Genomic DNA, 56,579 nt, shown 5'->3' on the forward strand with positions numbered 1-56,579 from the left:
GAGGATCCGGGCGTGAAGGCCCTGATCGAAGGCATCGAGATGACCGAGCGCGAGCTTCTCAACGCCTTCGAGAAGCACGGCATCGTCAAGATCGTGCCGGAAGGCGAGCGCTTCGATCCGAACATGCATCAGGCCATGTTCGAGGTTCCGAACCCGGAGGTCGCCTCCGGAACCGTGGTGCAGGTGGTCCAGCCCGGCTACAAGATCGCAGACCGGGTGCTGCGTCCGGCCATGGTGGGTGTCGCCAAGGGCGGCCCGAAGGCCCCGAAGCCCTCCGAGGGGTCGAGCGAGGAATAAGGCGGAAACTCAGGGCGTTTCAGCGCCGTCAGCGGGCCCAGCGCTCGGTGGCGGCATCGTCTTCGTCCTTCGCCGCGACCCAGCCGCCAGCGCTTCCGTCCGCCCGGTGCTCCTTCTTCCAGAAGGGCGCGCGGGTCTTCAGGAAATCCATCAGGAAGGCGGCGGCCTCGAACGCGGCCGCCCGGTGGGCGGACGCAGCCACCACCAGAACGATCGTCTCGCCTGGCAGCACACGCCCCGAGCGGTGCACCACGCGAAGGCCCAGCAGCGGCCAGCGCGTCACTGCCTCGTCGGCGATGCGTCCGATCTCCGCCTCAGCCATCCCCGGATAGTGTTCGAGTTCGAGGGCGGCGAGCTGTCCGCCCTCGTCCCGGCACAGACCCGTGAACGCCACGACGGCGCCGATGTCGGACCGACCCGCGCACGCGGCCGCCTGTTCGCCGGCGACGTCCACCGGCTCCGGCCCGACGCGGATCGACGGCGTGACGGCGGCCACGGCGGTCAGCCTCCGGTCATCGGTGGAAACAGCGCGACTTCCCGCGCACCCGCCAGCGGCGCGTCGGGCTGGGCATGGACCCGGTCGACCGCGACCCGGATCGCGCGCGGCTCTTCGAGCGCGAAAGCATGGTTCGGGCTGCGGGTCCTGAGCCAGTCGACGAGATCGCCGGCCGTGGCGACATCGGCTGGAAGGTCGACGTCTTCCTCCTCGACCCCGACCCGCTCGCGTACCCAGGCGAAATAGACAACACGCATCACTCGGCCTCGACGATATGGGGCACTCCGCCCCGGATATAATCGTAGCCGGTCCACACCGTAAGGGCGGCGGCGATCCACAACACCACCAACCCGACGACCTCGGCCGCCTGGGCTACCGATCCCAGCAGCGGCGCAACCAGGAGCACGGCGATCGCGACGAGCTGCATCGTGGTCTTCCACTTGGCCACCTGACTCACGTGGATCACCACCGTGCCGCCGAGGAACTCGCGCAGTCCGGAGACGAAGATCTCCCGCATCAGGATGAAGACGGCGGCCAGCACGTGCAGGCCGACGATCGTGCCGTCGGCGGCGAGCGCCACCAGAAGTGCGGCGACGATCAGCTTGTCGGCGATCGGATCGAGCATCCGCCCGAGCGCGGTGGTCTGGTTCAAGGCCCGCGCCAGATAGCCGTCGACATAGTCGGAAAGGGCTGCGACCACGAACAGGATCACCGCCACCCACCGGGCCGTCTCGCTCGGAACCAGCAGCAGGGCAGCCACCACCGGTACGGCCGCGATGCGGACATAGGTCAGGATGTTCGGGATCGTGAGCGCGTCGCGGCTGGTCATCTCAGGGTCCAGGACAAGCAAATGGCGGGCCGTGTCGGACAGACCACAGCACCGTCCCCCGGTCAACGCAACGGTCGGTGACGCGGAGGGTTCCGACCCGCCAGAGCTCTCGATCCCCGCAACGCCGTCTACTGCCGCGTCGGAATGGTCCGTAGATAGGCCACGACCGCCGTCAGATCGGCATCGGTCATGCCGTGATAGTAGGGATAGCCCATCGGCGGCTTGAGCGGGGTTCCATCCGGACGGACGCCCTCGGCGATGGCGCGCTTGATCTCCTCATCCGACCAGGCGCCGATGCCCGCCTCCGGGTCCGGCGTGATGTTCGCGGCGACCGCCACACCCCAGGGTCCGGGGAATTCGCGACCGCCCGCGCCGAGCCCGGCAACCGGGTCCGGATGCCCGTCCGTCCAGCGCGTGTGGCACTCCATGCAGTGGGCGATGGTCGTCAGATAGAACCCCTCGGTCTCGATGTTCCCGGCGCGCGCCGCTTCCGGGATCGGCTCGTCCGCACCCGGAAACGGCTTTGCGACGATGATCTGGCGATAATCCGGCGTCGGCACCTGGTTCTCGACCGCGGGCAAGCTCCGCAGGTAGGCGACGATCGCATCAAGATCCCGTGGCGACAGCACCTTGTAGAAGGCGTAGGGCATCACCGGCGCGAGCGGGGTGCCGTCGGGCCGGATCCCGCCGACGAGAGCCGTCTTGATATCGGCATCCGACCAGGCCCCGATGCCGGTCGCTTCATCCGGCGTGATGTTGGAGGCGGTGACCGTGAACGGCGGTTCGTCGAAGGTCAGGCCGCCCGACAGCGCCCGCTCCATATCGGGCCCGCCCGGGCCGATCGGCGTGTGGCAGTTGCCGCAGGCCATCACCGTGTTGACGAGATAGTCGCCGCGCTCGACGAGCGTTTCCGCTGCCGCGCCCGAAACGAGCGCGGTCAGCAGTCCGAAGCCGGCGGCAGCCGGCACGAACCAGGACGTCATGTGAAGTGTCTCCCAAGACCGAGCGCGCAGGCGCCTTTGGCCGGCGCCGCCACGTCGGTGAGCAATTTTCGGATGGTAGAAACAGGCTGCTTCTTCCCGACCGCTGCCGGGCCGGAAAGGTTCGCAACTAGACGGAAACGGAAAAGCTTCAAACCGAAACGCCGGAACGCAACCCCTCGCAATCCTCCGACGCTTCTAGTTTACATCTACTTCAGTTTGCGCGGTCGTGGAAGTGGGAATAGATCGACTTCGCCATCGCCTCCGAGATCCCCTCGACGGCGGTGAGGTCGTCGACGCCGGCCTTGGAGACGGCCTTCGCGGTTCCGAAATGGCGCAGGAGCGCGCGCTTGCGGGCAGCCCCCACACCCGGGATCTCGTCGAGCGGATTGGCGGCGATCTCCTTGGACCGCTTGGCCCGGTGGGTTCCGATCGCGAACCGGTGCGCCTCGTCGCGCAGGCGCTGGATGTAGTAGAGCACCGGATCGCGCGGCGGCAGCCGGAACGGCGCCTTGCCCGGACGGTGGAATTCCTCGCGGCCGGCCTCGCGATCGACGCCCTTGGCCACGCCGACGAGCGCCAGATCCTCGATGCCGAGTTCGGCAAGCACCTCATTCGCGACGGCAAGCTGGGTCGCCCCGCCGTCGATCAGGACCAGATCCGGCCACGGGCCGATCCCCTCCTCCTCCGGATCGCGCTCGCCCTTCGGCCCGGCCTCCTTCAGGAGCCGCTTGAAGCGGCGCTCCAGCACCTCGCGCATCATGCCCAGATCGTCGCCGGGGGTGACGTCCTCGGACTTGATGTTGAACTTGCGGTAGTGCGCCTTGGCGAATCCCTCCGGGCCGGCGACGATCATGCCGCCGACCGCGTTCGTGCCCATGATGTGGGAGTTGTCATAGACCTCGATGCGGCGCGGCGGCGCCGGCAGTTCGAACGTCTCGGCAACGCCTTTCAGGAGGGTGGCCTGGCTGGCGCTTTCGGCCATCTTGCGGCCGAGCGCCTCCTTCGCGTTCTGGCGGGCGTGATCGGCCAGTTCGCGCTTGGTGCCGCGCTGGGGCCGGGTCACGGTCACCTTGTGGCCGGCCCGTTCGGAAAGCGCGGCCGACAGAAGCCCCTCTTCCGGCAGCGCCTCGGAGGTGAGGATCATCCGCGGGCACGGCTTGTCGTCGTAGAACTGGGCCAGAAAGCTTTCCAGCACTTCCGCGGACGACCAGTGCGCGTCGGCCTTGGGGAAATAGGCGCGGTTGCCCCAGTTCTGGCCGGTGCGGAAGAAGAACACCTGGATGCAGCTCTGCCCGCCTTCCTGGTGGACGGCGAAGACGTCGGCTTCCTCGATCCCCTGCGGGTTGATCCCCTGATGGGACTGGATGTGGGACAGCGCGGCGAGCCGGTCGCGGTAGCGGGCGGCCTGCTCGAAATCGAGCCGCTCGGCGGCCTGCTCCATCTCGGTCGCCAGGTCCGCGCGCACGGCCTTGCTCTTGCCGGCCAGGAAAGTGCGCGCCTCATCCACCAGGGTCTTGTAGGACTGGGCATCGATCTCGCCCGTGCACGGACCCGAACAGCGCTTGATCTGGAACAGCAGACAAGGCCGGCTGCGGCTTTCGTACACGGAATCGGTGCACGAGCGCAGCAGGAACGCCTTCTGCAGCGCGTTGATGGTGCGGTCCACGGCGCCGGCGGAGGCGAACGGCCCGAAATAGGCGCCCTTGCGGCTGCGCGCGCCGCGATGCTTCACGATCTGCGGCGCCTCGTGATCGCCGGTGATCAGGATGTAGGGAAACGACTTGTCGTCGCGCAGCAGGACGTTGAAGCGCGGCCGCAGCCGCTTGATCAGGTTCGCCTCGAGGAGAAGCGCCTCGGTCTCCGTGCGGGTGGTGACGAACTCCATCGCCCGTGTGTTGGCGATCATCGTCAGCGTGCGCGCGGCGAGCCCGACAGGGCGCGCATAGTTGGCCACGCGCTTCTTCAGGCTGCGCGCCTTGCCGACATAAAGCACGTCGCCTTTGTCATCGAGCATCCGGTAGACGCCCGGCGCGTTCGGCAGCCGCTTGACCACGTCCGCGATCAGATCCGCGCCGACCCGCGCTTCCCCGTCGGCGGTCTCGTCCACCGGCTGGAGCGCGATGTGCTCGAACGCCTCGTCCGCGGGCAGCCCGGCGGAGTCCGGCTCCGTGGCAGGGCGGGTCGTCGATGGGGAATCGGTCTCGGTCATTCCTGGATATTTAGGACGTCCGGTGTCTGCCAGCCAAGATGCTGGCCGCCATCGAGGAAAACCGTCTGTCCCGTTATCGACGGCATATCCACGAAATAGCGCACCGTGGCACCGAACGCATCGAGCGACGGCCCCGTCTTAAGGAGCACGCCGTCCACCTGCCGCCGGAAGTCGTCCTCGCTCTGACGCTCCCCCTGCAAGGTGGGGCCAGGCGCGATCGCGTTGACCCGGATGCGCGGTGCAAGCGCCTGGGCCATGGTCTCCGTCATCGCCGCGAGCGCCGCCTTGGACGCGCCGTAGGCGAAATGGGTCGGGACCGGCTTTTCCACCCGCTGGTCGGTGATGTTGACGACCACCCCGCCCGCATCGTCGGCAACCTGGCGGGCGAACGCCTGGGTCAGAAAGGCCGGGGCGGCGGCGTTGATCGCCATGTGGGTGCGGAAGGCGTCCGGGCTCATGGTCTCGAACCCGTCGTCGCCGAACAGGGCCGCGTTGTTGACCAGGACGCCGAGCGGGCCGAGCGCGGAGGACGCCTCCTCGACGATGTCCGCCAGGCCGTCCAGATCCGTGAGATCGCCGGCAACGACGGCCGCCGTCGTGCCCTTGCTGCGCAGCTTGGCAGCGAGATCCTCGGCCGCGTCCCGCGAGCTGTGGCAATGGATCGCGACCGCATAGCCGTTGGCGGCAAGATCTTCGGCGATGGCGCGCCCGACGCGCTTCGCGCCTCCCGTGACCAGCGCCGTTCTGGCAATCGCCCCAGCCATAAAACCCTTCCCCCTGTCGCCGAAGATTGTCTGCGGCGGTCGCCGCTACCTTGTCACATACGGCGGTTTCTTATACGCGGATCGCACAGCAGCGCCCGACCGAAGGCAAGATGACCGCTCCCGTCAACATCGTCTGCATGAAGTGGGGGACCGTTTACGGCCCGCACTACGTCAACCGGCTCCACGCCATGGTCGCGCGCCAGCTCGACCTGCCGTTCCGTTTCATGTGCTTCACCGACGATCCGACCGGGATCGATCCGAAGATCGAAACGGCGCCGCTTCCCCCCATCACGCTGGACGCCTATCAGGACTATCCCTGGAAGAAGCTCGCGCTGTTCAACCGCACGCTGGCCGACCTGGAAGGCACCGCGCTGTTTCTCGACCTCGACCTGATCGTGGTCGACCGGCTGGAGCCCTTCTTCGAATACGAGCCCGGCAAGCTCGCCATCATCCACAACTGGACCCACCCGGACCGTCGCGTGGGGAACTCCTCGGTGTTCCGGTTCGAGATCGGCGCCGATCCGCAGGTCCTGGACACCTTTCACGAACACTCCGTCCAGCACTGGGTCGATCTCTACCGCAACGAGCAGGCCTATCTCTCCCACATGAAGCCGGAGCTCGTGTTCTGGCCGGGCCCGTGGTGCGTCTCGTTCAAGAAGCACTGCCTGCCGAAAGGCATCAGGCGCTGGTTCGTGCCGGCCAAGATCCCGGAAGGCACGAAGATCGTCGTCTTCCACGGCCACCCGAAGCCGGACGAGGCCTTCGAAGGCCGCTGGCCCGGCGGCATCCACAAGCGCCTGCGTCCCGCCCGGTGGATCGGCGACCACTGGCGCGAGTAGGCAGGTGGCCGAGCCCGACGTCTCCTATCTCGTCACCGTCTACAACAAGGCAGAGGCGCTGCCCGCGGTCTGGGAAAGCCTGAAGGCACAGGCCGGCGACCACAGCCGCGAGTTCGTCTTCGTGGACGACGCATCGACGGACGGGTCGATGGCCGTGCTCGAAGGCTTTGCCCGCGAGGACGCTCGGGTCCGGATCCTCGCCAATAGCGAAAACCGCGGTCCCGCGATCCGCCTCAACCAGGCGGCCGAGGCCGCCACCGGCCGGATCCTGCATCCCCTCGACGGCGACGACCTGCTGCCGCCCAACGCCACCCAGTGGATGCTCGCCAGGCTGGCCGAGATGAACGTGCCGCTGCTCTACGGACGCCGCCGGAAGACCACGCCGAAACGGATTTCCTCGGAAGCCTATGTGGCGGAGATCGAGCAGCCGCTGATCCAGGCCGCGACCCGGCCCATCGTCCACATCGCGCTGGTGGTGGAGCGGGCGCTCTATATCGCCGCCGGCGGCTGCGACGAGACCGTCTTCATCCAGGACCAGTCGCTGGCGCTCAGGCTCGCCGCCGCAGCCCCCCGCATGGCCGTGACCGACGCGACGGTGGTGTGCGCGCCGCGCCAGTCCGAACCGACCCTGTCGGCGGACAAGCGGCAGCAGCATCACGACCGGTTCCTGTCGGCCTATCACCTGCTGGCGACCCTCGACCGCCGGCATTCCGCCCGGCCCGCCCTGAAGCGACTTGCCATCTCGGCGGCCTGGAAGCTCAGGCGGGACGAAGGCGGCCTGGCCTATCTGTCCGCCGACTTCTGGCGCTATCTGGCCAGCGAGATCGGGTTTCCCGTGGGCAGCCCCGAAACGCTGGCGGCGATCGCGGCCCGCATGGCGGCACTCGACGGCATCCGGAGACCCTCCTGAGCGGACTTCTGGGTCACGCCGGAAACGCGCGCGGCACGCGCCGCCGGCAGCGCCACAGAAGCGTCAGCCCGCGCATGCTCAGGAACGTGACCAGCGCCAGCCACAGGCCGTGATTGCCGAACGCGGGAACGGCCACCGCCCAGATCGCGAAATAGGCGGCCAGCGAGATCAGCATCATGTTGCGCATGTCGTCGGTCCAGGTCGCGCCGATGAAGACGCCGTCCATCTCGAACGCCAGCACCCCGGCCAGCGGGACCACCACCGCCCAGACCAGATAGTCCCGCGCCACCTCCCGCACGCCCGGCGCCGTGGTGATCGCGTCGATGACCAGCCCGCCGCCCAGGAAGATGGCCAGCGACAGGACCGCGGCCACGGCGAAGCCCCACGTGACGCTCAGCTTGACCGCCCGTTCGAATGCCGGGCGGAACCGGGCACCGAGGGCCCGGCCGGCGAGCTGCTCGGCGGCGGTAGCGAACCCGTCGAGAAAGAACGAGCAGAACAGGAAGAAATTCAGGAGCACGGCGTTCGCAGCCAGAGTGATGTCGCCGGCGCGCGCGCCCTGGGCGGTGAAGAAGGTGAAGGCGGTCATCAGCGCCAGCGACCGGATCATGATGTCCCGGTTCACCACCCCCATGCGCAGAAACTGTGCCCGGTCTGCGATCCGAGCCCGGGAGGGCCAGCGGTCTTTCGGCAACAGGCGGGCGACGAGGACGAGCGTCAGCACCAGCGCGCACGCCTCCGCGGCGACCGACGCCCACGCGACCCCGGCGACGCCGAAGTCCCAGACCAGCACCAGGAGGACATTGAGCGCGACGTTGACCGCGCACAGCACGAACTGGATCGTGAGGCCCGTGCCAGCCCGCCCCAGCCCCAGGAGCCAGCCGAGCAGAGCATAGTTCATGAACTGGAGCGGCGCGCCCACGACACGGACCTGGAAATAGGTTCGGGTGGCCCGGTCCACCGCCTCACTCGCCCCCATCAGCGACAGGAAGCCGGCCAGGATCGGCCCCTGCAGGGCGATCACCAGAAGGCCGGCGCCCGCCGCGACCAGAAGCGCGCGGACCAGCACCGCCTGGACTTCCGCCCAGTCCTCGGCTCCGAAGGCCTGGGCCGTCAGCCCGGTCGTCCCCATCCGCAGAAAGTTGAAGGTCGTGCCGAGAAAATCGAACAGGATCGCGCCCACGGCGATCGCGCCGAGCAGGGCCGCGTCGCCGAGCTGTCCGATCACCGCGGTGTCCGAAATCCCGATCAGCGGGGTGGTGACATAGGCGAGCGTCATCGGCACGGCGATGGCGAGCACCATGCGGTGGGTCACCGCGAACGGGCGGATCGGGGCGGCAGTGGACGGGGCGTCCATGATCGGGAGCTTTCGGGGCGCGAGGATCGACGCGATCCATCAACCCGATCGGGACGTATGCTTCAACCAGGGATCCGTCATCCGATCGGTCCTTTGCGTGCGAAGGCCGCATGGATCGGTCGAGGGCCGGTATTGAAGCCCGCCGGCCGGACACCAGAATGAAAGGCGTCATGCTGCTGCCGATCGTCCACAATCCCCGCTACAACGCGGAATTCCCGTCCGACCACCGCTTTCCCATGGGCAAGTTCAAGCGCGTGGCCGAGGTGCTCGTGGAGGAGGGCCTGGTGGGGCCCGGCACCTTCCACGTCCCCGGCGAGGCGCCGGCGGCCTGGATCGCGCTCGCCCACGACCGCGCCTATGTCGATCAGGTGCTGGGCTGCGAGGTGCCCACCAAGATCGCCCGGGAGATCGGCTTCGCCATGACGCCGCCCGTGGCACTCAGGGCCCGCTGCGCCAGCGCCGGCACCCTCCTGACCGCACAGCTGGCCATGGAGCACGGCATCGCCTGCAACACGGCCGGCGGCAGCCATCACGCCCGCTTCGAGCAGGGGGCGGGCTTCTGCGTCTTCAACGACGTGGCGATCGCGATCCGGGTCTTGATGGCCGACGGCGCCGTCGAGCGGGCCCTCGTCATCGACTGTGACGTGCATCAGGGCGACGGGACGGCGGCGATCTTCGCGAACGATCCGTCCGTGTTCACGCTCTCCTTCCACGCCGAGAAGAACTATCCCGTGCGCAAGGTGCCCTCCTCGCTCGACGTTCCGCTGTTCGACGACTGCGACGACGAGCACTATCTCGACGCCATCCGGGACGTGGTCCGCACGACGATCCACAATGTCCGGCCCGACATCGTGTTCTACAACGCCGGGGTGGACCCGCACCGGGACGATCGGCTGGGCCGGCTGGCGCTGTCCGACGAAGGCCTGATCGAGCGCGACCGGTTCGTCATCGACGCCGTGCGCGAAGCCGGCATTCCCCTCGCCGGCGTGCTCGGCGGCGGCTACGAGCGCGACATCGACCGGCTGGCCCGCCGCCACGCGACGCTGCACCGGGTGGCGGCGGAGTTTGTGTGAGGCTTTACTTCCGTCACGCCGAGTTCGCTTCGCTCACCGGCTCCGGGCGGGCGGCTTTCCTTCGTCCCGGTCGCTTCGCTCCTCGCCTCTTGACCGGCCGGCGCGCCGTCGCGCGCTCGTGGCGTGGTCGGAATCGGGTACACGCGAGTTAATTCGAGCCGCTCCCCCATCCACCGCTCATTCCGGCGAAAGCCGGAATCCAGGGCAGCACGATGGGCGTCTGACGATTTGGCCCTGGGCTCCGGCTTTCGCCGGGGTGAGCGGAGAAAAAGCCCGGCTCCAATTCAGACGCGAGCCTCTGCTTTTCTCCCCGCAATCCCGGACGGAAAACCGGTTCCCACTTTTCCTGGGATTGCTCCCGCGAAGCCAGCGGACGACCGTCCGCCGGCCATACTTGGCCGCCCCTCGTGGAGCGGTGAGCGAAGCGAACTCGCGTGAACGGAAAATCTAAGCCGCGATCGCCCCGTGCGGATCGATCACGAACTTCTTGGCCGCCCCGCCGTCGAAGTCGGCGTAGCCCTGGGGCGCCTGGTCGAGGCTGATCATCTGCACGTTGACCGCCTTGGCGATCTCCACCCGCCCGAACAGGATCGCCTGCATGAGCTGCCGGTTGTAGCGCATCACCGGGCACTGACCCGTATGGAACGAGTGCGACTTGGCCCAGCCGAGCCCGAACCGGAGGCTGAGCGAGCCGGTCTGGGCCGCCTTGTCCTCCGCGCCCGGATCCTCCGTCACGTAGAGGCCGGGAATGCCGATCTGGCCGCCGGCCCGGGTCAGCGCCATGGCGGAGTTGAGCACGGTCGCCGGCTGTTCGTGGGCGTGGTCGTGGCCGCACCCGTGGGCCTCGAAGCCGACGCAGTCGACGAAGGCGTCGACCTCGGGCGTTCCGGCGATTTCCGCCACCATCTCGCCCAGGTCGGCGTCCTGCCTGAGATCCACCGTCTCGCAGCCGAAGCTTTTGGCCTGGTCGAGCCGCTCGGCAATCATGTCGCCCACGATCACGCAGGCCGCTCCCAGAATCTTGGCGGAGGCAGCGGCGGCAAGCCCCACCGGCCCGGCGCCGGCGATGTAGACGATCGAGCCCGGCCCGACGCCCGCCGTGACGCAGCCGTGGAAGCCGGTCGGGAAGATGTCGGAGAGGAGCGTCAGATCCTTGATCTTCTCCAGCGCGCGGTCGCGGTCGGGAAAGCGCAGCAGATTGAAGTCGGCATAGGGAACCATGACGTATTCCGCCTGCCCGCCGACCCAGCCGCCCATGTCCACATAGCCGTAGGCCGCCCCGGGGCGGGACGGGTTGACGTTCAGGCAGATGCCGGTCCGCCCTTCCTTGCAGTTGCGGCAGCGGCCGCAGGCGATGTTGAACGGCACGGAGACGATATCGCCCTTTGAAATGAACTCCACGTCGCGGCCGCATTCGATCACCTCGCCGGTGATCTCGTGGCCGAGCACGAGGCCCTGGGGCGCCGTGGTGCGGCCGCGGACCATGTGCTGGTCGGAGCCGCAGATATTCGTGGTCAGCACCTTCAGGATCACCCCGTGATCGCAGCGCCGGCTGCCCAGCGCCAGTTCCGGAAAGGCGATCGTCTCCACGGTGACCTTGCCCGGCCCCTGATAGACGACGCCCCGATTGCCCTCACTCATCCTATCCTCCCGAGTGTCTCTTATGGCGGGACTGTCGGACAGTTCGGGCAGGCCGGCTCCACAGGAAACGACAGGAACGGCGTCGCCAGCGACGCGCGCGCCGATGGCAATTGACGCATGTCGCGCGTCATGCGACATTCGGACTCATCGACGGGCGTCGGGCGGCCACCATGATCGTGAGCTTTCGCCACAAGGGCCTCAAACGGTTCTACGAAAGGGGCGACGCCAGCCGATTGCCCGCGGACCAGGTGGAGCGGATCCGAGACATCCTGACCGTCCTCGATACCGCGGAGGATCTCGATACGATCGCCCGGCCGTCCTTTCGACTGCATCCGCTCAAGGGCAGCCGGCGCGGACAATGGGCGGTGACCGTTCGAGCGAACTGGCGGATCGTCTTCCGCTTCGAAAAGCCGAACGTGATCGACGTGGATCTCGAGGATTATCACTGAAGGACCGACCGCAATGGCGATGCACTCCCCCTCCCATCCCGGGCGACTCGTTGCAGCCGATCTGGAAACCCTCGGGCTGAGTGTGGCGGACGGAGCGAAGGCACTCGGAGTGACCCGGTCGCAGCTCTATCGGGTCATCAAGGGCGAGAGCGCGATCTCCCCGGAAATGGCGCTCCGCCTGGAAGCCGTGCTCGGCTCGACTGCTGATCACTGGCTGCGCATGCAGGCGGCGTTCGATCTCGCCCGCCTCCGCAGCGCGCCGGACAACCCTGCCAAGGGACTGAGGCGGCTCGACGCGGCCTGACAGGGGCGCCGCCCCGGTCCCGCCGGTTTACAGCACCGGCAGGATCCGTTCCATGATCCTGGCCGACGAGGCCGAGACCGCGTCGACGAAGTCATTGAAATCGAACCGGGATTCCGTGCCGGCGAGGTCGGAGAGCGCGCGCACCACGACCCACTCGACGTCGTGCATTTCCGCCACCTGGGCGAGTGCTGCTCCTTCCATCTCCACGGCGCGTCCGCCGTGGGTCTGGAACAGCCGCCCGCGGGTGGTCTCGCAGTTCACGTACTGATCGCCGGACAGTACCGTGCCGAACACCACTTTCGGCGCCCGCGGTGCGCCGCCGGACGCCTCCGCCTTCATCGCCGGCAGCTCGATGCCCTCCAGCGCGGACGCGATCCGGGCTCGCGTGGCGGACTTCAGATCGAAGCCGAATTTCTCGGTGGCATTGAAGAACGGCAGGTGGCCGGCCTGATAGACCTTGAGTTCCTCGGCCTCGAACCAGCCGAAATCGTGCTGCAGCAGCTTTTCGGCGATGACGACATCGCCGATGGCGAGATCCGGATCCAGCCCGCCGGCCACGCCGGAAAACACGATCGTCGTCGCCTTGAACCGGTCGATCAGAAGGGTCGCCACCATCGCCGTGTTCACCTTCCCGATACCGGTTCCGACCAGCACCACGTCCCGGCCGAACAGCGTTCCGTGATCGAACCGCAGATGCGCGATCTCGACGCTGTCGCGGCAGTCGAGCTCGGCCCGCAGCACGGCGAGCTCCTGGGGGATGGCGCACTGGATGGCGATGGTCATGGGCAGGCCTCCGGGAGAAAAATCGCGCCCATCAAAGGCAAACCCGAACGGCAGCCGCAAGCCGTCCGCCGCGCCGGCTGGTCCGGCACCCTTCTTTCGGCCGGTTCCGGACCCATGTTGTGGAGCAGGACGGCACCCGCGGCGCCCCCGCTGTTGCCGGATTGTTCCATTCGGATCAGGATCACGGAATGATTCGCTCCACCGACGGCTCGGCCATGCCCGCGATCACGGGCTTTGAGGAGACGTCCGCCCCGGGTCCCCGGGCGGGCGGCATTGCCGCGCGCGCGCTGGGCGGCGGGCGGCCCTCGCCCTATCTCGACAAGCTCAACCCGGAACAGCGCCGCGCGGTGGAAACCGTGGACGGTCCGGTCCTGGTGCTCGCCGGCGCCGGCACCGGCAAGACGCGCGTCCTGACCACCCGCATCGCCCATATCCTCGCCACCGGACGCGCCCGGCCGGGCGAGATCCTCGCGGTGACCTTCACCAACAAGGCCGCGCGCGAGATGAAGGAGCGGATCTCCGGACTGGTCGGCCCGTCGGCCGAGGGCATGGCCTGGCTCGGGACGTTCCACGCCATCGGCACCCGGATCCTGCGCCGGCACGCGGAGCTGTCCGGCCTGAGGTCCGACTTCACCATTCTGGATGCCGACGACCAGATCCGTCTGTGCAAGCAGATCATCCAGGCCGAAGGTCTCGACGACAAGCGCTGGCCCGCCCGTCAGATGCATTCGCTCATCGACGGCTGGAAGAACCGCGGCCTCACGCCCGACGCGGTGCCGCTGGGCGAGGCGCGTGCCTTCGCCAACGGCCGCGGCGCGGACCTCTACAAGGCCTATCAGGAGCGCCTGAGGGTGCTGAACGCCGTCGATTTCGGCGATCTCCTGATGGAGCCGATCCACATCTTCCGCAGCCACCCGGACGTGCTCGCTTCCTACCAGGAGCGCTTCCGCTACATGCTGGTGGACGAGTATCAGGACACCAACGTCGCCCAGTATCTCTGGCTGCGCCTGCTCGCCCAGGGCAACCGGAACCTCTGCGTGGTCGGCGACGACGACCAGTCGATCTATGGCTGGCGTGGCGCGGAAGTCGACAACATCCTGCGCTTCGAACAGGACTTTCCGGGTGCCGCCGTCATCCGGCTGGAGCGCAACTACCGCTCGACCGGACCGATCCTGGCCGCCGCCTCGCACCTGATCGGCCACAACGAGGGCCGTCTCGGGAAGACGCTGTTCACCGAGCACGAGGATCACGACGCGGAAAAGCTGACCGTCGCCTCGGCCTGGGATTCCGAAGAAGAGGCCCGGGCCATCGGCGAGGAGATCGAATCCCTCCAGCGCAAGGGCAAGTCGCTGGACGAGATGGCGATCCTGGTGCGGGCCTCGTTCCAGATGCGCGAGTTCGAGGACCGGTTCGTCACCCTCGGCCTGCCCTATCGGGTCATCGGCGGTCCGCGCTTCTACGAGCGCCGGGAAATCCGCGACGCCCTGGCCTATTTCCGCGTTATCGTGCAGCCGGCCGACGATCTCGCCTTCGAGCGGATCATCAACACGCCGAAACGGGCGATCGGCGAGGTGGCGGTGAAGACGCTGCACGACACCGCCCGCGCCCGCCAGATCCCGCTGTTCCAGGCGGCGATCGAGCTGACCCAGACGGAAGAGCTGAAGCCGAAGACGCGCACGGCGCTGAAGGATCTGCTCGCCTCGTTCGGCCGCTGGCGCTCCGAACTCGACCGGCTCACCCACACCGAGCTGGCGGAGATCGTCCTGGACGAGTCCGGCTACACCGAGATGTGGCGGATGGACCGATCGGCGGATGCGCCCGGCCGGCTGGAAAACCTCAAGGAACTCGTCCGGGCGATGGACGACTTCGAATCCATGGCCAGCTTCCTCGAGCACATCTCGCTGGTGATGGACACCGAGAACGATGCCGGCTCCGAAGCGGTCACCATCATGACGCTCCACGCCGCCAAGGGGCTCGAGTTCGACACCGTCTTCCTGCCCGGCTGGGAGGAAGGCCTGTTTCCCCACCAGCGCGCCGTCGACGAGAGCGGCCAGGCGGGTCTCGAAGAAGAGCGCCGTCTCGCCTATGTCGGCCTGACGCGGGCGCGCCAACGCATCTTCGTCTGGTTCGCGGTCAACCGGCGCGTCCACGGCATGTGGCAGTCGACCGTGCCGTCGCGCTTCCTCGACGAACTGCCGGAAGCCCATGTCGAGGTCCGCGAACAGGGCGGATACGGCGGCTACGGGGGCTACGGCGAGAGCCGCTTCGACCGGGTCGAGCCGTTCTCCTCCACCTATTCCACCCCCGGCTGGGAGCGGGCCCAGCGGCGCAAGGCCGGCGGCGCCCAGCGGTCCCGCGAGCCGATGACCATCGAGGGCGAGCTGGTCGCGAAAAGCGTCGCGGATCATGAACCCGCCTTCGCCATCGGCGCCCGGGTCTTTCACCAGAAATTCGGCAACGGAACGGTGTCCGCGGTCGAGGGCAACAAGCTCACCGTCGATTTCGACAAGGCCGGCCGCAAGCGCGTGCTGGATTCTTTTGTTCAGAAGACCTGAGCCGGCTCACGACACCCGGACGGGTCGAGGCGCCGTCGGCCGTCCACCATTGGTTCCGCCGGTCGGCTTGCGCGAGCGACGGGTGTAGTCTAGTTCCGTTGGCCTTCGCGGCGCGGGGGCGTTTCAACGAAGGGGTGAGAGACATGGATCGCATTCGGCTCAGGGGCGGCTCGCCGCTGAATGGCACGATCCCGATCTCCGGCGCCAAGAACGCCGCGCTCCCCCTGATGATCGCGAGCCTGCTCACCGACGAGACGCTGACGCTGGAAAACGTGCCGCGCCTGCGCGACGTCCACCAGCTGTTCCATATCCTGTCCAATCACGGCGTCGACTGGTCCGTGGAAGGCAAGCGCGCCGGCCAGGACGGCATGTCCGGCCAGACCGTTCACCTCTGCGCCCGTGCCATCGTCGACACCACGGCCCCCTACGAGCTGGTCTCCACCATGCGGGCGAGCTTCTGGGTGATCGGCCCTCTGGTCGCGCGCATGGGCGTTGCACGGGTCTCCCTGCCCGGCGGCTGCGCCATCGGCACACGTCCGGTGGATTTCTTCATCGAGGGTCTGCAGAAGCTCGGCGCCGAGATCGAGATCGATCAGGGCTACGCGATCGCCAAGGCGCCGAACGGGCTCAGGGGCGCCCACATCGCCTTTCCCGGCGTGTCCGTGGGCGCGACCCACACGCTGATGATGGCGGCGAGCCTGGCCAAGGGCGAAACGGTGCTGTCCAACGCGGCGCGCGAACCGGAGATCGTCGACCTCGCCCAGTGCCTGACCGCGATGGGCGCGAAGATCGAGGGCGCCGGCACCTCGGAGATCGTGATCCAGGGCGTCGACCGGCTGTCCGGCGCCCGCCACCGGGTTCTCCCGGACCGGATCGAGACCGGCACCTATGCCATGGCCGTGGCCATGACCGGCGGCGACGTGACCCTGGACCACGCCCGGGCCGATCTCCTGTCGGCGCCGCTGGCGATCCTGGAACAGGCCGGTGCCGAGATCACCGCCACCAATCGTGGCATCCGCGTGCGCCGCAACGGCGCCGGGATCACCGCCGTCGACGTCAGCACGGAACCGTTCCCGGGCTTCCCGACCGATCTCCAGGCCCAGTTCATGGCCCTCATGACCCGGGCGAAGGGCACCTCGCACATCACCGAGACGATCTTCGAGAACCGGTTCATGCACGTGCAGGAACTCGCCCGGCTCGGCGCCAAGATCCATCTCGACGGCCAGGTGGCCACCGTGGAGGGCGTCGAATCCCTGCGCGGCGCCCCGGTGATGGCGACGGACCTCAGGGCATCCGTGTCGCTGGTGATCGCGGGCCTCGCCGCCGAAGGCGAGACCACGATCAACCGCGTTTATCATCTCGACCGGGGGTTCGAGCGCCTGGAAGACAAGCTCGGCCGCTGCGGTGCCGACATCGAACGGATCTCGGGCTGACGCCCGCGCGCCTTCCGGTCCGGCCCGCCGGCCGCTTGCGGCCACCGCCGACGTTGCGTCGCGGCGGGGAAGTGACTAGGGATTTGGCGAACGGCTCTGCCATGGTGTCCGCCTCCTCAATCCTAAAAGACGCTCGCCCATGACGCCCTTGAAGCTCGCGGCTCTCGACAGCGAAGATCTTTCCGTCGTCTCCGCCCACGTCCAGGATGCGGTCCTGATGGTCAAGGACCTGCGCTGGCGGCCCGCCGACCAGCGGTTCGTGGTCGCGCTCAACCGCTATGCCTGGGAGGCGAAGGGAAAGCGCCGCGATCCTGGCCAGCGGCGGCAGGCTGTGCTCGATTTCGCCCGCGTGACCGCCGCGCGGGCCATGAAGCTGCGCCGGGACGTGCCGGACGCCGTCCTGTCGCTTCTCGCGGTGACCTTCGAGGAGACCGAGGCGCCGGCCGGGCGCATCACGCTGCATTTTTCCGGCGGCGGCTCGATGGAGCTCGAGGTCGAATGCATCGAGGTGACGTTGACCGATCTCGGCTCGGCCTGGGCCGCCCAGGCCCGGCCCGAACACGATCTGAGCGACTAGGGCGTTTACCGGCGAAGCTCGACGCGCTCGCCGGACGAGGCGCAGAATGACAAGTCCGCAGCGCCGCCGAACGGCTTCGCCCGCAGACCGGATGGCGCCGGGTTCAGTTTGAGGAGCAGGGGACCGTGTCCTTGAGACTGTCCAGTACCGAGAGCGATTTCGAGAGCCGCTTCGCCGCCCTGCTCGCCACCAAGCGGGAATCGTCAGACGACGTGGACCAGACCGTGCGCGCGATCGTCGCCGACGTGCGGGCCCGCGGCGACGCTGCGCTGGCCGAATACACCGCGCGCTTCGATCGGGTCGATCTCGCCACCGTCGGGATTGCGATCGGTCCGGAGGAGCTGGCCGCCGCAGAAGCCGAGATCACCGAGGAGCAGCGCGCCGCCCTCGCCTTCGCCAAGGGCCGCATCGAGTCCTATCACGCCCGACAGAAGCCGCAGGACGCCCGCTTCGTGGACGACGCCGGGGTCGAACTCGGCTGGCGCTGGTCGGCGGTTCCGTCCGTCGGCCTCTACGTCCCGGGCGGAACGGCGGCCTATCCCAGCTCCGTCCTGATGAATGCGGTGCCGGCCAAGGTCGCCGGCGTGGACCGGGTCGTCATGGTCGTGCCGACGCCGGACGGCGCGATCGCGCCCCTGGTGCTGGCGGCCGCGAAGATCGCCGGCGTCGACGAGGTCTACCGGGTCGGCGGGGCCCAGGCCGTCGCGGCGCTGGCCTACGGGACCGAGACCATCGCCCCGGTCGCCAAGATCGTCGGCCCCGGCAACGCCTATGTGGCCGCCGCCAAGCGCCAGGTGTTCGGAACCGTCGGCATCGACATGATCGCCGGGCCATCCGAGGTCGTCGTCGTGGCCGACGCGGACAACAATCCCGATTGGATCGCCGCCGACCTTCTGGCCCAGGCCGAGCACGACACCGCCGCCCAGTCGATCCTGATCACCGACGACGCCGGTTTCGCCGACCAGGTCGCCCGCGCCGTCGAAGCCCAGCTCACCACGCTGCCGCGCGCTGCGATCGCCGCCCCGAGCTGGCGCGATTTCGGTGCGATCATCGTGCTCGATGACCTTGCCGACGCGCCTCCCCTGGTCGACCGACTGGCGCCGGAACATCTCGAACTCGCTGTCGCCGATCCCGACGCGCTGGCCGACCGCATCCGCCATGCCGGCGCGATCTTCCTGGGCGCCTACACGCCGGAAGCCGTCGGCGATTATGTGGCCGGCTCCAACCACGTGCTGCCCACGGCCCGCTCGGCGCGCTTCTCGTCCGGACTGTCGGTGCTGGACTTCATGAAGCGCACGTCGCTTCTGCGCTGCGACGCCGACAGCCTGGCACGGCTGGGCGCCGCGACGCGCACCCTGGCCGCGGCCGAAGGCCTCGACGCCCACGGCCGCTCCGTTTCGGTCCGTCTCAACAGGTAGGCACCATGGCATCCGGCGGCGGCACAGACGACACCAAGCGACTGGTCGGCGTCGACCTGGACGAGACCTCGATCGAACGCGCCTCGCCGGACATCGAGCACGAACGCGCCGTCGCCATCTACGACCTGATCGAGGAGAACCATTTCGCCCCGATCGGGGACGACGACGGCGGGCCCTACCGGCTGGCGCTGGCGATCGTGGAAAACCGTCTCGTGTTCGCGGTCACCCGGGAGGACGGCACGGAGGTGGTGACCCACGTCCTGTCGCTCACGCCGTTCCGGAAGATCGTCAAAGACTATTTCCTGATGTGCACGAGCTATTTCGAGGCCATCAAGACCGCGTCGCCGAGCCAGATCGAGGCCATCGACATGGGCCGGCGCGGCGTCCACAACGAGGGCTCCCAGATCCTGATGGATCGCCTCAACGGCAAGGTCGAGATCGACTTCGACACCGCGCGGCGCCTGTTCACGCTGCTGTGCGCACTGCATTGGCGGGGCTAGATGCGATGTCGGGCGCAGCCGCCCGTCCCGGCGCTGTCCTGTTCGTCTGCCGGCAGAACGCGGTTCGCTCGCCGATGGCGGCGGAACTGGCACGCCATTATTTCCCGAAAAGCCTCTACGTGCGCTCCGCCGGCGTGGTCGACGACGGCGAGCCCGATCCCTTCGCCGTCGCGGTGATGGACGAACTCGGCCTCGATATCTCCAAGCACCACCCGCGCTCGCTTGAGGAACTGGCCGACACCAGCTTCGACCTCGTGGTCACGCTCGCGCCCGAGGCGCACCACCGGGCGCTGGAGATGGCGCGGACCCAGGCCTTCGACGTCGAATACTGGCCGACCCCCGATCCGACGGTCACCACCGGGTCGCGCAGCCAGATCCTCGATGCCTACCGCTCGGTCCGGGACGGGCTGGCAAACCGGATCAAGACCCGCTTTGCTCCTTGAGCCGGCGGCCCTCCGGTCCGATGCCGGCGGAAAGGGCTGAGGCCGGGGCCGCGGACCGGCGGCCGGCGCGCGACGGATACACCGACCCGCGCCCCTCCGCAGGCTGATTGAATCGGACCGGAAAATGCTCTACCGCCTTTTCCACTTCGGCGGGAACGGCTGGACACTGAAAACGAACGGGACAGAATGTCTTGGGACTGTCCTTTTCATCCGGACTGGTTCACTGTGCGCCGACATGCCCAAGGCTGCCGATTGGAAGAAGTGTTTCCATCTCACGCGCAATTCGTTAGGTTCACGCCAAACCGGTACCGCAGAGACCTTCAGCACGCATGGCCAAAGAAGAAGTCCTGGAATTTCCCGGCACGGTCACGGAGCTTTTGCCGAATGCGACATTTCGAGTGAAGCTCGAAAACGAGCACGAAATCATCGCACACACGGCAGGTCGCATGCGCAAGAACCGTATCCGGGTTCTTGCCGGCGACAAGGTTCTGGTCGAAATGACGCCCTATGATCTCACCAAGGGCCGGATCACCTATCGCTTCAAATAGGGCGATGATCCCGGTCGCCTTCGGCAATTCGTTTTAACCGGCTAGGCTTTCTCCGCCATGACCGCTTCCCCCACACTTGTTCTCGCCTCGGGATCGCCGCGCCGGCTGGCACTGCTCGAGCAGATCGGCATCGTGCCGGACCATCTGGCGCCCACCGATGTGGACGAAACGCCGATGGACGGCGAAGCGCCGAACCGGCTGGCCCAGCGCCTGGCCCAGATGAAGGCCGAAGAGGCCCTGGAGCGCACCCGCGCCGACAAGACCATCGGCCCGGCCCACATCCTGGCCGCCGACACCGTGGTCGCGCTCGGGCGCCGTGTCCTTCCCAAGGCGGAAGGGATCGCCGAGGCCGAAGCCTGTCTCTCGGCCTTGTCGGGACGCGGCCATCGCGTGTTCACCGGCGTCTGCCTGATCACCCCGAAGGAACGGGTCCGGCTGCGCACCGTCGAGACCCGGGTCAAGTTCAAGCGCCTGTCGCGCGCCGAGATCGATTTTTATCTCGCGTCCGGCGAATGGCACGGGAAGGCGGGCGGCTACGCGATCCAGGGCCTGGCGGCGATCTTCGTGTCCAAGCTGATCGGGTCCTACACCAACGTGGTCGGCCTTCCGCTTTTCGAGACCGCCGCGCTTCTGACGGGAGACGGCTTTCCGGTGGCGCAGGACCGGTCTCCGACAGCCCCGGAAGTACCGTCCGAAGACGCGCCCGCCGCTCAGCCGAATCCCGCCTGAGCCGGGCGACGGACGAGACAGATGGCACAAGACCCGAAATCGGCCGCCCGCACCGGCCAGACCGTCGCAAAGGGACGCGGCAAGCGATCCTGCCCGATCTGCGGCAAGCCGACTGACGATGCCTACCGGCCGTTCTGCTCCAAGCGATGCGCCGACATCGACCTCGGCAAATGGCTCGGCGGAACCTACGCGATACCCGTGGTGGAAGAAGACGGATCGGCCGGCAGCGGCGGACCGGACGACGACTGATCCGCGCAAAAGGCGGGCTGGCGCGCAAATGCGCACAATTGCGCGCTTTTAGCCTTGCAATCGCACCGCAACATTAGCAAAATTCAAGATAGTGTGATCGACCTTTCCGGGGGCTTGCACGCTGTCAGACATCGCGCGCGAGCTTCCCTGGGCAGGTCGTTGTTCAAGGAACGAGACTATGTCGGACTACGTCGTTCGCGCGGTTCGTCACGACCAGCACGGAATGCCTTCGCCGAGCATCCTGCGTGCCAGCCTTCCGGTCGAGGCGGACGTCGTCGCAATCCAGCAAGCCAAGAATTCGGCCTCCTACTGGCGCATCGGTGACGGCGGATACGCCTGGCTGTCCGATCCGGAAGGCAAGACGATCTGGTCCATCACCGTGTGAACCGGTATACGGACGTGCCTGACCGGTGCTGATCGCACGGGTTGCCCGAAATAGGGCTCGCGCTGTCGTTTCTGCCCCCGCGGATCCCCGCGGATGTGTTGACAGATAGGTCGCCAGCGCCCATACAACGGCGCTTAGATTTCGAGTTGGGCGCGCGCGGAGCCCGTGCGCGCCTTTGTTGTTTGTCCAGGGTCCGACCGATGAAAATCAAGAACTCGCTGAAGGCGCTTCTGAAGCGCGATCGGAACAACCGGCTGGTCCGCCGCAAGGGCCGCGTCTTCATCATCAACAAGAAGGCGCCGCGCTACAAGGCGCGCCAGGGCTGAGGTCATCCGGCGATGACCGCCTCGCCGGTCCGCCGTACCGATCCGGCCTGCCGGCCGTTGCGATCACAAGCCATTGAGAGCGGCCGCATCCGGTGCGGAGCGCTTTGACGGCGTGCGTCCGGCGCCCCATACTCAGCGCATGATCATCCGGCTTCTTGCGCTCAGCCTGTCCTTCGGCCTTGCCGTCACACCGGTCCTCGCACAACGCGATCAGGACCGCGTGCCGATGGACGACGAGCGCCTCGAACAGGCGACCGAACCCCCGCCGGAGGACGCACCGGCTCCCGACGAGACGCGCCAGGCGCGCCTCGACCGGCTGTTTGGCCGTTTGAGCCAGACCGAAGACCCCGAACAGGCCAAGGGCATCGCCCGGAACATCCAGCGCGAATTCCTGCGCTCCGGCAGCCCGACCACCGACCTTCTGATGCGGGAGGCCGCGGCCGCGATCGAGGCCGAGGACCTCGCCGTCGCCCTCGACGTGCTCGATGCCGTCACCCGTCTCCAGCCGGACTATGCCGAGGGCTGGAACCGCAGGGCGACCGTCCACTTCATGCAGGACAATTACGGCCGCGCGCTTGCCGACATCGAACGCGCGCTCGCGCTGGAGCCCCGCCACTGGGGCGCGATCAGCGGCCTGGCCACCATCCTGAAAGCCCTCGAGCAGCCCGAGGAGGCCGCCGAGGCCTACGACAAGGCACTGGCCATCTACCCGGCCCAGGAGCGGCTCAGGAAGGCGCGCGAGGATCTGGAATCCGAGCTCGACGGCGAGGATATCTGACCCGGCCGCGAAACCGCCCGCCGTCGCATTTCCTTCTGCGGTTTCCGATGAGGTGGAAACGCCTGATCGACAGGAAATGTCCCCAGGTTCACTGGCTCGATCAATTCCTCCTCGTTCAGATTGAACCAATCCGAACGGGAATTGCTCTATTCGCCGGCGTCGCTGACGAGAGCCTTTCCTGGCGTCCCCCGCCCCCCGCGATCGATCGTCGCCAACAGGCGCCCGATATCGCCGCCGATCCCGATCAGCGACGGCACAAGGATCAGCACGAGCACCGTTGCGGCAGCGATGCCGAACACCATGGTGATCGCCATAGGCAGCAGGAACTGGGCCTGCAGGCTGGTCTCGAACAGAAGCGGCGTCAGTCCGCCGATGGTCGTGAGCGACGTCAAAAGCACGGCGCGCAGACGATCCCGGCTGGCACCGACGGCGGCGGTCGCCAGATCGTCGCCGCTGCGCAGGCGCTCGTCCAGCCGGCTCACCAGAATGATGGAGTCGTTGACCAGGATTCCGGTCAGACCCAGAAGGCCGATGAGGCTCATGATCGTCAGGTTGAAGCCCAGCAGAAGGTGACCCAGCACCGCGCCGACGAGGCCGAAGGGGATGATCGCCATCACCGCCAGCGGCCGCCAGTAGGAGCCGAACACCCAGGCCAGGATGATGTAGATCACCGAGAGCGCGATAACGGTGCCGGCCTTCAGGTCGGCGAACGATTCCCGACGCTCCTCGTCGCGGCCGGCAAACGAGAAGCCGACGCCGTAGCGCGCCGCGATCTCCGGCAGGACGTCGGTCCTCAGGAGTTCCGTCACGGCCGTTCCCGTGTTGACCTCATGATCGACGTCGGCGGTCACGGAGACGGTCGTCTTGCCGTCGCGGCGCAGGATCACCGAGAACGCGTCGCGCTCGTTCAACGACACCACCTCCGACAGGGGTGCGAAGATGCCGCTCGGGCTCTTCAGCCACATCTCGCGCAGCGCGGCGTCGCCCGTGCCGTCCTCGGCGAGCTGCACGCGCACCTTCACCTCCTCGTCGCCCACCGGAATGCGGCGCGCGATCACGCCCTGGAAGGCGTTGCGCACCTGGGTGGCGACGCTGTCCAGGGTAAAACCCAGCGCCGAGCCGCGCGGGGTGAGTTCGAGCGTCAGTTCCGGCTTGCCGTAGGGCAGGTCGTCGGAGACCGCACTGACGCCCGGCACCCCTTCCAGCGCGGCGATCACCTCCTGGGCCGCGTCCTTCAGGACCGCCGGCGACGCTCCGGTGAGCTTGATGTCGAGATCGCGCCCCGGAGGCCCTCCCCGCCTCTGGTTGATGGCGAACTGGGTCATGCCGGGGATGTCGGGAACCGCTTCCCGCCAGGCACGCACGATCTCCGGCGTGCGCACGCTGCGCGCCTCCGATGCGGTGAGCTGGACGTCGAACTCCGCGAGATTGTCGCCCCGGTTGCGGCCCGCCGCACCGAGCGTCGCGGTGACCGAGCGGATCAGTGCCTCCGATCCGCCCGAGAGCTGCTGTTCGGCGACGTCCAGCGCCTCGCGGATGGTTTCCACGGCGGCGATCACCTCGTCTTCCGGCGTGCCTGCCGTCACTTCCAGGGTCGCCCGCAGGCTTTCGGCCTCCGGCGACGGGAAGAAGACGAATCCGATCCGCCCGCCGGCGACCAGCCCGTACCCGACCACGATCAGCGCAGCGACGGCGGCCGCGATGGTCGCGTAGCGCCAGCGATAGGCAAGATCCACGAACCCGCCGAAGACGCGGTCGCGGAACACGGCGAAGTTGCGGTCGAACCAGGTGCGGAAGCTCCGCTGCGGTCCTCCCGACGCCAGCCGCGCCGCGCGGCGCCGCGCACCACGGACCAGAACCGTCTCGATCGCGGCGGAGATCGCGAAGGCAGTGACCGCCAGCACGAGCCAGGTCAGCGGCCTGCCGAGGGCCGCCTCGGCCGCATCCGCCCGGGACGCGATCCCGCCCAGAACCGGCGGCAGCACGTACGCCGGCACCGCCAGCACGAGCGCCAGCGCCACCGCGATCAACGCGCCGACGCCGATCTGGCGCAGCCCCGAGCGCTCCACCGCCGGGCCGCCCCCGCCGGAGTGTGCAAGATGGGCGGGCAGGACGAGGAAGCATTCGATCAGCGACGCCGTCAGCACGGCGATGGTGACCAGCGGCAGCACCTCGATCATCTGACCCATCACCCCGCCCAGCAGGAACAGCGGAGCGAAGGCCGCGATGGTGGTCAGGCTCGCCGCCGTGACGGGGGTGATCATCTGCAGCGCGCCGCGCTCGGCAGCCACCGGCGGCGGTTCGCCCGCCGCTTCCCGGGTCGCCGCCTGCTCGGCCACCACGATCGCGTCGTCGACGATGATGCCCAGCATCATGATGAGGGCGAACAGGCTCATCATGTTGATGGTCTGGCCGGTGGCGAACATGATGCCGAGGGTCGCCGCCATGGAAATGGGAATGCCCAGCGCGACCCATGTCGCGATCCGCGCGTTCAGGAAGGTGAACAGGACCACCAGGACGACCAGCAGACCCTGCCAGCCGTTGCGGACCAGAAGATTGATCCGGTCCCAGAGGAAGCTCGCCTGGTCCTGGGTCTCGAGGATCTGCAGGGTCGGCGGCAGCTGCCCGCGCACCTCTGTGAGATAGGTCTTCAGGATCGCGTCGGTCTCCAGCGCATCGGCGGTGACGGCGCGCTGGACGAGAATGCCGATCGCCGGATTGCCCTGATGAATGCCGCGCAGCGCATCGTCGTCGAAGGCCTCGCCGACGCTGGCAATCTCGCCGACGGAGATCCGTTCGCCGCCGGCAAACCCCTTCACCTCGATGTCGCGGATGGTCTCCGGCGTTTCGCCCGGAGCGAGCGCCCGGACCTGCTTCTCCACCGTGCCGCCGACGGTGCCCGACGGGCGGTCCAGGGTGTTGTCCGCGATCGCTCCGGCGATGTCCCCGATCGTCATGTCGAGCTTCAGGAGGGTCGGTTCCGCGACCGTGATGGCGACCTCGCGGTCGCGGAAATCGGAGAAGGTGACCTTGTCGATCCCCCGGTCGAGCAGATCGTCGCGGATCCGCTTGGCATAGACCTGCAAAGCGGATTCGGGGAACGGCCCGGTCAGGATCAGCTTGGCGACGGTGTCATGGAAGCGCTCGCTGGAGATCGTCGGCCGCTCGCTCTCTTCCGGCAGGGTCGTGATCCGGTCCAGCTCCTGCTCCACATCCGACAGCGCCTTCTGCATGTCGGTCGCCGGATCGAATTCGAGGATGGTCGTTCCGGCACCTTCCCGGGCATAGGAGGTGATCTCCTCGACCCCGTCGAGAAAGCGGACCGCCGGTTCGACCGCGTCGAGAATGTTGGCTGCCACGTCCTCCGCGCTCGCCCCCGGCCAGGAAATGCTGATGGTGATCTGCTTTTCCTCGATGGTGGGAAAGAACTGCGTGTTGATGCGCATGAGGGCCGCGACGCCGGCAATCAGCATCAGCACCATCAGGAGGTTCGCCGCGTTCGGATGCCGGACGAAAATGCCGATCAGGCCGCCGCGGCGCGGTGCCGGCGCGCTCATCGGCGAACGCTTTCGGACGCGGTGCGCGAGGACGAGGCGTCCGGCGCGGGCGTCCGGATGGTCTCTTCCACCAGGAGCCCTTCACCCGCCCCGGGTATCCGGGTCGCCAGGACCCGCTCGCCGGCCACGAGCCCGCCGTCCACGATCACCTCGGCACCGTCCCGGGCCAGGATCGTCACTTCGCGCGGCTCCAGCCTGCCGTTGCGCACGACGAACACGGTGTCGCCGCCATAGACGACCTCGGAGGCCAGCCGCACGGAGGACGGGAAGGTCCGGCCGGGCAGGCGGATCTCGACGAAGGCGCCGGGACGCGGCAGGGCCGTCTCCGCCGACGGGGCGATCCGCGCATAGACCTGGATGCCGCCTCGGACGGCGGAAATCTCCGCCCCGACCCGATTGATCGTCGCCCGGTAGGTGCGCCGGACGTCGCCGATCTGCCAGATGACGTCGATCTCGCGGCCGACGAGGGCATCGCCTTCGCCGACCAGGCCGCCGTACTGGGTGTCGGAGAGGGTGAACTCCGCGTCCACCGCATCGACCCGGTCCAGCGTCAGGGCGACGTCGCTTTCGACCACCTTGCGGCCGACTTCCACGTTTTCGGAGACGACGATCCCGTCGAAGGGCGCGGTCAGCGACGCGTCATCGAGGTTGCGTTCCGCCTCGCGCACGCGCCACTCCAGCCGGTCGATCGCCGCGCGCTGCTGCTCGATGCCGGCGGTCTCGACATTGATCTCGTTGGTCAACTGATCGAGGGCCTGGCGGCGCTGACTGACGATCAGGGTCCGCTCGTCCAGCGCCTGTTCGGAAACGGCGTTCCGCTCGACCAGGCGCTGCGCGCGGTCCAGATCCCGTTCGGCCAGCTCCAGCTGGGTTTCGGCCTGGGTCACCGCGCTCTGTCTGAGCGCCACGCGCGCCTCGGCGGCCGCCAGCTGCGCCCGCGTCTCCGCCAGATTGGCCCGCGCCGCCGTCAGCGCGCCCTCGTAGGCGAAGTCGTCGATGGTCAGGAGGACATCCCCCTTCTCGACCAGCCCGCCCACTTCCAAATTGGGATGGACAGCGACGACCTTGCCGCCCACCAGCGCCCTGAGCTCCACCCGGGCGGCCGAGACGATTTCGCCGTAGGTCTTCAGCACCGGAACGTTGGCGGCCCGGCGCACCTCCACCGTCCCGACGGGAACTGCGGTTTCCTGGGGCGGACGACGCGTCACTTCCGGCCGGGTGGAGACCATCCACTGGGTCAGCGCGACGGCACCCACCAGAATGAGGACCGGCAGAACGGCCCTGGCGGCCAGGCTGATCGCCCGGGTCACCGGCCGGCTCTTTTTCGGTGCCTGATTGTCATCCACGAAGCCTGTCCCCACTCATCACGCACGGGATACGCCACCTGCGGGCCCCGCCGACGCTCAGCCGGGCGACGGCCGATCAGACGCGCCAAGGCGCGCCGCGCGGCAGCCCGGCACGCATTCAAACGCGGGCCCCTGATCTTTCCTACGCGTCGGCTTCGAAATCGGACGGGTCGAAGCGATAAACCGTGCTGCAGAATTCGCAGGTGACGATGATATCACCGTCTTCGACCATCTCGCTGCGTTCTTCCGGATCGAACTGGCGAAGAATGCCTTCGACCTTTTCCCGCGAGCACCCACAGGTCTCCGCGACCGGGGTCGCATCGAACACGTGCACGTCGCGCTGGTGAAAGAGCCGCAGAAGCAGCCGCGGCGGCGCCACGTCCGGATCGATCAGCTCGTGGTCCTCGACCGTGCCGACCCGGGCCAGCGCCTCGACCCACGCATCGTCCTCCGGGACGTCGTCCTCGCCCTGCGCGTCCGGCGCGTCGCCGGGATCGAGATCGCGATGCCGGATGCGGTCTTCTGACTCCGGCAGGAACTGCATCATCAGCCCGCCGGCGCGCCAGGAGTGGCGCATGCCTTCGCCGTCGTGGCGCTCGAGCACTTCGGCAACGGCCAGCCGGACGGTCGTCGGGATCTGCTCGGACTGGGCGAAATAGGCGTGGGCGACCTCTTCCAGGCTGTCGCCGCTCAGCGGAACGACGCCCTGGTAGCGGCGCATGTGGCCGCCCGGGTCGATGGTCAGCGCCAGATGGCCCTCTCCCACCAGATCCGTGAACGAGGGCGTCCCCGCCGCCACGAGCGCGGCGATCGCCTCGTCATCGAAGCGCGCATAGGCGCGCACCTGATCGGGAGATCGGAAGTCGACCACCAGCAGGCTGACCGGCCCGTCGCTCTGGATCTGGGTGATGAAGCGGCCTTCGAACTTCAGCGCGCTGCCCAGAAGAACGGTGAGCACCAGCGCCTCGCCGAGGAGCCGGGCGACCGGTTCCGGGTAGCCGTGGCGCGACAGGACGGTGTCCACCACCGGTCCCAGATGCGCCACGCGCCCGCGCACATCGAGAGCATTCACGGAAAACGGCAGGACGAGATCGTCCGCCGGCAGCCGCACTGCCCCCGTGCCTGGATCGCTCATTCCGCCGCCGCTGTCTCCGCCAAACACCATGCCAGAATCCCTTTCTGCGCATGTAGGCGGTTTTCCGCCTCATCAAAGACGACCGACTGCGGGCCGTCGATCACGCTTTCCGTGACCTCCTCGCCGCGGTGGGCCGGCAGGCAGTGCATGAAGATCGCGTCCGGCGCCGCCGCCGCCATCAGCCGGTCGTTCACCTGGTACGGCTTCAGCAGGTTGTGCCGCCGCTCGCGTTCCCGGTCGCCCATCGACATCCAGGTATCGGTGACGACGCAGTCGACGCCGTCCACCGCTTCGAACGGGTCTTCCGTCACGACGATCTTCGCACCGGCCTTGCGGGCCTTCTCGACCAGATCCTCGTTCGGAGCCAGTTGCTGCGGCGTCGCGATCCTGAGCTCGAAGGCGAAGCGTTCGGCCGCGTGCATCCAGGAGACTAGCACGTTGTTGGCGTCGCCGGTCCAGGCCACCTTGCGGCCCTTGATCGGCCCGCGATGCTCTTCGAAGGTCAGCACGTCGGCCATGATCTGACACGGATGCGAAAGCTTGGTCAGGCCGTTGATCACCGGCACGGTGGCGTACTCGGCGAATTCCGCCAGCGCATCGCCGTCGAGGATCCGGATCATGACCGCGTCGACATAGCGCGACAGCACCCGCGCCGTGTCGGCGATGGTCTCGCCGCGGCCGAGCTGCATCTCCGCTCCGGTCAGCATGATCGTCTCGCCGCCGAGTTCGCGCATCGCCACGTCGAAGGAGACGCGGGTCCGGGTCGACGGCCGTTCAAACACCATGGCCAGCACACGACCCGCCAGCGGGCCGTGGCCGCGCCGGGCCCCGGACCGGTTGGCCTTCATCCGCAGGCTGTCGTCGATGATGCCGCGCAGCACCGAACTCGGCATCTGGTCGAGATCGAGAAAATGCCGCTTTGATCCGTTGGTGCTCATGCAGCCCCTCCTGACTGAGCGGTTTTGGCCGCGGCGATCGACCGCGCGGCCTTGTCGAGGCGGCTCACGGCCTCCTCGATTTCCTGATCGCTGATGACCAGCGGCGGCATCAGACGCACGACATTGTCGGCGGCGGCGATTGCGACCAGCCCCTGCTCCCGCGCCGCGGCGATCACTTCGGCCGGAGCAACCCGGCATTTCAGTCCCTGCAGCAGGCCTTCGCCCCTGACCGTTTCGAAGATCGACGGATGGCTGTCCACGAGGCCCGCCAGCCGCTGCTTGAGCACGAGGCCGCGCGCGGCGACCTGGTCCAGGAATCCCGGCTCGAGAATGACGTCGAGCACCGCATTCCCGACCGCGCAGGCGAGCGGGTTGCCGCCATAGGTCGATCCGTGGGTGCCGGGGACCATGGCATCTCCGACCTCGGCCGTCGCCAGACAGGCCCCGAGCGGAAACCCGCCGCCGATCCCCTTGGCGATCATCATGATGTCGGGCACGACGCCGAACCATTCGTAGGCGAACAGCTTGCCGGTCCGCCCCACGCCGCACTGGACCTCGTCGAAGATGAGAACCGCGCCGGTCTCGTCACACAGCGCGCGGGCGGTGCGGAGAAACTCGTTGGACAAGGGACGGATGCCGCCTTCGCCCTGAATGGGCTCGACCATGATCGCGGCCGTTTCCGGACCGACAGCGGCCTTCAGCGCTGCGACATCGTCGAACGGCACCTGGTCGAAGCCTTCCAGCGGAGGGCCGAAGCCTTCCAGATACTTCGGATTGCCGCCGGCCGCGATCGCCGCCATCGTCCGGCCGTGGAACGCGCCCTCGACAGTGACGATGCGGACCCGCTCCGGGGCGCCCCGGTCGTACTGATAGCGACGAGCCGTCTTGATCGCCGCTTCCGCCGCCTCCGTGCCGGAATTGGTGACGAAGACCCGCTCGGCGAACGTGGCCGCGCAAAGGCGCTCGGCAAACCGTTCCTGCTCGGGAATCCGGAACACGTTCGAGGTGTGCCAGACCTTCCCGGCCATGTCGGTCAGCGTCTCGACGAGATGCGGATGGGCGTGGCCTAGCGACGACACGGCGATACCGGACCCGAAATCGAGATAGCGTCGCCCGTCGGACCCGTCGAGCCACACGCCTTCGCCGGTCTGGAAGGCGAGATCCGTACGCGCATAGGTCCTGTAGACGGCCGAAGCAGCCATGATCTCTCTCAACGGTTGGCGGGGCGCAGGCCCCGCGATGTGCGGGGGCCGACGCTCCTCGGGTGGTCCGGTATGTCTCAGCGACATGACGGGATGAGCCGACGGCGGACAGCGGTTCTGCAGACCGCGGTCGCGGCGCCAAGCCCGAAAAACAAATCGTGCCGCCAAATTGGCGGCACGAAGAAAGATTTCTATATTCGGACTACCCGGGCTTCTGTCAATCTTTCTGGGCTTTTTCGGGGCCAACCGGCCGTGCCAATCGGCTGGGGAAAACCGAATTCGTCCACCGCGACGAGTCACCCGGAATCTTGTCAGCGATTCTCGCGATGTTGTAGTCTACTGCACATCGAGGCACGAGATATCGTGCAGAGCCACCCCGAAACCCGACGGCGCAGTGGCGCGACCCGGTCGCGCAGCGTGGCCGGATTCCGTGAGCCACAGACGGAGGTGACCGAATGAGCGAAGAACCGACCGCGTCCTGGACCGACGAACGGGTCGAGCTTTTGCAGAAGCTCTGGTCAGAAGGTCTCAGCGCCAGCCAGATCGCCACCCAGCTCGGCGGGGTCACGCGGAACGCGGTGATCGGCAAGATCCACCGGCTCGGCCTGTCGGGCCGCGCGAAGACGCCCAGCCAGCAGCGGCCGCGCAAGCAGCGCCCCGCGCCCAAGCCGGCCGGCCGCGTCGCCGCCAGCGCCAGCAGTTCCGGCGCCGGCGCCACCCAGACCGTGGCCCGGGCAAGCCGGGTCGTCGGAAATGCCGCCCTGAAGATCGCCACCGATCCGGAACCGGAGACCGCGCCCGCCGTCGCGGCTCGCGGCCAGGCCGAGATCGTGCCGTTCGGCGACCGCAAGACGCTTCTGGAGCTGAACGAACACACCTGCCGGTGGCCGATGGGCGACCCCGGGTCGCAGGATTTCGCCTTCTGCGGCCGCGAAAGCACCCCGGGCGAGCCCTATTGCGCCGCCCACGCCCGGGTGGCCTACCAGCCGGCACCGGACCGTCGCAAGTCGCGCAACGGCGGCAAGTAAGCCGGGCCTGCCGCAGGGCAGCGTTCTCCGGTCAGGCGACCGCCTGGCCGGCCGAGGTGGCTTTTGGGGATGTCCCGCTCAACCGGGCTCGGCCTGACCGGGACGGACATGATCGAGACGACCGATCCGGAGCCATGCCCCATCTCCCGGATGTGTCGGGCCCAGCAGACCAGGCGTCATCGGCGCGGGGATCCCGTGCCGTAGATCCGGTCAGGCACTCGCGAACTGGTCGTTGAAGGCGTAGCCGGCGCCCCGCACCGTGCGGATCGGGTCGCGGGCCTTGCCGCGGTTGATCGCCTTGCGCAGCCGGCCGATGTGCACGTCCACCGTCCGCTCGTCGACATAGACGTCGTGCCCCCACACCCCGTCCAGGAGCTGTTCGCGGGAGAACACGCGGCCGGGCGACTGCATCAGAAATTCCAGAAGCCGGAACTCCGTCGGGCCAAGGTGGATCTCGCGGCTGGACCGGCGGACGCGATGGGTCGTCCGGTCCAGCTCGATGTCCCCGGCCGACAGGATCGTGGAGACCACCGCGGGCTTGCTGCGCCTCAGGATGGCGCGGATCCGCGCCATCAGTTCCGGCACGGAGAACGGCTTCACCACGTAGTCGTCGGCGCCGGTGGCCAGCCCCCTGATCCGCTCGGTTTCTTCCCCCCGCGCCGTCAGCATGATGACCGGAAGATGCTCCGTCTGGGGACGGGCACGCAGGCGCCGGCACAGCTCGATGCCCGACAGGCCCGGCAGCATCCAGTCCAGCACCAGAAGGTCCGGCAGCCCCTCGCGAAGGCGGATCTCCGCCTCGTCGCCGCGCATGCACGTGTCGACGGCGTAGCCCTCCGCCTCGAGATTGTATCGCAGCAGGAGGGCCAGCGGCTCTTCGTCCTCGACGATCAAGACCTTCGGCATGACCGAGCGCCCCTTGAAGTGGTCCTCACTCCGAGCTGTAGCCGGCAGGGATGTAGCTTGATTCATCTTGTTTCGGCCGATCTTCCTGGAGGTACTCTCCGGTGATCATGAAGTGGATCGTCTCGGCGATGTTGGTCGCGTGGTCTCCGATCCGCTCGATGTTCTTCGCGCAGAAAAGCAGATGCGTGCAGAACGTGATGTTGCGCGGGTCTTCCATCATGTAGGTGAGCAGTTCCCGGAACAGCGACGTGTACATCGCGTCGATCTCGTCGTCGCGGCTGCGCACGGCGTGGGCGGCGTCGAGGTCCTGGGAGGTGTAGGCGTCGAGCACCGCCTTGAGCTGCTCCAGCGTGATCTCGGAGATGTGCTCCACCCCGAAGGCCAGTCGCTTGGTGTGGAACTGGCCGTCGATGGCGATCACCCGCTTGGCGATGTTCTTGGCCAGATCGCCGACCCGTTCCAGATCACTGGACACGCGCAGCGCGGCGATGATCTCGCGCAGGTCGCGCGCCACGGGCTGGCGGCGGGCGATCACGCTGATCGCGCGCTCCTCCACCTGGCGCTGCATGTCGTCGAGACGGTGATCGTTGAAGATGACGTTCTGGGCGCGGGCGATGTCGATGCGGGCGAGCCCGGTGACGGCCTCGGACACGAGGCCTTCCGCCAGGCCGCCCATCTCCGCGATCCGGCTGACCAGATCGCGCAGTTCCTCGTCATAGGCGCCGGTCGTATGCTGGGTCATGCGCGTTCGGTCTTTCCTGGAACTCCGGCGGGACGATACCGCCCGCCTTTTGGTGCCAGACGGGCCCGGATCGTTCGCTCTTGGGCGACGGTTGCTGCCGCACCGTCCGCCTGACTTTGGTGTCGGGCGGACTTAGCCGAACCGACCGGTGATGTAGTCCTGGGTCCGCTGTTCCTTCGGGCTCGTGAAGAGCACGTTGGTCGGCCCTTCCTCGACGAGAATGCCGAGATGGAAGAAAGCCGTGCGCTGCGAGACGCGGGCCGCCTGTTGCATCGAGTGGGTCACGATCACGATGGTGTAGTTCTCGCGCAGCTCGTCGATCAGTTCCTCGACCTTGGCGGTCGCGATCGGGTCGAGGGCCGAGCACGGCTCGTCCATCAGGATGACTTCCGGGCTCACGGCCACGGCGCGCGCGATGCACAGGCGCTGCTGCTGGCCTCCGGAAAGGCCGGTCCCGGGTTCCTGCAGGCGGTCCTTCACCTCGTTCCAGAGGCCGGCCTTCTGCAGGCTGGACTCCACGATGTCGTCGAGATCGGACTTGGATTTGGCGATGCCGTGGATCTTCGGCCCGTAGGCGATGTTCTCCCAGATCGACTTGGGGAACGGGTTGGGCTTCTGGAACACCATGCCGACCTTGGCACGCAGGAGCACCACGTCGAGCGAGTGATCGTTCAGATCCTCGCTGTCCATCATCAGGTTGCCGTCCACATAGCAGCCCGGGATGGTGTCGTTCATCCGGTTGAAGCAGCGCAGGAACGTCGACTTGCCGCAGCCCGAGGGGCCGATGAACGCCGTGACCGCGCGCTCGGGCACGTCGATCGACACGTCGAACAGCGCCTGCTTGTCGCCGTAGTAGACGCTGACGTCCTTGGCTTCGATCTTCACCGGGCGCGGCTGCTCGTCGGGCGTCCGCACCGTTCGGAAACTCTCCGGGACCGCCTCGGCCACTGCTGCGCTCATGCCTAGTCTCCTTTTCGATCGGGCCCGGCGCCTGACCGGCGGGGCCGCTCGATGTCCAATGTACCGTCGCTACCAGCGGCGCTCAAACCGATGGCGAAGGTAGATCGCCAGCGCGTTCAGGCAGATCATCAGCGCCAGAAGCACGATGATCGCGGCAGAAGTGCGGGCCTCGAAGAAGTTCCTGAGCTCGTTACCCTGCCAGAGATAGATCTGCACCGGCAACGCGCTCGACTGATCCATCGGGCTCGAGGGAACCGAGGCCACGAAGGCGTTCATGCCGATCAGAAGCAGCGGTGCGGTCTCGCCGAGCGCCTGGGCGATCGAGATGATCGCGCCGGTCAGCATGCCCGGCACCGCCACCGGCAGCGTGTGGTGGAACATGGCCTGCATCGGCGAGGCGCCGACGCCGAGGGCCGCCTGGCGGATCGACGGCGGAACCGCGCGCAGCGACGCCCGGGCGGCGATGATCACCGTCGGCAGGGCCATCAGCGACAGCACCAGACCGCCGACCAGCGGCGCCGACAGCGGCAGCCCCAGATAGTTGATGAAGATCGACGCGCCGAGCAGGCCGAACACGATCGACGGCACGGCGGCCAGATTGTTGATGTTCACCTCGACCAGGTCGGTCCACCGGTTCTTCGGGGCGAACTCCTCCAGATAGACCGCCGCCATGACGCCCACCGGCACGGCGAGGAACATCACGATCAGCATCATCATGAAGGAGCCGACGAATGCGCCGGCGAGACCGGCCGTGGCCGGAGACGAGCGCGAGTCGGTGTTGGTGAAGATGAACCAGGCGAAATCCATCGTGATGACGCCGCGGTCGTAGAGCTCGTCCGACCACTGCTGCTGCAGTTGCGAAAGCTGCTGCGACGCCTGCGGCAGCGACCGGTCGATGTTGCCCTTCAGCCAGACGTCCACGTTGGCGGCCGCGGTCAGGGCCACTTCGCGGCGCTGGCCGATTAGCGAGGGGTCGTTCATCACCATGTCGCGCAGCCGGATGCGCTCGCCGGAGGCGACCATGCCGATCGCATCGCGGGCATTGTCGGCAGCCGCGGGAACCACGTCGGCCAGCGAGGCCTGGATGATCTGGTTCCAGTTCACGAAGGCGAGCTTGCGCTGCCAGCCCTGCAGCTCCTGGAGGAACTCCGCCGGCGACTGGTCCGCCTGCTGAACCGGCTTTTCCGGCACGTCGATGATCTCGGGATCGAAATAGACCTCGAGATTGACGGTCGCCTGCCAGAAGGCGGGGAGGCCCTTGGACAGGATGCTGGCGAACAGGATCCCGACGAACGCGATGCCCAGGATCAGCGCGCCCAGACCGATCGCCCGGAAGCGGACCTCGGCCCGCTTGCGGCGGCCGAGCGTACCCGCGACGACCTCGGCAATCGGTTTGCGGGAGCTGGAGGAGGCGGTGTCGCTCACGGCCATGGGCTACTCGTATTGCTCGCGATATTTGCGGACGATGTGAAGCGCGACGACGTTCAGTCCGAGCGTGATCACGAAGAGGGTCAGGCCCAGGGCAAACGCGACGAGGGATTGCGGGCTGGCGAAATCGACGTCGCCCGTCAGCTGGTTGACGATGGTGACCGTCACGGTGGAGACCGCGTCGAACGGGTTGGCGGTCAGGACCGGACTGTTGCCGGCCGCCAGAACCACGATCATGGTTTCGCCGATGGCCCGGCTCACGGCGAGCAGGAAGGCGCCCACGATCCCCGGCAGCGCCGCCGGCAGGATGACCTTCCGGATCGTCTCCGACTTGGTGGCGCCCAGCCCGAGCGACCCGTCGTGCATCGCCTTCGGCACCTGGCTGATGATGTCGTCCGAGAGCGAGGAGACGAACGGGATGATCATGATCCCCATGACCACGCCGGCGGTGACCGCGCTGGTCGCCTGGATGTCGAAGCCGATCATCTCGCCGATGCCGGAGAAGAACGGGCCGACCGCGACCAGGGCGAAGAAGCCGTAGACGATGGTCGGGATGCCGGCCAGCACCTCCAGGATCGGCTTGGCGAAGAAGCGCAGCTTCGGTCCGGCATATTCCGACAGATAGACCGCCGACATCAGGCCGATCGGGACCGCCACGAGCATCGCGATCACGGTGATCATGATCGTGCCCCACAGCAGCGGCAGGAGGCCGAACTCGCCCTGGTTCGAGCTCCCCGTCGTGGAGAAGCGCGGGTTCCAGGTGGTGCCGAAGAAGAAGTCGATCGGGTTGATGTAGGTGAAGAAGCGCAGCGCCTCGCCGAGCATCGAGAGCACGATGCCGACCGTGGTCAGGATCGCGATCACCGAGCAGGCGATCAGTACGATCTTGATGAAGCCCTCGACCTCGTTGCGGGCCCGCATGGTCGGCGAAATCCGGCTGCGGGCGAACAGCGCGCCGGCCACGCCGGCGGCGGCGACCATCACGACGAGGGCGAGACGGGCGATTGTGTTGAACGTGGAGAGCTGTTCGGCGGCGGCGCGCTCATAGGGCTGCACCTCGCCGGCGACGCCGAACCCGGACACGAGGCTCTCGATGCGCTGGGTGGAGCGGATCACCTCGCCGCTGTCGGCGGCCACGTCCGGCGGAATGAAGGAATTGACGATGCTGGTGGCGATCATCGGTTCGACGATCATCCAGGCCACATAGACCACCACGGCCGGGATCAGACACCACAGCACCACCATCATGCCGTAGTGACCGGGACGCGAGTGCAGTCGGCGCCCGCTGGCGCTCTGGATCGATTTCGACCGCGTCAATCCCAGCTGATAGAAGAAGCTGAGAAAGACCAGCGCGACGACGATCACAATCAACGTGTTCATGGCGCCCCTGCCATTGGACGGGAAAATCCCGCAGCCGTGTTTTCGGACGCGAGGCAGCAGACCCCGGCCGGCCCGTCAACCCCGCAGGCCCTGGCAATCGATGCCGGAGCACGCTTCCTCCCCTTGCCCGACACGCGGTCGGCGTCCGGTAGAGGTCCGGAACTCGCCAGAGTTTCCGGGAAGCGCTGCCCCCGCGTCGCCCCGGACGGATCTCCTCGATCCGCGCGTTGCAAAGGGTGGCCGCGCGGGGCGCGACCACCCGGATCGGTCAGCCGGTCGACCGGCCGGCCGCTGATTACTTCTTGACGACCGTCTTGTTCTCGACGTTCGCGAGCTGGTTCTCGCGCTCCTCGGCGGAGAGCGGGATCAGGCCGGCCTGCTCGAGCGGGCTGCCCATGCCGGAGACCTGCTCGTTCAGGAAGAACTGAGCGTACTCTTCCAGGCCCGGGACGTTACCGACGTGCTCGCCCTTGATGTAGAAGAAGAGCGGACGGGACACCGGGTACTCGCCGGAGGCGACGGTCTCGAGCGACGGGGTGACGCCGTTGACGGTGGCGACCTGGAGACGGTCACGGTTCTGGTCGTAGAACGACAGGCCGAACACGCCGACGGCGGCCGGCTGCGCCTCGAGGCGGGCCAGGGTCTCGGTGTAGTCGCCGGCGATCTCGATCACGCGGCCGCCCTGACGGAACCCGAGGCAGGCTTCTTCGGCGGCATCGCCGTCCATCGACTTGATGACGTCGAAGGTCTCGCAGCCCTCGAGAACCACCTTCTCCTCGAACACTTCACGGGTGCCGTGGTTGGTGCCCGGGATCACGAGGGTGATCTCCTGGTCCGGAAGCGAGGAGTCGATTTCGCTCCACTTGGAGTAGGGGTTGTCGACCAGCTCGCCGTCCTGGGGAACCTTCGCGGCGATCGCCTGATAGATCTGCGCCGGGGTCAGCTCGAAGCTGCCGGTGTCGGCGTTGGAGGCGAACACGATGCCGTCGTAGCCGATCTTGACCTCGACGATCTGCTGGACGCCGTTGGCGTTGCAGCTCTCGATCTCACCGGCCTTGATCGGGCGCGAAGCGTTCGCGATGTCGATCGTGTTCATGTCGATGCCCTGGCAGAACTGGCGCAGGCCACCGCCCGAACCGCCGGAACCGACGACCGGGGTGTTGAACTCGGGGAACGTGTTTCCGAACTCTTCGGCGACGATGCTCGCGAACGGCAGAACAGTCGAAGAGCCGGCGATCTGGATGGTGTCGCGCTCCTGGGCGGACGCGGACGCACCAAAGCCAACCGCAGCGGCAAGCGCAATCGCGCTGACGTAATTCGCTTTCACGTGAATCTCTCCCTTGGATTGGGACGTGTGTGGGTGGCGCCCTGCGTGAGGTGACAGGCAACTGAACTGCGCCGTGCGCCGACGGCGTTCCGCCATCGGCCGCGACCGTTCTAGGGAACAGCGATGATCCTTTTATGACAGTCTAACTACTTGATTTAATTAGATTATGAAAATCGGCCTCATCCGCATTCCGCGGCGGCTCCGCTAGCTCGAGCCGGATCGTGAAGGTCGCACCGCGCCCCGGCTGGCTGTGGATCGACAGGCGGCCGCGGTGGCGGGTCAGGATGTGCTTGACGATCGCCAGTCCGAGGCCCGTGCCCTTGTGGGCGCGGCTGACTTCGGCATCCACCCGGTAGAAGCGTTCGGTGAGCCTGGGCAGATGCTCCGAGGGAATGCCCGGCCCCCAGTCGCGCACCGCCACCACCGCCATGTCCGGGCCCGACCGTGCCTCGCGCTCGGCGAAAACCGTGACGCGTTCGCCGCCCGCCCCGTATTTCAGGGCGTTCTCGATCAGGTTGTCGAGCACCTGGACCAGCTCGTCGCGTTCGCCGCGCACCCACAACGGCGCTTCGGCGGCCTCGAACGTCAGCTTGAGCCCGGTGTCCGCCGCGACCGGCTTCAGCGTATCGACGGCGTGGCGTGCGATTTCGGCGATGTCGACCACGTCTTTGGGCCGAACGTGGGCGCGCATCTCGATGTGGGAGAGCGACAGGAGGTCGTCGATCAGCCGCCGCATCCGCTCGGCCTGATCGTGCATGATCTCCAGGAAGCGCTCCCGCGCGGCCGTGTCGTCGCGCGCCGGCCCCTGCAGCGTCTCGATGAAGCCGGTGAGCGAGGCCAGCGGCGTACGCAGCTCGTGGCTGGCGTTGGCCACGAAATCCTCGCGCATCCGCTCCAGCCGCCGCTGTTCGGTCAGGTCGCGGACGAGAACGCAGATATGGTTGCTGAGCCCGGTTTCCTCGTCGTCGTCGCCCTGGGCACCGAGCGGCAGAACATACGCCTCGAACCAGCGCTCGGTCGGTACCTTTTCCGACCAGTGGATGTGGTCGCTGCGGCCTTCGGTGAGGGCGCGGTCGAGCGCCTCAAGGAAGACCGGCACCCGCAGCTTGAAGGACAGCGGATCCCCGATCCGGATGGGCCCCATCTGGTCGGATGCCGTCCTGTTGGCGAACCGGACGAGCCCCTTGCGATCGACGAGAAAACACGGATCCGGGAGCGCATCGATCGCCGCGCGGCTGGCGAGGGAGGGTTCCGCGCGCGCCGATCGGCGGACGCTGCGTTCGGAGCGGATGGTCGGACGCTCTTCGCGCCGGCGCGCCGAGAAGGAGGCGATCGCGATCGCGGCGGTGCCGAGAACCACGGCAACCGTCGGCACGTTCCATGCCCAGGCCGCGGCCGTCAGGACGAGCGCACCCGTGGCCGCGGGCAGCGCCACCGCCACCCAACGACGAACTTCCTCGCCGGGACCGCCGGCCGGCGACGGACGGCCGGCTGGCTCTGACGGCACGCGCATCGATCCCTCCGAGGCCGGCGCCGCTTTCGCGCTCTGCTCTTCACCGCGGTGGCGAGACTGCGCCCCCTCCACGGGAACGCCGACGAGTTCCACGACGTACTCGTCCTGATTCGCCACCTGGCCGGGATTATCCTCTGGCTTCATAGAGTTCACATGACACCTCGGCCTTGGCGCGGCGTTCCGCCACCGCACTCGTCCCGGCCCGTTCCTGTCGAACAGTAGCCCGATGGGCCGGACGAACCCGGCGCGGATCGGGCAGCCGTTGTCAACCGCCTAACGAGTTTTCGGCCGGACAAGGGGTGGTTTGCAAGTCTCAGGGGCGGCTTTCCGGCCGGATCGATGGCGCGCTCCCGTCCGGCTTCCGCGCCCGGCCCCGCGCACGCCATAATGACGAAAGGGTGATTTGTTTGAGATTGTCGTCAGCCGCCACACATAATTGCAGGATCGGGTGCGGCTTGGGGCGCACCTCAATGTGTTTGAGGTCAGGGCCATGTGGATCAGGAAACGCCGGGGCTGGGAGATCGACGAACGGGCTGCGACGCCGGAAAGCGTCTACCTGTCCCGACGCGCGCTGCTGGGTGCGGCCGGGATCGGGGCGGCGGCGGTCGCCATGCCGCGGCCGGCCCACGCCCTCTTCGGGTCGCTGTTCGGCTCCAGCGAGGATCTGGGCAAGACGCTGGACACCTCGTCCGACCCGACCGCGGACCTCTACCCGTTCCCGCGCAACGACGCCTTCACGCTCGAGCGGCCGCTGACCGAGGAGACCGTCTCCGGCAGCTACAACAATTTCTACGAGTTCGGCTCCCACAAGCAGATCTGGCAGGCCGCCCAGGCGCTGCCGACGCGGCCGTGGACCGTCACCATCGACGGCCTGGTCGAAGAGGAGAAGACCGTCGGCATCGACGAGTTGATCCGGGCCATGCCGCTGGAGGAACGGCTCTACCGGCACCGGTGCGTCGAGGCCTGGTCGATGACGGTGCCGTGGTCCGGGTTTCCGATGAAGGCGCTGGTCGACTACGCCCGCCCGCTCGGGTCCGCGAAATATGTGCGCATGGAGACGTTCGAGAACCCGGAAGTCGCCAGCGGCCAGAACCAGAGCTGGTACCCCTGGCCGTACATCGAGGGCGTGACCATGGCGGAGGCGACCAACGAGCTCGCTTTTCTGGTCACCGGCATCTACGGCAAGCCGGCGCCGAAGCAGTTCGGCGCGCCGCTGCGTCTGGCGCTGCCGTGGAAGTACGGGTTCAAGTCGGCCAAGTCGCTGGTGCGGTTCACCTTCACCGAAGAGCGCCCGGTCTCCTTCTGGGAGGAGATCGCCCCCAACGAGTACGGCTTCTGGGCCAACGTGAACCCGGAGGTGCCCCACCGCCGCTGGAGCCAGGCGGAAGAGCGGGTGCTGGGAACCGACGAGACGATCCCGACCCAGCTCTATAACGGCTACGGCGAGTACGTCGCCGGCCTCTACGCCGACAAGGAAGGCGAGAAGCTTTACATGTGAGGCGCGGCGCGGCCACGCATCGGCCGCTCAGTCTTCCGAATGTCCCGGACGGAAAACCGGTCTCCAGCTCACCCCGGATTGCTTTACCCGAACTGTCCGGCCTCCCAGCCGAGGATGGCGCGCTTGCGGGTCAGCCCCCAGTGATAACCGCACAGCCCGCCGGAGCGCCCGAGCACCCGGTGGCACGGCACCACGAAGGAGATCGGGTTGCGGCCGACCGCCGCGCCGACGGCGCGCGCCGCCTTCGGCTTGCCGATGTGGCTGGCCACGTCCGAATAGGTCGATGCCTGGCCGGGACGGATGTTCAGGAGCGTCTCCCAGACCTTCACCTCGAAGTCGGTTCCGATGAGCACCACCCGGACCGGCTGCTCCTTCGACCAGGCCGAGGGATCGAAGATCCGCCGGGCGTGGGGCGCCGTCGCGTCCGGATCCTCCCGGTAATCGGCGTTCGGCCAGCGGCCCGCCATGTCGGCGAAGACCGCCTCCTCCTCGCCCGGATCGGCAAAGGCGAGGCCGGCGAGGCCGTAGTCGGTGACCATCACCAGAGCCCGGCCGAACGGGCAGGCGTGCCAGCCCCAGCGGATCTCGATCCCCGCGCCCCGGTCGCGATAGGCGCCGGGCGGCATCGCCACATGGGTCACGAACAAATCGTGCAGCCGGGCCGGACCGGACAGGCCGGCGTCGTAGGTGGCATCCAGCACGCTCGCCCGCTCCCTGAGCAGCTTCTGGGTATGGTCGAGGGTGACGGCCTGCAGGAACTGCTTCGGGGTCAGTCCGGCCCAGCGGTCGAACACGCGGGTGAGCTGGACCGGCGTCACACCGACGGCTGAAGCGATCTCCGGCACGCTCGGCTGGTCCTGGAAGCGCTCGGTGATGTGGGCGAGCGCGGCACGGACGATCTCGTAGTCCCCGCGCGGCGCTTCGGCGCGGTGCGTGGGGGTCGGGGCATGGCCGGGTCCGGTGGATGCGATATCCAGCATGGCAGGACGTCCTTCTGTTCGGTTCCCGCTCAAGATGGCCTCGTCCGGGTGTCGCGGCGACCCGATTTCGGACACCAGCAGTCGCAGGTCACGCGGGCCGGGCCCGCCCCGAGCGCGCATCCGCCAGCGCGTTGCCGAAGGCCGACGCGAAGCTCTCCCTGTCGTCGGGATTGAGGAAGGCGCCAACGACGAGGCTGCGCCCGTGCGAGGACAGGTCCAGCCGGGTTACGCCCTCGTCGGCGAGCCGGGTGACGGTCAGCCGCGCCCAGGCGGGGTTGAACCGGTGCTCGCGCATTCGGCCGTTCGCCGCCACCTGCTTCACCACGACCTCGGTGAGCGAGACGTGCACCTCCTCGAAGGCACGGCCCGAGCGATAGCTGAGCTTGAAGGCGAGATAGAGCAGCCCGACGTCGGCCAGCATGAAGAGCGCGATCGGCCAGGCGCCGAGCACGTAGAACCGCATGCCGGACCAGAACGCCACCGCGAGCGCGATCAGCATCATCGTGAGGAAGCCGCGGCGGCCGAGCGAGCGGTGCGGCGTGAGCGTCGCGGAAAAGAACGGCGCCTCCGGATCGTTCGGCTCGATTGTGTTGCTCTCGGTCATCGCCCCCAATTATAGAACCGAAATGGCAGATTCGAAGACCTCCAGGCGCACGACGGCCGCCGCCAAGCCGGCAAACTCGGCGCGTGGGGCATCCGGCACCGGCACGACCCGCCGCAAAGCGCTCTCGACCCGGCGAACCTCCTACACGAAGGCGGAAATCGAGGAGATCTTTTCCCGCTTCGCCGCCCGCGACCCGGAGCCGCGGGGCGAGCTTCTCTACGTCAACCCGTTCACGCTTCTGGTCGCGGTCGTGCTGTCCGCCCAGGCGACCGACGTCGGCGTGAACAAGGCGACGCGCGGCCTGTTCGCGGCAGCCTCGACGCCTGCGGAAATGGTCGCCCTCGGCGAGGAGGGCGTCCGCGAACACATCCGCACCATCGGGCTCTACCGGAACAAGGCGAAGAACGTGATCGCGCTGTCCCTGGCGCTGATCGCCGAGCACGGCGGCGAGGTGCCCCACGACCGCGACGCGCTCCAGGCGCTTCCCGGCGTCGGCCGCAAGACCGCCAACGTGGTGCTGAACATCGCCTTCGGCGACCCGACCATCGCCGTCGACACCCACATCTTCCGGATCGCCAACCGGATCGGGCTCGCTCCGGGCAAGACGACGGACGCCGTCGAGGCGCACCTGGAAAAGGTGATTCCGGCCGCCTTCAAGCAGCATGCCCATCACTGGCTGATCCTGCACGGGCGCTATGTCTGCAAGGCGCGCAAGCCCGACTGCACGGCCTGCCTGATCGCCGACATCTGCAAGAGCCCCGAAAAGACGCTTCCCGCCTGAGCCCCTGGCCACGGGGCCCAAGAGGTCGACCCCCGCTCCGGCCTCGACTAAAAAGGGATCATCATGAGCTTACCGCCGATTCCGCCCTCGCCGGCCGTGTTCCTGGACTTCGACGGCACCCTGGTCGGCTTTGCCGACGCGCCGGACGCGATCGAGGTCGATCCGGATCTCGTGGACCTCCTGGGGCGTTTGCGCGGGCGGACCGACGGCGCGCTCGCCGTCGTCACCGGTCGCCGGGTCGATGAGATCGACCGTTTCCTGAAGCCCCTGGTCCTGCCGGTCGCCGGCCTGCACGGCATCGAACGGCGGTCCCACGAGGACGCGGAGATCCTCTCGCTTCCCAGTTCCGAGCAGGTGCGCCGGTTGCGCGACCGGCTGCAGACCATGTCGATTCTCGGAGACGGGGTGAACCTGGAAGACAAGGGCAGCGGCCTGGCCGTCCACTACCGCCTCGCACCCCACGCCGAAGCGGACGTGAAGGCCGCGCTTCGCGATGCCGTCAGCGATCTGGAAGAGCTGCACCTGATCGAAGGCAAGATGGTGGTCGAGGCCAAGCGGAGCGACGTCAACAAGGGCGTCGCGATCGCGGACTTCATGGAGCTGCCGGATTTCCGCAACCGCATCCCGGTCTTTCTCGGCGACGACGTCACCGACGAGGACGGCTTCCATCTGGTGGATCGCCTCGGCGGCGTCACCGTGAAAGTCGGCGACGGGCCCAGCCATGCCCGCTACCGTCTGGCCAACCATCAGGCCGTACTGGACTGGCTCGACCGGATCACGAAATCGGAGACATCGATCGTTCCATGAGTTCCCTGGACCTCGGCCTGATAGGCAACTGTTCGATTTCGGTCCTCATCGACCGCTGGGCCCGGGTTGTGTGGTGGTGCCTGCCGCGCTTCGACGGCGACCCGGTGTTCCACCAGCTGCTCGGCAGCCGGTCCGGCGATCCGGCCGACGGTGCGTTCTCGATCGAAGTCGAAGGACAGGTCCGCACCGAGCAGAGCTACATCACCAACACCGCGATCCTCTCCACCAGGATCTACACCGAGGACGGGTCGTCGGTCGAAATCCTGGATCACGCCCCCCGCTTCGAGGGGCGTGGACGGATGTTCCGGCCGATGCAGTTCGTCCGCCAGATCAAGCCCATCGACGGGCGGCCGCGCATCCGCATCCGGATCCGGCCCGTGTTCGGATGGGCCAGACAGGCCCCGGAAATCACCTCCGGCTCCAACCACATCCGCTATGTCGGCGACGGCATGACCCTGCGCATGACGACCAATGCGCCGGTGACCTACATCCGCAACGAGACGTGGTTCCAGCTCGACCGGGAACTGGCCCTCTTCCTCGGCCCCGACGAGACCCTGACAGACCATCCCGTCAAGATCGCCCACACCTTCGTGGAGAACACCGAAGCCTACTGGCGCGGCTGGTCGCGCCGGCTCGGCCTGCCCCGGGAGTGGCAGGAGGCGGTGATCCGCGCGGCGATCACCTTGAAGATGTGCACCTTCGAGGAGACCGGCGCCATCGTGGCGGCGATCACCACCTCCATTCCCGAGGCGCCGAACTCGGGCCGCACCTGGGATTATCGCTACTGCTGGCTGCGCGACGCGTTCTTCGTGGTCCGCGCCCTCAACGGCCTCTCCGATCTGGAGACGATGGAGAACTATCTCCGCTACATCCAGAACATCATCGCGCTGACCGAGGGCGGCCACGTTCAGCCGGTCTACGGGATCGGGCTGGAGAGCGCGCTGGTGGAAGGCACCGTGGATCTGCCCGGATATCGCGGCATGGGTCCGGTCCGGACCGGCAACCAGGCCTACGAGCACTTCCAGCACGACGTCTACGGCAACATCGTTCTCGGCGCGGCCCAGGCCTTTTTCGACCGGCGCCTGCTGCGTCCCTCCGGTGTCGAGGATTTCCGCCTCCTGGAAAAGATCGGCGAGCGCGCCTACGAGCTGTTCGACAAGCCCGATGCCGGCATGTGGGAACTCAGGACCCGGGCGCGCGTGCACACCTCGTCCAGCCTGATGTGCTGGGCCGCCCTGGACCGCCTCGCCAAGATCGCCAACGAGCTGGGGCTGGATCCGAAGAAGTGGCGGGCCCGGGCCGACGAGGTCCGCGACACGATCCTGGAGCGCTCCTGGAACGAGGAACTCGGCGCCTTCGCGGAGAGTTTCGAGGGCAGCGATCTCGACGCCGGCCTGCTTCTGGCCGCCGAGGTCGGGCTGGTCTCCCCCACCGACCCCCGCTTCGTGTCCACGGTGGACAAGATCGGAGAAGCGCTTCGCCATGGCGACCACCTCTATCGCTACGCGATCGCAGACGATTTCGGCCGGCCTGAAACCGCCTTCAATATTTGTACGTTCTGGTACATAGACGCGCTCGCCCGGATCGGTCGCGTCGAAGAAGCGCGGGAGATCTACGAGTCCATGCTGGCGTGCCGGAACCATCTCGGCCTGTTGTCGGAAGACGTCGACCCGGCCACCGGCGAACTCTGGGGGAATTTTCCGCAGACATATTCTATGGTCGGCATAATCAACGGCGCCATGCGGCTCAGCCGGCGTTGGGACAAGATGGTCTGAGGGAAGAATGGGACGCCTGGTCGTTGTATCGAATCGTGTCGGACCGCTGCAGGACACCGGGCGGGCCGGCGGACTCGCCGTCGCCCTGGTCGATGTTCTGAGAGAACGCGGCGGAGTCTGGTTCGGCTGGTCGGGGAAGATTTCCGAGGAAGGCACCTTCTCGCCGTTGCGCGAACAGAGTTCGGGGAACGTCCGCGTCGCCACGATCGACCTGTCGGAAACCGACTACAACGAGTACTACGCCGGCTATGCAAACCGCTGCCTCTGGCCGACCATGCACTACCGGCTCGACCTGACCGATTTCGACCGGAAGTTCGACGAGGGCTATCGGCGCGTCAACGAGCGCTTCGCGGCACGGCTCAAGCCGCTGCTGGAGCCGGACGACATCATCTGGGTGCACGACTACCATTTCATGCTTCTGGGCGCGCAGCTTCGCGCCATGGGGGTGGAGAACCCGATCGGGTTCTTCCTGCACATCCCCTTCCCGGTGCCCGAGGTGCTCACCGCGCTGCCGAACCATGCCGGGCTGGTGCGTTCGCTGCTTGCCTACGACCTGATCGGCTTCCAGTCCACCCGGGACGCCTCGGCGCTCCGGCGGTATCTGGTCGAGGAGGCGGGCGCCGACGAGACCTCCGACGGGGCGATGCACGTGCTCGGCCGCAAGGTGCATCTGGACGCGTTCCCGATCGGCATCGACGCGGAAACCTTTGCCGGCTATGCAGTCTCAGGCGAGGGTCAGCGCAACTTCCGCCGCCTGAAGACGCTGCTGAACGGCCAGATCCAGATGATCGGCGTCGACCGGATCGACTATTCCAAGGGACTGCCGGAACGCTTCCGCGCGGTCGAGCGCCTGTTCGAGGACTATCCGGAGAACCGCGGGCGGGTGTCGTTCATGCAGGTGGCGCCGCCGTCGCGGTCTGAAGTGCGGGCCTATTCCGACATCCAGCGGACGCTGGAGGGCCTCACCGGGCGCATCAACGGCAAGTTCTCCGACATCGACTGGACGCCGATCTCCTTCCTCACCCAATCGCTGCCCCGGCGCGCGCTGGCCGGCATCTACCGGGCGAGCCTGATCGGCCTCGTCACCCCGCTGCGCGACGGCATGAATCTGGTGGCCAAGGAGTACGTCGCCGCGCAGGATCCGGAAGATCCGGGCGTGCTGGTCCTGTCGCGGTTCGCAGGTGCTGCGGAGGAACTGCGCGAGGCGCTGATCGTCAATCCCTATTCCATCGACGCGATCGCCGAGGCGCTCCAGACCGGCATCCGCATGCCTCAGGACGAGCGCAAGGAGCGCTGGGAACGGCTCTATGGCCGGATCACCAAGACCACCGCCGCCAGCTGGTCCCGCACCTTCATCGAGCGGCTGACCGACGCCGCCGAGCACGGACGCTAAAAACGTCACCTCAGGCCGGCGCGCGTCCCAGCGCATAGACCTGGTCCCTGCCGATCGCGAAGGTCCGGACCTCGCGCCGGGACGGCCACAGCCGGTCGAACGGGGCGGAGCGGATGTCGAGGCCGCCCGTCAGCGCGCCGAAGGCCGGCATCACCGCCCGCCGGCCGCACCCCACGAAGCAGCGGCAGCGCACCGAGCGGCCGCGGCCGGTCACCCGGGCCACCGGATGAAGGTGGCCGGCGATCTCGTTGGTCGCCGGATCGGCTTCCGGTTCGTGGCGGAAGACCACCCCGCCGATCTCGATTTCCGGGGTAACCGTCCCGCCCCAGTCGGTCGGCGGCGCCGGATCGTGGTTCCCGGTCACCCAGACCCACTCCCGCCCTTCGATCAGCCCGGCCAGCACCTCCTGGGCGGAGGCCGGAAGCCGTTCGCCGGCGCTGCGATCGTGGAAGGAATCGCCGAGCGCGATCACCCGGGCCGGAGCGTAGTCCGCGATCACCCGCGCCAGCCGGGCCAGCGTGATGTCGCTGTCATAGGGCGGCAGGAAGGTCCGCCGGCGCGCGAACGAACTCGCCTTCTCCAGATGCAGGTCGGCGACCACCAGCGTGTCCTGGTCCGGCCAGTAGGCCGCGCCCGAGGGATCGAGCACGGCCGCCATCCCGCCGATCTCGACGAGACGATGGGTCCGGACGGTGGTGAGCGGCGCCGCCGCGGTCATGCCATTGCTTCCTCGATCAATGCCTCGCCGGAGTCCGCCAGGATGGATTCGTCGGCCTCTCCGCCGACGGCTTCCTTGCCGATATCGAGCAAAATCGGCACGGCGAGCGGCGAGACCCGGGTCAGGTGTTTATGGACGATTCGCCCGTTGATGCGCGAGAGCATCTCGCCGAGGCGGCCGATGTCCAGCAGCCCCGTGGAGGCGTCGGCCCAGGTCGCCTTGAGCAGAATATGGTCCGGCTCGTGATCGCGCAGCACGTCGTAGACGAGATCGGTCGACACGGTCACCTGCCGGCCGGACTTCTCGGTGCCGGTGTGGCGCTGCTCGATGAGTTGGGAAACCACCGCGCAGGCCCGGAACGTGCGCTTGAGCAGATAGCTCTCCGCCAACCACGCCTCCAGGTCGTCGCCCAGGAGATCCTCCTCGAACAAATCGGACACCGCCATCCGGCCGCGGGCGATCATCGCGCCCATGTCCTCCAGCCCCCAGATCGCCAGCGCGTAGTCGGAGGCAACGAACCCGGTCGGCTTGGCGCCGAGCCGCTCCAGCCGCCGGGTCAGAAGCATGCCGAGCGTCTGGTGGGCGAGCCGCCCCTCGAACGGATAGGCCACCATGTAGTGCCGGTCGGCGCGCGGAAAGGTTTCGACCAGCAGTTCCTCGCGGGTCGGCAGCACCGAGCGCAGCTTCTGCATGGCGAGCCACTCGCCGACCTGGGCCGGCAGCCTATCCCAGCTCCCCTCGTCGGCGAGCAGGCCGCGCACGCCTTCCGCCAGATAGGTGGACAGCGGAAACTTGCCGCCGGCATAGACCGGGATCTTCGGCGTGTCGTCGCGGGCCTTGGTGACCAGCACCTCCTGCTCGCGCATCGCCTCGAACCGGATCACCTGGCCGGCGAACATGAAGGTGTCGCCCGGCGCCATGGTCTCGATGAAATATTCCTCGATCTCCCCGAGGAGCCGGCCGCGGCCGCGCAAGAGCCCGCCCTTGCCCTTCGACACCATCCGGATCTTGACCAGCGGCGCCTCGACGATGGTGCCCACGTTCAGCCGGTAGCGCTGGCCCACGCTCGGATGGGAGAGCCGGTAGCGGCCGTCCTTCGTCTTCCGGATCTTGGCGAAGCGCTCGTAGGCGCGCAGCGCGTAGCCGCCGGTCGCCACGAAATCGACCACCCGGTCGAACGTCGCCCGGTCGAGCGCCCGGTAGGGATAGGCCGTGGTCACCTCGGCGTGGAGCGCCGCCGGATCGAACGGTGCCGAACAGGCCGCCCCCAGCACGTGCTGGGCGAGCACGTCGAGGGCGCCGTCGCGGATCGGCGGCGTGTCCTGGGCGCCCAGATAGTTGGCGTCCAGCGCCGCCCGGCATTCCATCACCTCGAACCGGTTGGCCGGCACCAGCAGCGCCTTGGACGGCTCGTCGAAGCGGTGGTTGGCGCGGCCGATGCGTTGGGCGAGCCGGCTCGCGCCCTTCGGCGCGCCCACGTGAATGACCAGATCGACGTCGCCCCAGTCGATGCCGAGATCGAGCGTCGAGGTGCACACCACCGCCTTCAGCCGGTTGTCGGCCATCGCCGCCTCGACCTTGCGCCGCTGGCCGCGATCCAGCGACCCGTGATGCAGCGCGATCGGCAGCGTGTCCTCGTTGATGCGCCACAGCTCGTGAAACAGCATCTCCGCCTGGCTGCGGGTGTTGACGAACACCAGCGTCGTCTTGTGGGCGCGGATCGCCTCGTAGACCGCCGGCAGCGCCCAGCGCGCCGAATGCCCCGACCACGGAATGCGCTCCTCCGCCTCCACGATGCGGATGTCCGGCTTGGCGCCGCCCGGCACCTCGACGATGTCGGCCATCCGCCTTGTTTCGCCCGACTGCGGCACCAGCCAGGCGCGCAAGCCCTCCGGGTCGGCCACCGTCGCCGACAGGCCCACCGTCCTCAGATCCGGCGCATGCCGCCTGAGCCCGGCCAGCCCCAGCGCCAGGAGATCGCCGCGCTTGGAGGTGACGAGGGCGTGCAGCTCGTCGAGCACCACCGTGGTCAGTTCGGAAAACAGCCGGTCGGCGCGCGGATCGGCCAGAAGCAGCGCGACCTGTTCCGGCGTCGTCAGCAGGATGTCCGGCGGCGACCGTTTCTGGCGCTGGCGGCGGCTGGCGGGCGTGTCGCCGGTCCGGGTCTCCACGGAGACCGGCAGCCCCATTTCCGCGACCGGCGCCTCCAGATTGCGGGCGATGTCGACGGCCAGCGCCTTGAGCGGCGAGATATAGAGCGTATGCGGGCCTTCCCGCGCCACCGGCCGGCGCCGCGTCTGCTTCTCCGCATGAAGCGCCACCAGGCTCGGCAGGAAGCCGGCCAGCGTTTTGCCGGCCCCGGTAGGCGCGATCAGGAGGGCGGATCGGCCCTCGCGCGCCCGGGCGAGCAGCTCCAGCTGATGCGGCCGGGGCGTCCAGCCGCGCGACAGGAACCAGCCGGCGAACGGCTCGGGCAGGATCGCCTCATCAGCGGAAACGGGCGCATCGGTGCGGGCGGTCACGAGCCTTGCCCAGAACGGAACGGAAACATCGACCCATTCCAACCCCGGATCGGGCCGCGATGCAAGGCGCGATCGCTCACGCCGCCCGGTGCCACTCCGGTTCCGGCAGTCCGGCTTCCGCCAGTGCCGCCTTCTGGCGGGCGGCGATGCCGTCTTCGTCGACGCCGGCGATCGCCGACTGAAAGAGTTCGTAGAAGTTCAGCTCGGCATCGAGGTGCAGGAACACCGCGCCCAGCCCGATCGCGGCGCGGTCCATGAACACGAACTCGCGCGGCACCGTCACCGGCCCCTTTTCCTTCAGCGCCTGATGCACCGAGAACGCCTCGCGGCGGCCGTAATCGCCGGGCTTGGTGCCGTCGGCGATGGTGCGCACCCGGTCGTCCAGAAGCGGGCCGTAAATGAAGCGCGCCCAGATGTTGAGGACGTCGATCAGGTCGTTGGACAGGCCCTTGAAGCCCCAGCGCTCGTAGGCCGCCACGATCCGGTCGCGGTCGTCGTTGGCGAGCCCGTGATAGAGCTCCAGCACGCCGGAGATGAAGGCCGGCGGGAAGATCCGGATGCAGCCATAGTCGAGCAGGTTGATGCCGGCCGGCCTGCCCTCTTCCTCGTAGACCGAATAGTTGCCGAGATGCGGATCGCCGTGGATCACGCCAACCCGGGCGAACGGCCGCCACCAGGCGCGAAACAGCGTCTCGGCCAGCCGGTTGCGGTCTTCGAGCGAATGGTCCCGGAACTCCAGAAGCCGGCGCCCATCGAGCCAGGTCAGCGTCAGGAGGCGTCGGGTCGAGAGTTCGTCATGCACGTCGGGCACGTTGATGCCGGGCTCCTCGGACAGGACCGACTTGTAGAGCCGCGCCGAGCGGGCCTCGCGCTTGTAGTCCAGCTCTTCGCGCAGGCGCTCGCCGATCTCCTCGGCGATCTGGCTGGTGTCGAGGGCGGGGCGCATACGGCGGTGGATGGAGAAGATCCACGACAGCTGCTTCAGGTCCGCCTCGACGGCGGAATCCATATCCGGATACTGCAGCTTGCAGGCAAGCCGCGTGCCCTCGTGGGAGACGGCCCGATGCACCTGGCCGAGGGAGGCGGCCGCCGCCGGCTCGTGCTCGAAGGAGGCGAACTTCGATTTCCAGTCGGCGCCGAGTTCCGCCGCCATCCGGCGCTTCACGAAGGCCCAGCCCATCGGCGGCGCGTCCGACTGCAGGGTGGACAGCTCCGCCGCATATTCCGGCGGCAGCGCATCGGGGATCGTGGACAGGAGCTGGGCCACCTTCATCAGCGGGCCCTTGAGGTTGCCCAGCGCGGCGGCCAGTTCGCCGGCGTGCTCGCCGCGCTCCAGATCCATGCCGAAGAAGCGCGCGCCGATCATCTTGGCGGCGACGCCCGACATGCCGGTCCCGACCCGGGCATAGCGCGCCGCCCGCCCGGAAAACCTGTTGCGCTCGCTGTCCGATCGCCCGTCAGTCGCCATGGTCGTCCGCCTTTGCGAAGAGAGTGCAGCCGACTATCTAGCCTTTCCGCGCGGGAAGGCCAGAGCGAACCCGATCTGTCCGATCGACGCAGGGGAAGTGCTCTCGTGCCTGATCCCTCACGCCGAGTGCGCTTGCGCGCACCGGCTCCGGGAGGGCGGCCTCCGGCCGGCGGACGGTCGTCCGCTGGTGGGATGGAGGCCGGTAGGCGGAAGCTGTTTCACACCGGGGCGCCAGTCACCAACCTGCGCACGGGACGGAAAACCGGTTCCCACTTTTCTTGGGATTTCCTTATTTCCAGCCGCAGGTTCCGGGCGGAAAAGTGGGACCCACTTTTCCTGAACCTGCTCTACCGTCGCATCATCATCAGGCCGCCGATCACGATGGCGAGCGCGGCGAGAAAGATCAGAAGCACGACCATCGCGGCCGCGCCGATGATCGCGCCCAGGGTCTTCCAGAAGCCCACGGTGGCGATCAGGATGATCAGGATAAGAAAGAAAATCAGCGGCATCTGAGGCCCTCCTCGCGGTTCCGGACAGTCTGATGTAGCGGGATCATGAGACCGGTCTCGGCCCCTCGCTGGCAAACCGCTTGGCGATGGCCGGCCAGATGTCCATGTCCGGAAAGCGCTCGAACGAGATTGTCGCCCCGGTCTGAACGCCCGGCAGGCGCTCCGCGGTCTGGGTCTCCACGAACGGCAGCACCCATGAGGGATCGTCGAGCATCGGCGCCCGCATGTTCATGAAGCCCATTTCCGTCAGGTCGGTGTAGATCCAGGACAGGCAGTGCGGGCAGAACATGTGCCTGAGCGGCCCCTCCTTGAGGCCGCCGCGCACCGGCTCGGCCCCGCTCACCTGAAAACCGTTCACAGGGATCGCGACGCTGAGCGAATAGGCGCCGCCCGTCATCCGCTGACAGCCGCGACAGTGGCATGCCGTGGTCAGGATCGGCGGCGCGCTGACCGTCATCGCCACCTGACCGCACCGGCAGTGCGCCGCAAGAGGCAGGCCCCAGCCCCGCTCGCCGCTCGCATCGTCCATTGCCCCGCCCCTTCTGTCCGCTGTCGACCGCGTTCGGCCCGGTGAGGCCCCCTGCAGTCAGCCCTTTTCCTGTTCCAGCTCGTCGATCATGCGCTCGATCACGCCGAGCCCCTTCTGCCAGAAGGACGGGTCCCGTGCATCAAGCCCGAACGGAGCCAGGAGTTCCGAATGGTGCTTGGTGCCGCCGGCGCGCAGCATGTCGAAATACCGGTCCTGGAAGCCGGATTCCGCGTTCTCATAGACCGCGTAGAGCGAATTCACCAGACAGTCGCCGAACGCATAGGCGTAGACATAGAACGGCGAATGGATGAAGTGGGGAATGTAGGTCCAGTAGGTCTCGTAGCCGTCGGCGAGCCGGATCGCCGGGCCGAGGCTCTCGCGCTGGACGTCGAGCCAGATCTCGCCGATCCGGTCGGACGTGAGTTCGCCGTCGCGACGCTCCAGATGGACCCGGCGCTCGAAGGTGTAGAAGGCGATCTGCCGGACCACCGTGTTCAGCATGTCCTCGACCTTGGCCGCGAGCATGGTGCGTCGGCGCTCCGGAGTCGGGGCGGACGCGAGCAGGTTCTGGAAGGTCAGCATCTCGCCGAACACGCTGGCCGTCTCCGCCAGCGTCAGCGGCGTCGGCGCCATCAGCGCACCGTTAGGGGCCGCGAGCAGCTGGTGCACGCCGTGGCCGAGTTCGTGGGCGAGCGTCATCACGTCCCGGGTGCGGCCCTGATAGTTGACCAGCACGTACGGGTGCACGCTCGGCACGGTCGGATGGGCGAACGCGCCGGGCGCCTTGCCCGGCCGGGGCGGGGCGTCGATCCAGCCATTCTCGAAGAAGCGCTCGGCGAGCGCGGCCATGTCGGGCGAGAAGCTGCCATAGGCAGTCAGCACCTGGTCGCGCGCCTCGGTCCACGGAATGATGCGGTCGTCGGCATCCGGCAGCGGCGCATTGCGGTCCCAGTATTCAAGCTGGTCCTTGCCGAGCCACTTGGCCTTCATCGCGTAGTAGCGGTGGGACAGGCGCGGGTAGGCGTCCTGAACCGCCGAGACCATCGCGTCCACCACCTCGCGCTCGACGCGGTTCGCCAGATGGCGGGAATCAGCCACGTCCTCGAAGGACCGCCACCGGTCGGAGATCTCCTTGTCCTTGGCCAGCGTGTTGGTGATCAGCGTGAACGTCCGCAGGTTCTCGCCGAAGACGCCGGCCAGCGCCGTTGCAGCCTCCTTGCGCACGGCCTCCGACGAATCCTGAAGCTTGTTCAGCGCCTGTTCCAGCGTCATCGTCTCGCCGCCGACGGTGACGGAGAGCGCCGCCATCGTCTCGTCGAACAGCCGGTTGAAGGCGCCGCGCGACGTCACCGATTTCTCGTGGAAGAGCTGCTCCAGCCGGTCCTCCAGCTGGTGCGGACGCTCCTTGCGGACGTCCTCGATCCAGGGCCGGTAATGGGCGAGCGCCGGATCGGCCAGGGCGCTCTCCATCAGCGCCTCGTCGATATTGTTCAGCTCGAGCTGGAAGAAGAGCAGATGCGAGGTCGCGGCCGTCAGCTTGTCCTGAACGTCGCCGTAGAACTTGCCCCGGACCGGATCGGTCGTGTCGCCGGCATAGACCAGCCCGGCATAGGAGAAGATCCGCCCTAGGCGTTCGTCGATGGCCTCGTAGGCCGCCACGATCGCCGCCAGCGCCGCGCCGCCGTTCTGGCCGGCCGCGATGTCGCCGAGCTTGCCCTTGTAGGCCTCCTCGAACGCCGCGCAGTCGGCGGCGATGGACACCAGATCCTCCCGCACCTCCGCGGAATCGATCGACGGATAGAGATCGGAGAGATCCCATTCCGGGAGCCGCCCGGTTTCGCCAGCGGCGGCGGCGCCGGCGCGCTCGGTGTCGGCAAGCGGATGGAGGTCCGTGAACGTCATCTGCGAGATCCCTCAAAGCTTGGTCGGTGAGCCGATAGCACGCCCGCCCGGCACTGTCCCGGATCGAAAGACCGATCGGACCGGCGCGGCAGGAAGGCCACAGGCTCACAAAGAACTGACCGTGGGACACCGGTATGGCGTCTCATGGTGGTTGCTAGTTGTTCACTCCTTCGGCCCTATTCAATGAGCGAATCGCGGTTCGAATGGAGTGGTGGGATGCGAGCGGTCCTTTTTGCCAGTTTCGTGGCCATGCTGGCGCTCGGCGGGGGCACCGCCTCCGCGTTGCCGGCTGTGCCGGCGGATCCGGCTGACGCATCCAAGATCCCGGCCGCAAGCGAACGCCCAGTGCCGTCCCGTTCCGCACTGCAGATGGCGCTGGAGACCCGACTGCTGGGTTCGGAAAGCGCGGACCTCGGATTCCATGACGCGCTCGTCGCCTTTTACGAGGACCGCGATTTCCGCCCGGTGTGGGTCGCCGAAGACGCGCTGACGCCCGAGGCGGTCGCCGTCCGCGCCCGGCTGGCCGCGGCTACCGAGGACGGCCTCGACCCGGACACCTACCGGATCTCGGAGCCCATGCTGGACACGGGGCCGCATCCGGCCGCGCCGGATCTCGCCGCAACCGAGCTGTCGCTTTCCCGGGCCGTGATGGCCTTTGCCCGCGACGCCCAGTCCGGCCGGGTCGATCCGAAACGGATCTCCTCCATCATCACCATCCAGCCGCCGGTGCCCGATCCGCTGGTCTCGCTGAAGCGC

General features: G+C 67.7%; 54 protein-coding genes (2 of these 54 only partly in view). 25 read left to right on the forward strand and 29 right to left on the reverse strand.

The features are described 5' to 3' along the window. On the forward strand, positions 1–297 hold the end of the coding sequence (gene grpE, locus J2S73_RS16040) for a nucleotide exchange factor GrpE (protein WP_306886820.1). Its footprint begins 315 nt before the window's first position; only the last 297 of its 612 coding nucleotides appear in the window; the start codon falls outside the window, past its left edge; the stop codon is at positions 295–297. Between the two features lie 28 nt (positions 298–325). Here the strand turns inward: grpE and J2S73_RS16045 are convergent, their stop codons facing one another. From J2S73_RS16045 to J2S73_RS16070, 6 genes are all read right to left on the reverse strand, one after another. Further along, on the reverse strand, positions 326–802 hold the full coding sequence (locus J2S73_RS16045; RefSeq protein WP_370874450.1) for a molybdenum cofactor biosynthesis protein MoaE: 477 nt from the start codon (positions 800–802) through the stop codon (positions 326–328). Next, a complete protein-coding gene (moaD, locus tag J2S73_RS16050) occupies positions 799–1,050 on the reverse strand; it encodes a molybdopterin converting factor subunit 1 (protein ID WP_306886631.1) in 252 nt (83 codons plus the stop codon). The genes J2S73_RS16045 and moaD overlap by 4 nt, the downstream gene beginning before the upstream one ends. Next, positions 1,050–1,622, reverse strand: coding sequence for a CDP-diacylglycerol--glycerol-3-phosphate 3-phosphatidyltransferase (gene pgsA, locus J2S73_RS16055; protein WP_306886632.1), 573 nt, complete (start codon positions 1,620–1,622; stop codon positions 1,050–1,052). Before pgsA ends, moaD begins: the two co-directional genes overlap by 1 nt. Positions 1,623–1,750: 128 nt before the next feature. Continuing rightward, positions 1,751–2,605, reverse strand: a complete 855-nt coding sequence (locus J2S73_RS16060; RefSeq protein WP_306886633.1) for a cytochrome c4 — start codon at positions 2,603–2,605, stop codon at positions 1,751–1,753. 211 nt (positions 2,606–2,816) lie between these two features. Further along, a complete protein-coding gene (gene uvrC / locus J2S73_RS16065) occupies positions 2,817–4,814 on the reverse strand; it encodes an excinuclease ABC subunit UvrC (RefSeq protein ID WP_306886634.1) in 1,998 nt (665 codons plus the stop codon). Continuing rightward, positions 4,811–5,578 carry an SDR family oxidoreductase gene (locus J2S73_RS16070; RefSeq protein ID WP_306886635.1) on the reverse strand — a complete coding sequence of 256 codons (768 nt, stop codon included), beginning with the start codon at positions 5,576–5,578 and terminating at the stop codon, positions 4,811–4,813. The genes uvrC and J2S73_RS16070 overlap by 4 nt, the downstream gene beginning before the upstream one ends. Before the next feature lie 110 nt (positions 5,579–5,688). On the opposite strand from J2S73_RS16070, the gene J2S73_RS16075 reads away from it, so the two are divergent. Both J2S73_RS16075 and J2S73_RS16080 read left to right on the forward strand, forming a co-directional pair. Beyond that, entirely contained in the window at positions 5,689–6,417 is a 729-nt protein-coding gene (locus J2S73_RS16075; protein ID WP_306886636.1) for a hypothetical protein, read from the forward strand. 4 nt (positions 6,418–6,421) lie between these two features. Next, entirely contained in the window at positions 6,422–7,327 is a 906-nt protein-coding gene (locus tag J2S73_RS16080) for a glycosyltransferase family 2 protein (RefSeq protein WP_306886637.1), read from the forward strand. A 13-nt stretch (positions 7,328–7,340) separates the two neighbouring features. Here the strand turns inward: J2S73_RS16080 and J2S73_RS16085 are convergent, their stop codons facing one another. Further along, entirely contained in the window at positions 7,341–8,684 is a 1,344-nt protein-coding gene (locus J2S73_RS16085; RefSeq protein ID WP_306886638.1) for an MATE family efflux transporter, read from the reverse strand. A gap of 158 nt (positions 8,685–8,842) precedes the next feature. On the opposite strand from J2S73_RS16085, the gene J2S73_RS16090 reads away from it, so the two are divergent. Further along, positions 8,843–9,757: a histone deacetylase family protein gene (locus J2S73_RS16090; RefSeq protein ID WP_370874446.1), complete on the forward strand. Its 915-nt coding sequence runs from the start codon at positions 8,843–8,845 to the stop codon at positions 9,755–9,757. 447 nt (positions 9,758–10,204) lie between these two features. Here J2S73_RS16090 and fdhA read toward each other — a convergent pair whose 3' ends face one another. Next, positions 10,205–11,398: a formaldehyde dehydrogenase, glutathione-independent gene (gene fdhA / locus J2S73_RS16095; protein ID WP_306886640.1), complete on the reverse strand. Its 1,194-nt coding sequence runs from the start codon at positions 11,396–11,398 to the stop codon at positions 10,205–10,207. A gap of 170 nt (positions 11,399–11,568) precedes the next feature. Here fdhA and J2S73_RS16100 point away from each other — a divergent pair, with 170 nt between their 5' ends. After that, positions 11,569–11,847, forward strand: a complete 279-nt coding sequence (locus J2S73_RS16100) for a type II toxin-antitoxin system RelE/ParE family toxin (RefSeq protein ID WP_306886641.1) — start codon at positions 11,569–11,571, stop codon at positions 11,845–11,847. A gap of 13 nt (positions 11,848–11,860) precedes the next feature. Next, entirely contained in the window at positions 11,861–12,151 is a 291-nt protein-coding gene (locus tag J2S73_RS16105) for a HigA family addiction module antitoxin (protein WP_306886642.1), read from the forward strand. Between the two features lie 27 nt (positions 12,152–12,178). On the opposite strand, the gene J2S73_RS16110 is transcribed toward J2S73_RS16105, so the two are convergent. Beyond that, the gene (locus J2S73_RS16110; RefSeq protein ID WP_306886643.1) at positions 12,179–12,934 is read right to left on the reverse strand and encodes a 5'-methylthioadenosine/adenosylhomocysteine nucleosidase; all 756 of its coding nucleotides are present in this window, start codon (positions 12,932–12,934) and stop codon (positions 12,179–12,181) included. Positions 12,935–13,122: 188 nt separating this feature from the next. Here J2S73_RS16110 and J2S73_RS16115 point away from each other — a divergent pair, with 188 nt between their 5' ends. The 12 genes from J2S73_RS16115 to J2S73_RS16170 all read left to right on the forward strand — a co-directional run bounded on the left by J2S73_RS16115 (position 13,123) and on the right by J2S73_RS16170 (position 22,875). Then, positions 13,123–15,489 carry an ATP-dependent helicase gene (locus J2S73_RS16115; RefSeq protein ID WP_370874447.1) on the forward strand — a complete coding sequence of 789 codons (2,367 nt, stop codon included), beginning with the start codon at positions 13,123–13,125 and terminating at the stop codon, positions 15,487–15,489. A gap of 143 nt (positions 15,490–15,632) precedes the next feature. Continuing rightward, a complete protein-coding gene (murA, locus tag J2S73_RS16120; protein WP_306886644.1) occupies positions 15,633–16,922 on the forward strand; it encodes a UDP-N-acetylglucosamine 1-carboxyvinyltransferase in 1,290 nt (429 codons plus the stop codon). A 139-nt stretch (positions 16,923–17,061) separates the two neighbouring features. After that, positions 17,062–17,499, forward strand: a complete 438-nt coding sequence (locus tag J2S73_RS16125) for a DUF2948 family protein (RefSeq protein ID WP_306886645.1) — start codon at positions 17,062–17,064, stop codon at positions 17,497–17,499. A gap of 125 nt (positions 17,500–17,624) precedes the next feature. Beyond that, the gene (gene hisD, locus J2S73_RS16130; protein ID WP_306886646.1) at positions 17,625–18,917 is read left to right on the forward strand and encodes a histidinol dehydrogenase; all 1,293 of its coding nucleotides are present in this window, start codon (positions 17,625–17,627) and stop codon (positions 18,915–18,917) included. A gap of 5 nt (positions 18,918–18,922) precedes the next feature. Next, positions 18,923–19,417: a UPF0262 family protein gene (locus J2S73_RS16135; RefSeq protein WP_306886647.1), complete on the forward strand. Its 495-nt coding sequence runs from the start codon at positions 18,923–18,925 to the stop codon at positions 19,415–19,417. 5 nt (positions 19,418–19,422) lie between these two features. After that, the gene (locus tag J2S73_RS16140) at positions 19,423–19,860 is read left to right on the forward strand and encodes an arsenate-mycothiol transferase ArsC (protein ID WP_306886648.1); all 438 of its coding nucleotides are present in this window, start codon (positions 19,423–19,425) and stop codon (positions 19,858–19,860) included. A gap of 329 nt (positions 19,861–20,189) precedes the next feature. After that, the gene (infA, locus tag J2S73_RS16145; protein WP_069060068.1) at positions 20,190–20,408 is read left to right on the forward strand and encodes a translation initiation factor IF-1; all 219 of its coding nucleotides are present in this window, start codon (positions 20,190–20,192) and stop codon (positions 20,406–20,408) included. Between the two features lie 57 nt (positions 20,409–20,465). Beyond that, complete coding sequence (locus J2S73_RS16150) at positions 20,466–21,137, forward strand: Maf family nucleotide pyrophosphatase (protein WP_306886649.1); 672 nt, start codon at positions 20,466–20,468, stop codon at positions 21,135–21,137. Positions 21,138–21,158: 21 nt separating this feature from the next. Then, positions 21,159–21,386, forward strand: a complete 228-nt coding sequence (locus J2S73_RS16155) for a DNA gyrase inhibitor YacG (RefSeq protein WP_306886650.1) — start codon at positions 21,159–21,161, stop codon at positions 21,384–21,386. A gap of 178 nt (positions 21,387–21,564) precedes the next feature. Further along, a complete protein-coding gene (locus J2S73_RS16160; RefSeq protein WP_306886651.1) occupies positions 21,565–21,771 on the forward strand; it encodes a hypothetical protein in 207 nt (68 codons plus the stop codon). Between the two features lie 200 nt (positions 21,772–21,971). Next, a complete protein-coding gene (gene ykgO, locus J2S73_RS16165) occupies positions 21,972–22,097 on the forward strand; it encodes a type B 50S ribosomal protein L36 (RefSeq protein ID WP_026319121.1) in 126 nt (41 codons plus the stop codon). A 112-nt stretch (positions 22,098–22,209) separates the two neighbouring features. Next, positions 22,210–22,875: a tetratricopeptide repeat protein gene (locus J2S73_RS16170; protein WP_306886652.1), complete on the forward strand. Its 666-nt coding sequence runs from the start codon at positions 22,210–22,212 to the stop codon at positions 22,873–22,875. Positions 22,876–23,021: 146 nt separating this feature from the next. On the opposite strand, the gene J2S73_RS16175 is transcribed toward J2S73_RS16170, so the two are convergent. The 5 genes from J2S73_RS16175 to J2S73_RS16195 form a co-directional block, all read right to left on the reverse strand. Further along, positions 23,022–26,432: an efflux RND transporter permease subunit gene (locus tag J2S73_RS16175; protein WP_306886653.1), complete on the reverse strand. Its 3,411-nt coding sequence runs from the start codon at positions 26,430–26,432 to the stop codon at positions 23,022–23,024. Next, positions 26,429–27,778 carry an efflux RND transporter periplasmic adaptor subunit gene (locus J2S73_RS16180; protein WP_306886655.1) on the reverse strand — a complete coding sequence of 450 codons (1,350 nt, stop codon included), beginning with the start codon at positions 27,776–27,778 and terminating at the stop codon, positions 26,429–26,431. The genes J2S73_RS16175 and J2S73_RS16180 overlap by 4 nt, the downstream gene beginning before the upstream one ends. Before the next feature lie 142 nt (positions 27,779–27,920). Next, positions 27,921–28,913 (reverse strand): Hsp33 family molecular chaperone, encoded by a 993-nt coding sequence (locus J2S73_RS16185; RefSeq protein ID WP_306886656.1) that lies wholly within the window; start codon positions 28,911–28,913, stop codon positions 27,921–27,923. Beyond that, the gene (gene argF, locus J2S73_RS16190) at positions 28,910–29,851 is read right to left on the reverse strand and encodes an ornithine carbamoyltransferase (protein WP_306886657.1); all 942 of its coding nucleotides are present in this window, start codon (positions 29,849–29,851) and stop codon (positions 28,910–28,912) included. The genes J2S73_RS16185 and argF overlap by 4 nt, the downstream gene beginning before the upstream one ends. Beyond that, positions 29,848–31,053 (reverse strand): aspartate aminotransferase family protein, encoded by a 1,206-nt coding sequence (locus J2S73_RS16195; RefSeq protein ID WP_306886658.1) that lies wholly within the window; start codon positions 31,051–31,053, stop codon positions 29,848–29,850. The genes argF and J2S73_RS16195 overlap by 4 nt, the downstream gene beginning before the upstream one ends. A 455-nt stretch (positions 31,054–31,508) precedes the next feature. On the opposite strand from J2S73_RS16195, the gene J2S73_RS16200 reads away from it, so the two are divergent. After that, entirely contained in the window at positions 31,509–32,081 is a 573-nt protein-coding gene (locus J2S73_RS16200) for a GcrA family cell cycle regulator (protein WP_306886659.1), read from the forward strand. A 210-nt stretch (positions 32,082–32,291) separates the two neighbouring features. Here the strand turns inward: J2S73_RS16200 and phoB are convergent, their stop codons facing one another. The 7 genes from phoB to J2S73_RS16235 form a co-directional block, all read right to left on the reverse strand. Further along, on the reverse strand, positions 32,292–32,987 hold the full coding sequence (phoB, locus tag J2S73_RS16205) for a phosphate regulon transcriptional regulator PhoB (RefSeq protein ID WP_306886660.1): 696 nt from the start codon (positions 32,985–32,987) through the stop codon (positions 32,292–32,294). Positions 32,988–33,012: 25 nt separating this feature from the next. Further along, a complete protein-coding gene (phoU, locus tag J2S73_RS16210; protein WP_306886661.1) occupies positions 33,013–33,729 on the reverse strand; it encodes a phosphate signaling complex protein PhoU in 717 nt (238 codons plus the stop codon). 132 nt (positions 33,730–33,861) lie between these two features. Further along, on the reverse strand, positions 33,862–34,689 hold the full coding sequence (gene pstB, locus J2S73_RS16215) for a phosphate ABC transporter ATP-binding protein PstB (protein WP_306886662.1): 828 nt from the start codon (positions 34,687–34,689) through the stop codon (positions 33,862–33,864). A 69-nt stretch (positions 34,690–34,758) separates the two neighbouring features. Then, entirely contained in the window at positions 34,759–36,120 is a 1,362-nt protein-coding gene (gene pstA / locus J2S73_RS16220; protein WP_306886663.1) for a phosphate ABC transporter permease PstA, read from the reverse strand. Between the two features lie 3 nt (positions 36,121–36,123). Then, entirely contained in the window at positions 36,124–37,497 is a 1,374-nt protein-coding gene (gene pstC, locus J2S73_RS16225) for a phosphate ABC transporter permease subunit PstC (protein ID WP_306886664.1), read from the reverse strand. Between the two features lie 295 nt (positions 37,498–37,792). Further along, positions 37,793–38,824, reverse strand: coding sequence for a substrate-binding domain-containing protein (locus tag J2S73_RS16230; protein WP_306886665.1), 1,032 nt, complete (start codon positions 38,822–38,824; stop codon positions 37,793–37,795). A 142-nt stretch (positions 38,825–38,966) separates the two neighbouring features. Further along, complete coding sequence (locus tag J2S73_RS16235) at positions 38,967–40,481, reverse strand: ATP-binding protein (RefSeq protein WP_306886666.1); 1,515 nt, start codon at positions 40,479–40,481, stop codon at positions 38,967–38,969. Between the two features lie 346 nt (positions 40,482–40,827). Between J2S73_RS16235 and msrP the strand changes: the two genes are divergently transcribed. Then, on the forward strand, positions 40,828–41,835 hold the full coding sequence (msrP, locus tag J2S73_RS16240; protein WP_306886667.1) for a protein-methionine-sulfoxide reductase catalytic subunit MsrP: 1,008 nt from the start codon (positions 40,828–40,830) through the stop codon (positions 41,833–41,835). Between the two features lie 83 nt (positions 41,836–41,918). On the opposite strand, the gene J2S73_RS16245 is transcribed toward msrP, so the two are convergent. After that, positions 41,919–42,815 carry a bifunctional helix-turn-helix domain-containing protein/methylated-DNA--[protein]-cysteine S-methyltransferase gene (locus J2S73_RS16245; RefSeq protein WP_306886668.1) on the reverse strand — a complete coding sequence of 299 codons (897 nt, stop codon included), beginning with the start codon at positions 42,813–42,815 and terminating at the stop codon, positions 41,919–41,921. Positions 42,816–42,903: 88 nt separating this feature from the next. After that, on the reverse strand, positions 42,904–43,419 hold the full coding sequence (locus J2S73_RS16250) for a DUF2244 domain-containing protein (RefSeq protein ID WP_306886669.1): 516 nt from the start codon (positions 43,417–43,419) through the stop codon (positions 42,904–42,906). Positions 43,420–43,441: 22 nt separating this feature from the next. Between J2S73_RS16250 and nth the strand changes: the two genes are divergently transcribed. From nth to J2S73_RS16270, 4 genes are all read left to right on the forward strand, one after another. Next, positions 43,442–44,200: an endonuclease III gene (gene nth / locus J2S73_RS16255; RefSeq protein WP_306886670.1), complete on the forward strand. Its 759-nt coding sequence runs from the start codon at positions 43,442–43,444 to the stop codon at positions 44,198–44,200. Positions 44,201–44,263: 63 nt separating this feature from the next. Next, positions 44,264–45,007: a trehalose-phosphatase gene (otsB, locus tag J2S73_RS16260; protein WP_306886671.1), complete on the forward strand. Its 744-nt coding sequence runs from the start codon at positions 44,264–44,266 to the stop codon at positions 45,005–45,007. Then, on the forward strand, positions 45,004–46,782 hold the full coding sequence (locus tag J2S73_RS16265; RefSeq protein ID WP_306886672.1) for a glycoside hydrolase family 15 protein: 1,779 nt from the start codon (positions 45,004–45,006) through the stop codon (positions 46,780–46,782). Before otsB ends, J2S73_RS16265 begins: the two co-directional genes overlap by 4 nt. 7 nt (positions 46,783–46,789) lie before the next feature. Beyond that, entirely contained in the window at positions 46,790–48,175 is a 1,386-nt protein-coding gene (locus J2S73_RS16270; protein WP_306886673.1) for an alpha,alpha-trehalose-phosphate synthase (UDP-forming), read from the forward strand. A 10-nt stretch (positions 48,176–48,185) separates the two neighbouring features. Here J2S73_RS16270 and pdeM read toward each other — a convergent pair whose 3' ends face one another. From pdeM to J2S73_RS16300, 6 genes are all read right to left on the reverse strand, one after another. Beyond that, positions 48,186–48,893 (reverse strand): ligase-associated DNA damage response endonuclease PdeM, encoded by a 708-nt coding sequence (gene pdeM, locus J2S73_RS16275; RefSeq protein WP_306886674.1) that lies wholly within the window; start codon positions 48,891–48,893, stop codon positions 48,186–48,188. Then, positions 48,890–51,415 (reverse strand): ligase-associated DNA damage response DEXH box helicase, encoded by a 2,526-nt coding sequence (locus tag J2S73_RS16280; protein WP_306886675.1) that lies wholly within the window; start codon positions 51,413–51,415, stop codon positions 48,890–48,892. Before J2S73_RS16280 ends, pdeM begins: the two co-directional genes overlap by 4 nt. Before the next feature lie 76 nt (positions 51,416–51,491). Continuing rightward, positions 51,492–52,883 carry an ABC1 kinase family protein gene (locus J2S73_RS16285; RefSeq protein ID WP_306886676.1) on the reverse strand — a complete coding sequence of 464 codons (1,392 nt, stop codon included), beginning with the start codon at positions 52,881–52,883 and terminating at the stop codon, positions 51,492–51,494. A gap of 347 nt (positions 52,884–53,230) precedes the next feature. Further along, on the reverse strand, positions 53,231–53,392 hold the full coding sequence (locus J2S73_RS16290; RefSeq protein ID WP_306886677.1) for a hypothetical protein: 162 nt from the start codon (positions 53,390–53,392) through the stop codon (positions 53,231–53,233). Positions 53,393–53,435: 43 nt separating this feature from the next. Then, positions 53,436–53,921 carry a GFA family protein gene (locus J2S73_RS16295; RefSeq protein WP_306886678.1) on the reverse strand — a complete coding sequence of 162 codons (486 nt, stop codon included), beginning with the start codon at positions 53,919–53,921 and terminating at the stop codon, positions 53,436–53,438. 57 nt (positions 53,922–53,978) lie between these two features. Continuing rightward, positions 53,979–55,823: a M3 family oligoendopeptidase gene (locus J2S73_RS16300; RefSeq protein WP_306886679.1), complete on the reverse strand. Its 1,845-nt coding sequence runs from the start codon at positions 55,821–55,823 to the stop codon at positions 53,979–53,981. 216 nt (positions 55,824–56,039) lie between these two features. Here J2S73_RS16300 and J2S73_RS16305 point away from each other — a divergent pair, with 216 nt between their 5' ends. Further along, positions 56,040–56,579, forward strand: the 5' portion of a protein-coding gene (locus J2S73_RS16305) for a L,D-transpeptidase family protein (protein ID WP_306886680.1). 1,095 nt of this gene lie beyond the right edge of the window; the window shows 540 of its 1,635 coding nt (coding positions 1–540); the start codon lies at positions 56,040–56,042; its stop codon lies off the right edge, out of view.

The sequence above is a fragment of the Amorphus orientalis genome, from assembly GCF_030814015.1.
Taxonomy (GTDB): domain Bacteria; phylum Pseudomonadota; class Alphaproteobacteria; order Rhizobiales; family Amorphaceae; genus Amorphus; species Amorphus orientalis.

Excerpts from the sequence above, each read along its gene's own strand:
- moaD (WP_306886631.1), bottom strand. The coding sequence starts at position 1,050 with ATGCGTGTTGTCTATTTCGCCTGGGTACGCGAGCGGGTCGGGGTCGAG.
- pgsA (WP_306886632.1), bottom strand. The coding sequence starts at position 1,622 with ATGACCAGCCGCGACGCGCTCACGATCCCGAACATCCTGACCTATGTC.
- J2S73_RS16060 (WP_306886633.1), bottom strand. The coding sequence starts at position 2,605 with ATGACGTCCTGGTTCGTGCCGGCTGCCGCCGGCTTCGGACTGCTGACC.
- uvrC (WP_306886634.1), bottom strand. The coding sequence starts at position 4,814 with ATGACCGAGACCGATTCCCCATCGACGACCCGCCCTGCCACGGAGCCG.
- J2S73_RS16070 (WP_306886635.1), bottom strand. The coding sequence starts at position 5,578 with ATGGCTGGGGCGATTGCCAGAACGGCGCTGGTCACGGGAGGCGCGAAG.
- J2S73_RS16075 (WP_306886636.1), top strand. The coding sequence starts at position 5,689 with ATGACCGCTCCCGTCAACATCGTCTGCATGAAGTGGGGGACCGTTTAC.
- J2S73_RS16085 (WP_306886638.1), bottom strand. The coding sequence starts at position 8,684 with ATGGACGCCCCGTCCACTGCCGCCCCGATCCGCCCGTTCGCGGTGACC.
- J2S73_RS16090 (WP_370874446.1), top strand. The coding sequence starts at position 8,843 with ATGAAAGGCGTCATGCTGCTGCCGATCGTCCACAATCCCCGCTACAAC.
- fdhA (WP_306886640.1), bottom strand. The coding sequence starts at position 11,398 with ATGAGTGAGGGCAATCGGGGCGTCGTCTATCAGGGGCCGGGCAAGGTC.
- J2S73_RS16100 (WP_306886641.1), top strand. The coding sequence starts at position 11,569 with ATGATCGTGAGCTTTCGCCACAAGGGCCTCAAACGGTTCTACGAAAGG.
- J2S73_RS16105 (WP_306886642.1), top strand. The coding sequence starts at position 11,861 with ATGGCGATGCACTCCCCCTCCCATCCCGGGCGACTCGTTGCAGCCGAT.
- J2S73_RS16110 (WP_306886643.1), bottom strand. The coding sequence starts at position 12,934 with ATGACCATCGCCATCCAGTGCGCCATCCCCCAGGAGCTCGCCGTGCTG.
- J2S73_RS16115 (WP_370874447.1), top strand. The coding sequence starts at position 13,123 with ATGATTCGCTCCACCGACGGCTCGGCCATGCCCGCGATCACGGGCTTT.
- murA (WP_306886644.1), top strand. The coding sequence starts at position 15,633 with ATGGATCGCATTCGGCTCAGGGGCGGCTCGCCGCTGAATGGCACGATC.
- J2S73_RS16125 (WP_306886645.1), top strand. The coding sequence starts at position 17,062 with ATGACGCCCTTGAAGCTCGCGGCTCTCGACAGCGAAGATCTTTCCGTC.
- J2S73_RS16135 (WP_306886647.1), top strand. The coding sequence starts at position 18,923 with ATGGCATCCGGCGGCGGCACAGACGACACCAAGCGACTGGTCGGCGTC.
- J2S73_RS16140 (WP_306886648.1), top strand. The coding sequence starts at position 19,423 with ATGTCGGGCGCAGCCGCCCGTCCCGGCGCTGTCCTGTTCGTCTGCCGG.
- infA (WP_069060068.1), top strand. The coding sequence starts at position 20,190 with ATGGCCAAAGAAGAAGTCCTGGAATTTCCCGGCACGGTCACGGAGCTT.
- J2S73_RS16150 (WP_306886649.1), top strand. The coding sequence starts at position 20,466 with ATGACCGCTTCCCCCACACTTGTTCTCGCCTCGGGATCGCCGCGCCGG.
- J2S73_RS16155 (WP_306886650.1), top strand. The coding sequence starts at position 21,159 with ATGGCACAAGACCCGAAATCGGCCGCCCGCACCGGCCAGACCGTCGCA.
- J2S73_RS16160 (WP_306886651.1), top strand. The coding sequence starts at position 21,565 with ATGTCGGACTACGTCGTTCGCGCGGTTCGTCACGACCAGCACGGAATG.
- ykgO (WP_026319121.1), top strand. The coding sequence starts at position 21,972 with ATGAAAATCAAGAACTCGCTGAAGGCGCTTCTGAAGCGCGATCGGAAC.
- J2S73_RS16175 (WP_306886653.1), bottom strand. The coding sequence starts at position 26,432 with ATGAGCGCGCCGGCACCGCGCCGCGGCGGCCTGATCGGCATTTTCGTC.
- J2S73_RS16185 (WP_306886656.1), bottom strand. The coding sequence starts at position 28,913 with ATGAGCGATCCAGGCACGGGGGCAGTGCGGCTGCCGGCGGACGATCTC.
- argF (WP_306886657.1), bottom strand. The coding sequence starts at position 29,851 with ATGAGCACCAACGGATCAAAGCGGCATTTTCTCGATCTCGACCAGATG.
- J2S73_RS16195 (WP_306886658.1), bottom strand. The coding sequence starts at position 31,053 with ATGGCTGCTTCGGCCGTCTACAGGACCTATGCGCGTACGGATCTCGCC.
- J2S73_RS16200 (WP_306886659.1), top strand. The coding sequence starts at position 31,509 with ATGAGCGAAGAACCGACCGCGTCCTGGACCGACGAACGGGTCGAGCTT.
- phoB (WP_306886660.1), bottom strand. The coding sequence starts at position 32,987 with ATGCCGAAGGTCTTGATCGTCGAGGACGAAGAGCCGCTGGCCCTCCTG.
- phoU (WP_306886661.1), bottom strand. The coding sequence starts at position 33,729 with ATGACCCAGCATACGACCGGCGCCTATGACGAGGAACTGCGCGATCTG.
- pstB (WP_306886662.1), bottom strand. The coding sequence starts at position 34,689 with ATGAGCGCAGCAGTGGCCGAGGCGGTCCCGGAGAGTTTCCGAACGGTG.
- pstA (WP_306886663.1), bottom strand. The coding sequence starts at position 36,120 with ATGGCCGTGAGCGACACCGCCTCCTCCAGCTCCCGCAAACCGATTGCC.
- pstC (WP_306886664.1), bottom strand. The coding sequence starts at position 37,497 with ATGAACACGTTGATTGTGATCGTCGTCGCGCTGGTCTTTCTCAGCTTC.
- J2S73_RS16235 (WP_306886666.1), bottom strand. The coding sequence starts at position 40,481 with ATGAAGCCAGAGGATAATCCCGGCCAGGTGGCGAATCAGGACGAGTAC.
- msrP (WP_306886667.1), top strand. The coding sequence starts at position 40,828 with ATGTGGATCAGGAAACGCCGGGGCTGGGAGATCGACGAACGGGCTGCG.
- J2S73_RS16245 (WP_306886668.1), bottom strand. The coding sequence starts at position 42,815 with ATGCTGGATATCGCATCCACCGGACCCGGCCATGCCCCGACCCCCACG.
- J2S73_RS16250 (WP_306886669.1), bottom strand. The coding sequence starts at position 43,419 with ATGACCGAGAGCAACACAATCGAGCCGAACGATCCGGAGGCGCCGTTC.
- nth (WP_306886670.1), top strand. The coding sequence starts at position 43,442 with ATGGCAGATTCGAAGACCTCCAGGCGCACGACGGCCGCCGCCAAGCCG.
- otsB (WP_306886671.1), top strand. The coding sequence starts at position 44,264 with ATGAGCTTACCGCCGATTCCGCCCTCGCCGGCCGTGTTCCTGGACTTC.
- J2S73_RS16265 (WP_306886672.1), top strand. The coding sequence starts at position 45,004 with ATGAGTTCCCTGGACCTCGGCCTGATAGGCAACTGTTCGATTTCGGTC.
- J2S73_RS16270 (WP_306886673.1), top strand. The coding sequence starts at position 46,790 with ATGGGACGCCTGGTCGTTGTATCGAATCGTGTCGGACCGCTGCAGGAC.
- pdeM (WP_306886674.1), bottom strand. The coding sequence starts at position 48,893 with ATGACCGCGGCGGCGCCGCTCACCACCGTCCGGACCCATCGTCTCGTC.
- J2S73_RS16285 (WP_306886676.1), bottom strand. The coding sequence starts at position 52,883 with ATGGCGACTGACGGGCGATCGGACAGCGAGCGCAACAGGTTTTCCGGG.
- J2S73_RS16290 (WP_306886677.1), bottom strand. The coding sequence starts at position 53,392 with ATGCCGCTGATTTTCTTTCTTATCCTGATCATCCTGATCGCCACCGTG.
- J2S73_RS16295 (WP_306886678.1), bottom strand. The coding sequence starts at position 53,921 with ATGGACGATGCGAGCGGCGAGCGGGGCTGGGGCCTGCCTCTTGCGGCG.
- J2S73_RS16300 (WP_306886679.1), bottom strand. The coding sequence starts at position 55,823 with ATGACGTTCACGGACCTCCATCCGCTTGCCGACACCGAGCGCGCCGGC.